49 protein-coding genes and 1 pseudogene are annotated in these 55,860 nt (G+C 61.3%); 32 read left to right on the top strand and 18 right to left on the bottom strand.

Annotation, left to right across the window (positions count from 1 at the left end; genetic code table 11):
• Positions 1 to 50: 50 nt before the first annotated feature.
• Positions 51 to 959: a LysR family transcriptional regulator gene (locus tag QRN33_RS26035; protein WP_042610271.1), complete on the bottom strand. Its 909-nt coding sequence runs from the start codon at positions 957 to 959 to the stop codon at positions 51 to 53.
• Between the two features lie 133 nt (positions 960 to 1,092).
• On the opposite strand from QRN33_RS26035, the gene QRN33_RS26030 reads away from it, so the two are divergent.
• From QRN33_RS26030 to QRN33_RS26020, 3 genes are all read left to right on the top strand, one after another.
• On the top strand, positions 1,093 to 2,121 hold the full coding sequence (locus tag QRN33_RS26030; protein WP_064361835.1) for an alpha/beta hydrolase: 1,029 nt from the start codon (positions 1,093 to 1,095) through the stop codon (positions 2,119 to 2,121).
• A 122-nt stretch (positions 2,122 to 2,243) separates the two neighbouring features.
• The gene (locus tag QRN33_RS26025; protein WP_223259146.1) at positions 2,244 to 2,582 is read left to right on the top strand and encodes a cyclophilin-like fold protein; all 339 of its coding nucleotides are present in this window, start codon (positions 2,244 to 2,246) and stop codon (positions 2,580 to 2,582) included.
• A gap of 12 nt (positions 2,583 to 2,594) precedes the next feature.
• Entirely contained in the window at positions 2,595 to 3,356 is a 762-nt protein-coding gene (locus tag QRN33_RS26020) for a carboxymuconolactone decarboxylase family protein (RefSeq protein ID WP_502945039.1), read from the top strand.
• A 27-nt stretch (positions 3,357 to 3,383) separates the two neighbouring features.
• Here QRN33_RS26020 and QRN33_RS26015 read toward each other — a convergent pair whose 3' ends face one another.
• A complete protein-coding gene (locus QRN33_RS26015; RefSeq protein WP_042610411.1) occupies positions 3,384 to 4,394 on the bottom strand; it encodes an AraC family transcriptional regulator in 1,011 nt (336 codons plus the stop codon).
• Between the two features lie 62 nt (positions 4,395 to 4,456).
• Between QRN33_RS26015 and QRN33_RS26010 the strand changes: the two genes are divergently transcribed.
• Positions 4,457 to 5,698: an MFS transporter gene (locus QRN33_RS26010; RefSeq protein ID WP_227974343.1), complete on the top strand. Its 1,242-nt coding sequence runs from the start codon at positions 4,457 to 4,459 to the stop codon at positions 5,696 to 5,698.
• Positions 5,699 to 5,703: 5 nt separating this feature from the next.
• Here the strand turns inward: QRN33_RS26010 and QRN33_RS26005 are convergent, their stop codons facing one another.
• Positions 5,704 to 6,327 (bottom strand): TetR/AcrR family transcriptional regulator, encoded by a 624-nt coding sequence (locus QRN33_RS26005; RefSeq protein ID WP_285410942.1) that lies wholly within the window; start codon positions 6,325 to 6,327, stop codon positions 5,704 to 5,706.
• Positions 6,328 to 6,456: 129 nt separating this feature from the next.
• Here QRN33_RS26005 and QRN33_RS26000 point away from each other — a divergent pair, with 129 nt between their 5' ends.
• Complete coding sequence (locus tag QRN33_RS26000; RefSeq protein ID WP_285410940.1) at positions 6,457 to 7,674, top strand: MFS transporter; 1,218 nt, start codon at positions 6,457 to 6,459, stop codon at positions 7,672 to 7,674.
• 21 nt (positions 7,675 to 7,695) lie between these two features.
• On the opposite strand, the gene msrA is transcribed toward QRN33_RS26000, so the two are convergent.
• The 3 genes from msrA to QRN33_RS25985 form a co-directional block, all read right to left on the bottom strand.
• Positions 7,696 to 8,202: a peptide-methionine (S)-S-oxide reductase MsrA gene (gene msrA, locus QRN33_RS25995; RefSeq protein ID WP_285410938.1), complete on the bottom strand. Its 507-nt coding sequence runs from the start codon at positions 8,200 to 8,202 to the stop codon at positions 7,696 to 7,698.
• A gap of 144 nt (positions 8,203 to 8,346) precedes the next feature.
• A complete protein-coding gene (gene sseB, locus QRN33_RS25990; RefSeq protein WP_065617156.1) occupies positions 8,347 to 9,132 on the bottom strand; it encodes an enhanced serine sensitivity protein SseB in 786 nt (261 codons plus the stop codon).
• A 271-nt stretch (positions 9,133 to 9,403) separates the two neighbouring features.
• On the bottom strand, positions 9,404 to 11,530 hold the full coding sequence (locus QRN33_RS25985) for a TonB-dependent receptor family protein (RefSeq protein WP_285410936.1): 2,127 nt from the start codon (positions 11,528 to 11,530) through the stop codon (positions 9,404 to 9,406).
• A 189-nt stretch (positions 11,531 to 11,719) separates the two neighbouring features.
• Here QRN33_RS25985 and ppk2 point away from each other — a divergent pair, with 189 nt between their 5' ends.
• The 5 genes from ppk2 to cydB all read left to right on the top strand — a co-directional run bounded on the left by ppk2 (position 11,720) and on the right by cydB (position 16,394).
• Complete coding sequence (ppk2, locus tag QRN33_RS25980) at positions 11,720 to 12,535, top strand: polyphosphate kinase 2 (protein ID WP_252881853.1); 816 nt, start codon at positions 11,720 to 11,722, stop codon at positions 12,533 to 12,535.
• 839 nt (positions 12,536 to 13,374) lie between these two features.
• The gene (locus QRN33_RS25975) at positions 13,375 to 13,590 is read left to right on the top strand and encodes a hypothetical protein (protein ID WP_042610282.1); all 216 of its coding nucleotides are present in this window, start codon (positions 13,375 to 13,377) and stop codon (positions 13,588 to 13,590) included.
• Positions 13,591 to 13,613: 23 nt separating this feature from the next.
• Positions 13,614 to 14,003: a VOC family protein gene (locus QRN33_RS25970; protein ID WP_285410934.1), complete on the top strand. Its 390-nt coding sequence runs from the start codon at positions 13,614 to 13,616 to the stop codon at positions 14,001 to 14,003.
• A 3-nt stretch (positions 14,004 to 14,006) separates the two neighbouring features.
• Positions 14,007 to 15,380, top strand: coding sequence for a cytochrome ubiquinol oxidase subunit I (locus QRN33_RS25965; RefSeq protein WP_285410933.1), 1,374 nt, complete (start codon positions 14,007 to 14,009; stop codon positions 15,378 to 15,380).
• A gap of 12 nt (positions 15,381 to 15,392) precedes the next feature.
• Positions 15,393 to 16,394 (top strand): cytochrome d ubiquinol oxidase subunit II, encoded by a 1,002-nt coding sequence (cydB, locus tag QRN33_RS25960; RefSeq protein ID WP_285410931.1) that lies wholly within the window; start codon positions 15,393 to 15,395, stop codon positions 16,392 to 16,394.
• Positions 16,395 to 16,397: 3 nt separating this feature from the next.
• Here the strand turns inward: cydB and QRN33_RS25955 are convergent, their stop codons facing one another.
• On the bottom strand, positions 16,398 to 19,007 hold the full coding sequence (locus tag QRN33_RS25955; protein WP_285410930.1) for a bifunctional diguanylate cyclase/phosphodiesterase: 2,610 nt from the start codon (positions 19,005 to 19,007) through the stop codon (positions 16,398 to 16,400).
• Between the two features lie 220 nt (positions 19,008 to 19,227).
• Here QRN33_RS25955 and QRN33_RS25950 point away from each other — a divergent pair, with 220 nt between their 5' ends.
• Positions 19,228 to 21,432 carry an OsmC domain/YcaO domain-containing protein gene (locus tag QRN33_RS25950; RefSeq protein WP_285410929.1) on the top strand — a complete coding sequence of 735 codons (2,205 nt, stop codon included), beginning with the start codon at positions 19,228 to 19,230 and terminating at the stop codon, positions 21,430 to 21,432.
• Positions 21,433 to 21,648: 216 nt separating this feature from the next.
• On the opposite strand, the pseudogene QRN33_RS25945 reads toward QRN33_RS25950, so the two are convergent.
• From QRN33_RS25945 to QRN33_RS25935, 3 genes and pseudogenes are all read right to left on the bottom strand, one after another.
• Positions 21,649 to 22,144 (bottom strand): annotated as a pseudogene (locus QRN33_RS25945) (PaaI family thioesterase).
• 8 nt (positions 22,145 to 22,152) lie between these two features.
• Positions 22,153 to 23,310 (bottom strand): GGDEF domain-containing protein, encoded by a 1,158-nt coding sequence (locus QRN33_RS25940; protein ID WP_285410927.1) that lies wholly within the window; start codon positions 23,308 to 23,310, stop codon positions 22,153 to 22,155.
• Between the two features lie 105 nt (positions 23,311 to 23,415).
• Positions 23,416 to 23,664 carry a hypothetical protein gene (locus QRN33_RS25935; protein WP_042610412.1) on the bottom strand — a complete coding sequence of 83 codons (249 nt, stop codon included), beginning with the start codon at positions 23,662 to 23,664 and terminating at the stop codon, positions 23,416 to 23,418.
• A gap of 165 nt (positions 23,665 to 23,829) precedes the next feature.
• Here QRN33_RS25935 and QRN33_RS25930 point away from each other — a divergent pair, with 165 nt between their 5' ends.
• Positions 23,830 to 24,471, top strand: coding sequence for a class II glutamine amidotransferase (locus QRN33_RS25930; protein WP_123418784.1), 642 nt, complete (start codon positions 23,830 to 23,832; stop codon positions 24,469 to 24,471).
• 89 nt (positions 24,472 to 24,560) lie between these two features.
• Positions 24,561 to 24,902 carry a hypothetical protein gene (locus tag QRN33_RS25925; RefSeq protein WP_042610291.1) on the top strand — a complete coding sequence of 114 codons (342 nt, stop codon included), beginning with the start codon at positions 24,561 to 24,563 and terminating at the stop codon, positions 24,900 to 24,902.
• Between the two features lie 813 nt (positions 24,903 to 25,715).
• On the opposite strand, the gene QRN33_RS25920 is transcribed toward QRN33_RS25925, so the two are convergent.
• The 4 genes from QRN33_RS25920 to QRN33_RS25905 all read right to left on the bottom strand — a co-directional run bounded on the left by QRN33_RS25920 (position 25,716) and on the right by QRN33_RS25905 (position 29,637).
• Positions 25,716 to 26,672: a 2-hydroxyacid dehydrogenase gene (locus tag QRN33_RS25920; RefSeq protein WP_285410923.1), complete on the bottom strand. Its 957-nt coding sequence runs from the start codon at positions 26,670 to 26,672 to the stop codon at positions 25,716 to 25,718.
• A 31-nt stretch (positions 26,673 to 26,703) separates the two neighbouring features.
• Positions 26,704 to 27,462 (bottom strand): SDR family oxidoreductase, encoded by a 759-nt coding sequence (locus QRN33_RS25915; RefSeq protein ID WP_056785129.1) that lies wholly within the window; start codon positions 27,460 to 27,462, stop codon positions 26,704 to 26,706.
• A gap of 33 nt (positions 27,463 to 27,495) precedes the next feature.
• Positions 27,496 to 28,188, bottom strand: coding sequence for a fumarylacetoacetate hydrolase family protein (locus QRN33_RS25910; RefSeq protein WP_042610294.1), 693 nt, complete (start codon positions 28,186 to 28,188; stop codon positions 27,496 to 27,498).
• Between the two features lie 99 nt (positions 28,189 to 28,287).
• Positions 28,288 to 29,637: an MFS transporter gene (locus tag QRN33_RS25905; protein WP_285410920.1), complete on the bottom strand. Its 1,350-nt coding sequence runs from the start codon at positions 29,635 to 29,637 to the stop codon at positions 28,288 to 28,290.
• A gap of 540 nt (positions 29,638 to 30,177) precedes the next feature.
• On the opposite strand from QRN33_RS25905, the gene QRN33_RS25900 reads away from it, so the two are divergent.
• Positions 30,178 to 31,110, top strand: coding sequence for a helix-turn-helix transcriptional regulator (locus QRN33_RS25900; protein WP_285410918.1), 933 nt, complete (start codon positions 30,178 to 30,180; stop codon positions 31,108 to 31,110).
• Positions 31,111 to 31,117: 7 nt separating this feature from the next.
• Here the strand turns inward: QRN33_RS25900 and QRN33_RS25895 are convergent, their stop codons facing one another.
• The 4 genes from QRN33_RS25895 to QRN33_RS25880 form a co-directional block, all read right to left on the bottom strand.
• A complete protein-coding gene (locus QRN33_RS25895) occupies positions 31,118 to 32,311 on the bottom strand; it encodes a GAF domain-containing sensor histidine kinase (RefSeq protein WP_042610297.1) in 1,194 nt (397 codons plus the stop codon).
• 127 nt (positions 32,312 to 32,438) lie between these two features.
• Positions 32,439 to 34,607, bottom strand: coding sequence for a TonB-dependent siderophore receptor (locus tag QRN33_RS25890; protein WP_042610298.1), 2,169 nt, complete (start codon positions 34,605 to 34,607; stop codon positions 32,439 to 32,441).
• A gap of 266 nt (positions 34,608 to 34,873) precedes the next feature.
• Positions 34,874 to 35,713, bottom strand: a complete 840-nt coding sequence (gene yghU, locus QRN33_RS25885; protein ID WP_123418401.1) for a glutathione-dependent disulfide-bond oxidoreductase — start codon at positions 35,711 to 35,713, stop codon at positions 34,874 to 34,876.
• 209 nt (positions 35,714 to 35,922) lie between these two features.
• Entirely contained in the window at positions 35,923 to 36,423 is a 501-nt protein-coding gene (locus tag QRN33_RS25880; RefSeq protein ID WP_285410913.1) for a cupin, read from the bottom strand.
• 180 nt (positions 36,424 to 36,603) lie between these two features.
• Between QRN33_RS25880 and QRN33_RS25875 the strand changes: the two genes are divergently transcribed.
• From QRN33_RS25875 to QRN33_RS25790, 18 genes are all read left to right on the top strand, one after another.
• Positions 36,604 to 38,391 (top strand): thiamine pyrophosphate-requiring protein, encoded by a 1,788-nt coding sequence (locus QRN33_RS25875; protein ID WP_123418783.1) that lies wholly within the window; start codon positions 36,604 to 36,606, stop codon positions 38,389 to 38,391.
• A gap of 25 nt (positions 38,392 to 38,416) precedes the next feature.
• The gene (locus tag QRN33_RS25870) at positions 38,417 to 39,139 is read left to right on the top strand and encodes a DUF72 domain-containing protein (RefSeq protein ID WP_285410911.1); all 723 of its coding nucleotides are present in this window, start codon (positions 38,417 to 38,419) and stop codon (positions 39,137 to 39,139) included.
• 75 nt (positions 39,140 to 39,214) lie between these two features.
• Positions 39,215 to 40,102 carry a Dyp-type peroxidase gene (locus tag QRN33_RS25865; RefSeq protein WP_285410909.1) on the top strand — a complete coding sequence of 296 codons (888 nt, stop codon included), beginning with the start codon at positions 39,215 to 39,217 and terminating at the stop codon, positions 40,100 to 40,102.
• Positions 40,103 to 40,307: 205 nt separating this feature from the next.
• Positions 40,308 to 41,060: a GntR family transcriptional regulator gene (locus QRN33_RS25860; RefSeq protein ID WP_285410907.1), complete on the top strand. Its 753-nt coding sequence runs from the start codon at positions 40,308 to 40,310 to the stop codon at positions 41,058 to 41,060.
• Positions 41,057 to 42,787 (top strand): fumarate reductase/succinate dehydrogenase flavoprotein subunit, encoded by a 1,731-nt coding sequence (locus tag QRN33_RS25855; protein ID WP_116658645.1) that lies wholly within the window; start codon positions 41,057 to 41,059, stop codon positions 42,785 to 42,787. Before QRN33_RS25860 ends, QRN33_RS25855 begins: the two co-directional genes overlap by 4 nt.
• Before the next feature lie 27 nt (positions 42,788 to 42,814).
• Entirely contained in the window at positions 42,815 to 43,060 is a 246-nt protein-coding gene (locus tag QRN33_RS25850; RefSeq protein WP_007959413.1) for a 4Fe-4S dicluster domain-containing protein, read from the top strand.
• Between the two features lie 211 nt (positions 43,061 to 43,271).
• Entirely contained in the window at positions 43,272 to 44,696 is a 1,425-nt protein-coding gene (locus tag QRN33_RS25845; protein ID WP_281921351.1) for an ABC transporter substrate-binding protein, read from the top strand.
• Positions 44,697 to 44,934: 238 nt separating this feature from the next.
• Complete coding sequence (locus tag QRN33_RS25840; protein ID WP_042610306.1) at positions 44,935 to 45,711, top strand: ABC transporter permease; 777 nt, start codon at positions 44,935 to 44,937, stop codon at positions 45,709 to 45,711.
• The gene (locus QRN33_RS25835) at positions 45,711 to 46,559 is read left to right on the top strand and encodes an ABC transporter ATP-binding protein (protein ID WP_285410903.1); all 849 of its coding nucleotides are present in this window, start codon (positions 45,711 to 45,713) and stop codon (positions 46,557 to 46,559) included. The genes QRN33_RS25840 and QRN33_RS25835 overlap by 1 nt, the downstream gene beginning before the upstream one ends.
• Entirely contained in the window at positions 46,556 to 47,518 is a 963-nt protein-coding gene (locus QRN33_RS25830; protein WP_285410902.1) for a HEAT repeat domain-containing protein, read from the top strand. The genes QRN33_RS25835 and QRN33_RS25830 overlap by 4 nt, the downstream gene beginning before the upstream one ends.
• Positions 47,515 to 47,820 (top strand): DUF971 domain-containing protein, encoded by a 306-nt coding sequence (locus QRN33_RS25825; RefSeq protein WP_227974365.1) that lies wholly within the window; start codon positions 47,515 to 47,517, stop codon positions 47,818 to 47,820. The genes QRN33_RS25830 and QRN33_RS25825 overlap by 4 nt, the downstream gene beginning before the upstream one ends.
• Before the next feature lie 147 nt (positions 47,821 to 47,967).
• A complete protein-coding gene (lexA, locus tag QRN33_RS25820; protein WP_252874442.1) occupies positions 47,968 to 48,585 on the top strand; it encodes a transcriptional repressor LexA in 618 nt (205 codons plus the stop codon).
• Complete coding sequence (gene imuA, locus QRN33_RS25815) at positions 48,585 to 49,202, top strand: translesion DNA synthesis-associated protein ImuA (protein WP_042610311.1); 618 nt, start codon at positions 48,585 to 48,587, stop codon at positions 49,200 to 49,202. The genes lexA and imuA overlap by 1 nt, the downstream gene beginning before the upstream one ends.
• Before the next feature lie 5 nt (positions 49,203 to 49,207).
• Positions 49,208 to 50,623: a Y-family DNA polymerase gene (locus QRN33_RS25810; RefSeq protein WP_285410900.1), complete on the top strand. Its 1,416-nt coding sequence runs from the start codon at positions 49,208 to 49,210 to the stop codon at positions 50,621 to 50,623.
• Positions 50,599 to 53,697: an error-prone DNA polymerase gene (locus QRN33_RS25805; protein WP_285410899.1), complete on the top strand. Its 3,099-nt coding sequence runs from the start codon at positions 50,599 to 50,601 to the stop codon at positions 53,695 to 53,697. The genes QRN33_RS25810 and QRN33_RS25805 overlap by 25 nt, the downstream gene beginning before the upstream one ends.
• A 285-nt stretch (positions 53,698 to 53,982) precedes the next feature.
• Complete coding sequence (locus QRN33_RS25800; RefSeq protein WP_161806066.1) at positions 53,983 to 54,657, top strand: CsgG/HfaB family protein; 675 nt, start codon at positions 53,983 to 53,985, stop codon at positions 54,655 to 54,657.
• Positions 54,658 to 54,685: 28 nt separating this feature from the next.
• Positions 54,686 to 55,054, top strand: coding sequence for a DUF4810 domain-containing protein (locus QRN33_RS25795; RefSeq protein WP_285410897.1), 369 nt, complete (start codon positions 54,686 to 54,688; stop codon positions 55,052 to 55,054).
• Positions 55,051 to 55,710 carry a DUF799 domain-containing protein gene (locus tag QRN33_RS25790; RefSeq protein WP_064361803.1) on the top strand — a complete coding sequence of 220 codons (660 nt, stop codon included), beginning with the start codon at positions 55,051 to 55,053 and terminating at the stop codon, positions 55,708 to 55,710. Before QRN33_RS25795 ends, QRN33_RS25790 begins: the two co-directional genes overlap by 4 nt.
• Positions 55,711 to 55,860: the final 150 nt, after the last annotated feature.

Genomic DNA, 55,860 nt, shown 5'->3' with positions numbered 1-55,860 from the left:
CAGGCAACTGTGCATCAACTGACAGACTGCTATCGCGAGCAGGCTCACTCCTACAAGGGGGCTGGGTCTCTCATCACGCGCAGCGCATCCACCACCAGTGAAAACGCCGGCGACGGTTGGCGGCGGCTGGGGTAGTAGAGGTGAAAGCCGCCGAAGGGTTCGCACCAGTCTTCCAGGACTCTGACCAAGCGGCCTTCAGCCAGATGTGCGCCGAACTCGTCTTCAGGCAGATATGCAACCCCCAACCCGCTCACAGCCGCGTCGGCGATATGCACAGTTGAGTTGAACACCAGTTGGCCGTCGACCCGCACTTTCAGCTTCTTGCCCTGACGCTCGAATTCCCAGGCATCGACACCGTCGTAGGTTGGAAAGCGGATGTCGATGCAGCGATGCGCCGCCAGATCGCGTGGGTGTTGCGGGGCCGGGTGCCGGGCAAAGTAGCTGGGCGAAGCGACCACGGCCATGCGCAGTGGCGGTCCGATCGGCACGGCAATCATGTCCTGGGCGACGGTATCACTGAAGCGCACGCCTGCATCGAAGCGGTCGGCGACGATGTCGCGGAAACCATAGTTGATATCGAATTCGACTTTGATATCCGGGTATTGCAGCAGTAGCGGTGTCAGCTTGGGCAGCAGGGTGGTCTTGATGATGTTGTCGCCGCAAGTGATGCGCACCGTGCCGGCGGGCTTGTCGCGCAACTCGGTGAGAGCGTCGAGTTCGGCTTCGATTTCATCGAAACGATGGCCGACCGTGTGCAACAGCCGTTCACCCGCCGCTGTCAGTGACACGCTGCGTGTGGTGCGCGTTAACAGGCGAATCTTCAGACGTGCTTCGAGCGCCGAGACTACTTGGCTCACCGCCGATTGCGTCACGCCCAGTTGCACCGCCGCGCGGGTGAAACTGCCGGAGCGGGCTACGGTGACGAAGGCGAGCAGATCGTTGAAGTTGGGTTTGGCCATGGTGCGCGCTCGGGTTGATTGATTAGCAGCGTTTATAACCGCATTAAGCACTCATTAGCTAATCAAAGCCTCGAGCCTGCGCAACAATATCTCCATCCCGGCCTCGCCTGGTTTCTCGATCAAGGACGCCCCCATGAAACGACTGTTCGTACTGCTCGGGTTTCTCCTGAGTTCATTCACTGCATTCGGAGCTGACATGTCCCACGGTGCCGATAATTTCTTCAAAAGCGATAAGGTGACCGTGCAGAAGGTCAGCTTCAAAAACCAATATCAACTCACCGTCGTCGGCAACCTGTTCATGCCCAAAGGGCTGGATCCTGCAGCGCGCAGCGCAGCGATTATCGTCGGCCATCCGATGGGCGCGGTAAAAGAGCAGAGCTCCAATCTGTATGCGCAGAAACTGGCGGAGCAGGGCTTCGTCACCCTGTCGCTGGACCTGTCGTTCTGGGGCGAAAGCGAGGGCGCGCCGCGCAATGCTGTCTTGCCGGACATGTATGCCGAAGACTTCAGCGCCGCCGTCGATTACCTCGGCACACGGCCATTCATCGACCGCGAGCGCATCGGCGTGCTGGGCATCTGCGGCAGCGGCAGTTTCGTCATCAGTGCTGCGAAAATCGATCCACGTATGAAGGCCATCGCCACGGTCAGCATGTACGACATGGGCGCGGCCAACCGTGACGGCCTCAAGCACTCGCAAACGCTGGAGCAGCGCAAGCAGATCATTGCGCAAGCGGCCGAACAGCGTTACGCAGAGTTTACCGGCGGCAAAGTCGAATATACCGGCGGCACGGTGCTGGAACTGAAGGCCGACACGCACCCGATCCAGCGCGAATTCTTCGACTTCTACCGCACCCCGCGCGGCGAATTCACCCCGGCCAGTTCGACCCCGCAACAGACCACGCGGCCAACGCTGAGCAGCAACACCAAGTTCATGAACTTCTATCCGTTCGTCGATATCCAGAGCATTTCGCCGCGCCCGATGTTGTTCATCGCCGGCGCCGACGCACACTCCCGAGAATTCAGCGAAGAGGCGTTCCGGTTGGCTGGGCAGCCGAAAGAACTGGTGATCGTGCCGAATGCCGGCCATGTCGATCTGTATGACCGGGTTGATCTGATTCCTTTTGCCAAGCTGACACAGTTCTTCAAGAGCAACCTGAAGTAGCTTTCAGGCGACGGAGCAGAGGCATGCAAATCTTCGCGGGAATCTGGATGGGATGTGTGCTGATGCCATGGATGTCTTTTGCTCTGTCTGCCACTACCTCTGCGCAGGACACTACGATGTGGATGACTATCGGAAAACAGCGCTTTGCCATTGCCCTGGATGACAACCCGAGCACTCGGGAATTGCTCACGCGTTTGCCGCTGAGCCTGGACATGACCGACCTGCACAGCAATGAAAAATACGCCACCGTGCAGCCGCCATTGCCCACTCAGCCGTACCGGCCGGGCACCATCCACAATGGCGATTTTCTTTTGTATGGCGACGATACGTTGGTGGTCTTCTACAAAACCTTCGATTCGTCTTACCGCTATTCGCGTCTTGGTCGCATCGACCGGCCGCAGGGCCTCGCCGAGGCCTTGGGACGCGGCGATGTGCGGGTGACGTTCACTTCTGATGAGTGAGGAGAGTCCTTGATGAATCGGAATACGCTGCATCAACGGCGCCTTCTTCGAGCCGTGGCCCTCGGCTGTGCGGTGCTCGCCAGTGCTGCCTGCGTGAATCCTCTTTGCGCCAATCCTTCCCGATCACCGGAGAAACCGATCATGAAAGAACAGCCTTTGACCCCTAAGCAACTGGCGATCGCCCCGATTGCCGCCAACACGGCCATCGGCGACATGCCGCGTTTGCACGACGCGCTCAATCGTGGCCTCGACGCTGGGCTGAGCATCAGCGAAACCAAGGAAATTCTGGTGCAGCTGTATGCCTACGCCGGCTTCCCGCGCAGCCTCAACGCCTTGTCCCTGCTGATGAAAGTTGTGGAGGAACGCGCTGCGCGGGGCATCGACGACGTGCCAGGACGCGAGCCCGGTCCGGTGCCGTCGGGGTATGCGCTCACCGAGCTCGGCACCGACAATCAGACCCGTCTGGTCGGCGCGCCAGTGTCCGGCCCGCTATTCGAATTCGCCCCGGCGATCGATCAGTTTCTGAAAGTGCATCTGTTCGGCGACATCTTCGCCCGCGACAACCTTGCATGGACGGATCGAGAGTTGGCGACTGTTGGTGCACTGGCGGCAATGGCTGGAGTGGAATCGCAGCTGGAGTCGCATCTGAAGATCAGTCTGAACGTGGGACTGACGGTCGAGCAGTTGCGTCAGGTGGCGCAGGAACTGGAGGCACGCGGCGATTTGCAGGCTGCTGAGCGGGTGTTGGCGGGGCTGGACAAAATCCAGCGGTGAGGGCGGTTCGGATTCATCGCTGCCCTCTTAGTGCGATTCTTGTATTGCGCGCTGGCGCCGACTCGCTCCCGGCGAGTTTCCCGTGATGCGCTTGAACGCGCGACTGAACGCGGCCTGGGAGGTGTAGCCCAAGCGTTGCGCCACTTCTTCGATCGGCAGCCTTTCCAGCGTCAGCCACTGACTGGCCAGGCGCATTCGCAGTTCGGTGGCGTAGCGCAGCGGCGGGGTGCCGAGGGTGGTCTGGAAGCGTTCGGCGAAGACTGAGCGTGAGGTGTTGCAGAGCGTTGCCAGTTCGGCGACGCTCCAGTCGCGGCCCGGTTGCTGGTGCAAGGCCAGCAAGGCCTGGGCCAGACGTGGGTCGCGCAGTGCGGCGACGAGACCGGAGGCATTGCCGCAAGCGCATTCGACCCAGCCGCGAACGATCATCGCAGCCACGACGTCGGCAAGGCGGGCGAGAATGCCGGCGAAGCCGATGCGCGCTGCGCTGACTTCGCGTTCCATGGTCGCGAGGATCGGCATGAGGCCCGGATAGCGCTGGCCGCCTGCGTCGATCAGCATCAGTCCCGGCATCAGCCGACCGAGGCCTTGCAGGCTGCCGAGTTCGAACTCCATGCAACCACTGAAGAGCAGGGCGCTATCGGGCGAATCGGTGCTCTGCCCGACCTGAACCGCACAGACCGTGTCGCCGAGTGGCGCGGCAACGGCGCTGGCAATGTCCTGCACCTCGGCGCCGGGGTGTGACAGCAACTGATGCGCGGCACCGTGAGCGATGAATACCGCATTGCCCGCCGACAATTCGTACAGACTGCCGTCGTCAAGCTGCAACACCGTCGAGCCAGCGGCGACGAAGTGGAAATACGCATGGCCGGACTTGTCGCTGAAACCCAGGCCATACGGCGGACCGGCGTGGATCCGCCGGTATTGCACGCCACGCAGACGCATGCTGCGCAGCAACTCAGTGATGAGGTCCGAGGACAGTGAAAAGGGATCAGTGCTGCTCATGTTCGGGGTTTCGATCAAAAGTTCAAGACTGTGCATCATAGATCATCCGGTTTGCCACCCATAGACTGCGCTTTCGAAATGTCCGAGGGAGTCTTGCGATGAATGATTGTGTATGTGACGGGCGATCCGCTGTGGGTGCGCACGCTGACGAGGAGCCGCTGGTGCCGGCGTGGATGGCGGTGTTTTCACTCGCGATGGGGGTGTTCGGTCTGCTCACGGCGGAATATCTGCCGGCCAGCCTGTTGACGCCGATGGCGCTCGATCTCGGCGTGAGCGAAGCGTTGGCCGGACAAGCTGTGACGGTGACAGCGGTGGTCGCGCTGTTTGCCGGATTGCTGGTGCCAGGATTAACCCGCAGCCTTGATCGGCGATTGGTATTGCTCGGTTTTTCGGCTCTGATGATCGCATCGAATCTGCTGGTCGCATTCTCGTCCAGCCTCGCAGTGTTGCTGATCATGCGAATTCTTTTGGGCATCGCCCTGGGCGGATTCTGGAGCATGGCGGCGGCCGTGGCGATGCGCCTGGTGCCGGCGGCGCTGCTGCCCCGCGCGCTGTCGATCATCTTCAGCGGGATCGCTGTGGGTACCGTGGTGGCGGTGCCGTTGGGCAGTTACCTCGGCGGGCAGTTTGGCTGGCGCAGTGCGTTTTTCGCAGCGGCGGCGGTGGGCGTGGTGACGCTGGTTTTTCAACTGTTCACGTTACCGAGTCTGGCGCCGCACCGTCCGTCACGCCTGCGCACGGTACTGGAGGTTTTGCTGCGACCGGGTATTGCCATCGGCATGTTCGGCTGCGTGTTGGTGCACACCGGTCACTTTGCGTTGTTCACCTACATCAGGCCATTTCTGGAAAGCACCACCGGCGTCGGCCCGCAGACGCTGGCACTGATGCTGCTCGGTTTCGGCGTGGCGAACTTTGCCGGCACGCTGTTCGCCGGGTGGCTGTTGCAGCGCAGTCCACGGGCGACCCTGGTGCTGATGCCGGTGCTGGTGGGCGTTGCCGCTCTGGCGCTGGTCGGCTTCCCGGCCTCGGTCACCGGGCAGGCGGTGCTCCTGGCGCTCTGGGGGATGGCTTTTGGTGGTGTGCCGGTCGCGTGGTCGAACTGGGTGGCGCGTTCGGTACCCGATCAGGCCGAAAGCGCAGGCGGCATGGTCGTCGCGTCGGTGCAGTCGGCGATTGCCGCAGGCGCTGCCGCCGGCGGTTCGGTGTTCAGTTTCAGCGGCATCAATGGTGTGTTTGTCGCGGCCGGCATTCTGATGTTGCTGGCCGCGTTGCTGATAGCACTGAAGGTCAATGTCGACGTGCCGGAGCCGGGCTCGGCAGCGGTGCCGGTGCATCTGTGATTTGATCAGAGAGGGGTGCGAGTGGCGGCAATGTCCCAGGTTTGCATGATCCGAGTAATGGCAGCATCGATGCTTTCCAGCGCGGTGTTGTCTCTGGCGAGTATGGATATGCCTTGCAGGAAGCTGTCGAATACCGTCGCCATCGCCGCCGAATTTGTGTCGCTGGCCAGCTCACCGGCACTCACAGCGCGCTCGACGCAGGCTTGAATTCCCGCGCGGGTGCGCTGGCGTGAGTGGGTCAGGGCTCGCACCACGTGGGCATTTTCCGGGCTTGGTGCGCTCATGACGCCCAAAGTGACCATGCAGCCCTTGGGATGCGCGTCGTCGCACTGCATGCGTGCCGACTGGCGCAACGCGCTCTCGATGGCGTCGCGCGGTGCCAGACTTTCGTCCCACAGGCATTCGGTGACTTGCGCGTAGGTTGTCAGATAACGCTGCACACATTCATCGAACAAGGCTTCCTTGGAACCGAACGCGGCGTAGAAGCTCGGCGCTGAAATCCCTCCGCCAAGTCCGGCCTTCAATTGGGCGAGCGATGTCGCGTCGTAGCCGTGTTGCCAGAACAGCTGCATGGCCTGACCGACAGCGTCGTCGCGATCAAACTGACGGGGGCGACCGGTTCTCGCCATGGCAAAGCTCCTCGTTGAATTCATATAAAGACTAGTCGATACAGAAATCGTTGACAACGCTCCTTGTGCGCCTTCAGGATTTAGATCGATCGGTATTTATATCAGCGAAGACTTTTCAAGGAGCATCCCGTGACACCATCAATTACGTTGACAGTCACCCCAAAACGCCTGCCCGTCGGCGCTTTGCTGGCGCTGGCGATGACAGGCTTCATCTGTATCGTCACCGAAACCCTGCCCGCCGGCCTGCTGCCACTGATCAGCGAGGGTTTAACGATTTCGCCGTCCATGGCAGGGCAGATGGTGACCGCATACGCATTGGGGTCGGTACTGGCGGTGATCCCGATGACCATCGCCACCCGCGGCTGGCGGCGCCGCAATGTGCTGCTGCTGACGATCGTCGGCTTCCTGGTGTTCAATTCGATCACTGCGCTGTCGTCACACTACGGCGTAACGCTGGTCGCGCGCTTCTTCGCCGGGGTCGCAGCGGGGTTGGCGTGGAGTTTGTTGGCCGGCTATGCGCGACGCATGGTCGAACCCGAGCAGCAGGGCAAGGCACTGGCACTGGCAATGGTCGGTACGCCGATTGCGCTGTCGCTGGGCGTGCCGCTGGGGACGTGGCTCGGCGGGCTGGTCGGCTGGCGCAGCACGTTCGGCCTCATGTCGGCGCTGACCCTGCTATTGATCGTCTGGGTGCTGGTGAAAGTGCCGGATTACCCGCCGCAACCGGCACATCAACGCCTGCCGCTGCGCAACGTCCTGACCACCCCGGGCGTTCGCCCTGTGCTAGCGGTGGTGATCAGCTGGATGCTCGCGCACAACATTCTCTACACCTACATTGCGCCGTTCATTGCGCCGGCAGGAATGGCCGATCGTGTTGATCTGGTCTTGTTGGTCTTTGGCATTGCTGCGCTGGCGGGCATATGGCTGACGGCGAAGCTGGTCGAGCCGCTGCTGCGTACGACGGTCCTGTTGAGCCTTGCGACGTTTGCCGTCGTCTGCGTGGCGCTGGGTTTTGGCGGGGGTATGCCGCAGGTGATCTACGTTGGCGTGGCGGTTTGGGGTTTGACCTTTGGCGGCGCGGCAACTTTGCTGCAAACCGCGCTGGCGGATGCGGCGGGCGACGGAGCGGATGTCGCCTTGTCGTTGAACGTGGTGGCGTGGAACAGCGCGATCGCTGGCAGCGGTGTCGTCGGCGGCGTGCTGCTCGATCGCTGGGGCGTTACCGCATTTCCGTGGGCCATGCTGGCACTGGTCGCTATCGGCTTCGCCATCGCCTGGGGTGCCCGGGCCCACGGTTTCAAGTCGGGCCCGCGCTCTGTCGGAGCTTCGGTAGTGGCGGCGCATTGAACCCCGCCATCACCCGTTTCTTTAAGCGCGCTTCGGCAGTTTCCAGTTCGGTCGGATGAAGTGGCAGGTGTAGCCATTCGGAATCCGCTCCAGGTAATCCTGGTGCTCGGGTTCCGCTTCCCAGAAGGGGCCGGCCGGTTCGATCTCGGTGACCACTTTGCCGGGCCATAGCTTCGAAGCGTCGACATCGGCAGCGGTGTCTTCGGCGACGGCGCGTTGCTCGTCGTTGAGGTAGTAGATCGCCGAGCGATAGCTCGGGCCAAGATCGTTGCCCTGACGGTTCGGCGTGCTCGGGTCGTGGATCTGGAAGAAGAACTCGAGGATCTGCGGGTAGCTGATCACCGCGGGATCGAACTCGATCTCGATGGCTTCGGCGTGGTTGCCGTGGTTACGGTAGGTGGCATTCGGCACATCGCCGCCGGTGTAACCGACGCGGGTTTTCAGCACGCCCGGGTAGCGACGCAACAGGTCCTGCATGCCCCAGAAGCAGCCGCCGGCGAGAATGGCAGTTTCGGTTTGTGTGGTCATGGTGTGTCCTTCCTCTCGGAGACGATGGGGATATGCATTGTTATGAGGGCGGGTTGAAAGAATCCAAGGGCGCGCTCATCAGAATCGACCACTCGCCCTCTGATCAAGCGACATGCAGACGACTGCGATCTCGTCAGAACGTATTCAACCAAAGCCAAAAAAAGAACGCAGCTTGCTCGGTGACTTGCGTTCGTAGAACGGTTTGGTCTCCTTAAGGAAGTAATCGCTCAGCCCGGCTTCTCCCGTCAGCACGCGACAAAAATCAACCGGGCCGCCATCTGGCGCTGTGTCCCCAGCGACGTTGCCGGCTTCGCGCATGACCTGCTCGATATCGCCATCTGCTTCGATGCCGACGATCAGGTGCGGTTTTTCATCGATCGAGGCGTCGTGCATCAGTGCCAGAAATGCGCGCTTCACGTTTGGATGTTTGGCCAGCAGTTGCGAGAGCGAGTGAACCATGGCCGATGGATAGTCCGAAGGTTGTCCAAGCAACACATTGGTTTCTTTCTCAACCGTGCGTTGCGTGGCGGGACGGCCGATTTCACCCGAGAGCAGGTGTTGCACTTCATCCGGGAGGAACTCTTTGCCGTAGGGCGACTTGGGATTGAGGAAGAGCAACGCGCCCAAGGTGATTTCGAACAGTGACCGGGCGGGGATCTCAACGTAGCTCTGCTCGCTGTCGATGGATTGTTGCAGTGTTGGCAGCGAGGAGAAGAACGGAATGACCGGCGTGCCATCGGGCTTCTGCCAATGGGCGATGCTGATGTTGCTGCCGGCTTCGAGATTGACATGGCCTTGAGCAGCACCCGCTGTGCCGAGGATGTAGACGGTGGAATCCAGGAGCGTGCGATAGAACTCTGGACGATGCGCAGGTTCGTCGGCGGCCAGTCGGAGTGATGTTTCCAGAGGGTTTTCTTGCGAAGTATCCATGAGGTCAGTCCGTTATTTTCGATGGAATGCGATGATTATCCCGCCGCGACGACTATACCTGCATTCACGATGGGGCTTGTCTGAAGATTCCGGATCTAAAGACTTTCAGACACCAGAACCGGCGCAGTAAGTTGCGCTGCTTTACCCAGCACCACAAAACCAACTGTGGGAGCGAGCCTGCTCGCGAAGGCGTCGTGTCAGGCGAATAATTCATAACTGATACACCGCTTTCGCGAGCAGGCTCGCTCCCACATTGGAATTGGGTTGGGCTTCACAACAAACTCCACGAAACTCCAACATAAACCCCCATCCCTTCACCCGGTGTCGAGCGTGCGGCATCCAGCCCGTTGTCGTCATACCCCGGGGTGACCGTTGCTGCGTAGCGTTTGCTGGTCAGGTTGCGCATGTCCACCCAGCCTTGCCAGTCGCCCTTCGGCGCGTTGTAGCCCAGCGTGGCGCCGAACAGGGCGTACGGGTCGGCGTAATAGCTGTTGGCGTAGTCCACGGCCACTTTGGATACCAGTTGCGTGTTAACGGCCGCGAAGAAACCTTGCGGCCAGTCGTAGCGCAATTCGCCCTGATAGTAGTGCATCGGCAAACCGGGCAGGCGGTTGTCGCCGAAGTGTTCATCGTCGCGGTAGTGGAAATCGCTGAACGTGTAGGCCTGGCGCAAGCTCAACTGGCGCCCGTCGGCGGCGGTCCAGAGTTTGCTGTCGAGGCTGGCCTCGATGCCTTGGTGAACGGTCGGGCTGGCGTTGAGTTCGTAAGGCGTGACGGCGTTGGCGTCGGGCAGTACCGAGAGCAGTTCGTGACGAACTTGCGCGTAGTACCAGGCAAGGCTCCATTCGCCGAAGGCGCTGTCGCCACGGCCGCCGAGTTCCAGGGTGGTGGCAGTCTGGTTTTGCAGTTCGATCGGGTCGCGCTGGGTGCCGGTGGCGGCACCGTTGCCGGCAGGGAAGCGAACGTTGGAGCTGTAGATCAATGACCACGGATGGGGTGCTTCGACGGAGCGGCTGAGGTTGCCGAACACTTGCACGTCCGGTGTGATCTGGTAGCGCAGGCCGATGCGCGGGGCGTAGTCCCAGTCGTTGAGACTGGTTTTGCCGCCGCCCTGCGGGTAGGTCACGGCGCTCTCGCGGCGGGTGTAGATGGCGGCGAGGCCGGTGGTCAGCCAGAGGTCGTCGGCGATTTCCAGGTCGTTACCGAAATGCAGCACGGTGTCCGACCCCTGATAGGTGAAGTTGCGCATACGCGTGCCCGGTGCATAGCTGGCGGTGTTGCCGCTCGGGATGCGCACGAACTCGCTGGCGCCATCGTTGGGCAGGTGCTTGGTGACGCGCAGCCCGACAGTGCTGCGGCTTTCCAGGCCGAACAGGGTGTCGCGGCGCTTGTAGTCGAAGGTGCCGCTGACGTCGGTGTAAGCCACCTTCAGCCGGTTCGGGCCTTCGCGCAAATCCATCGGGTAGTCGTGGTAGACGAGGCCGGTCTGGATGCTCGAATCGTCATCGAGGTAGAACGTGGTCTTGTTGCCGATGAAGGTACTGCCGGGTTGTTTGCGGCTGTCGTCGCGCGCCACATACGCCGGGTTGGCTGCCCGAGGACTGTGTTCGATGGAATGTTTGGTCACGCGGCCGGCGAGGTCGTTGTCGGTTTCCCGGTAGCGGAAGAAGAAGCGGGTTTCCAGGTTCGGGTTGAAGCGATAGCCGAAGTTGGCGATCAGGCCTTTGCTTTCACTGGCGGTGTGGTCCTGATAGCCATCAGCGTCGGCACCGGTCAGCGACACGTAGTAATCGAAATCCCCCAGCACTTGCCCGGAGCTGACCTGTCTTTGCTGATAACCATGGCTGCCGGTGGCGTAGCGCACTTGCAGTTTTGGCGCGGTGTAACCGGTGTGGCTGACGTAATCGATAGCGCCGCCCAGCGCCAGCGCGCCGCGATCAAAGCCGTTGGCGCCGCGCAGCACTTCGACATGGTCGACCCATAGCGGCTCGAGCAATTCATATGGAGTGCCGCCGGGGCCGGTCAACGGCAGGCCATCGAGCATCGTATACAGCCCCGAGGCGTGGGCGCCGGGTGCGCGGTTGATCCCCGATCCGCGGATGGAAATCTTCACGCCTTCGTTGCCCGCCGACCGCGCATACACCCCTGGCTGAAAGGCCAGCACGTCCTGATTGCTGGCCACGCGGCCCTGCAATGGCTGGCGCATGTCGACCATGTTGCTGCCGCCGGGCACCTGTTCGAGGCGTTCGCGAGCCTCTTCGACCGCTGCATCCGTGCCGCTGCGCTCATCCGCCGAAATCAGCACTTGCCCCAGCTCCAGACCCTGGGTCTCGGCCATTGCCGGACAGGCCAGGGCCAGACCGAGCAGGGCAGTGGGCAGTGATTTGGACGACGGCATCGAAAAACTCCAGCAAACAGGGGATCGGGCAATGAACAGTGCGACGTCAGAACAAACGCAGGAAACACATGATGATCCGGCTTTTTTCCCCGGCAATGGCAAACAACCGGGCGTGGACTAACCTCACGGATCAGGCCTTTAGGGTCAATAAACAATTTCACTGGGCTGTTGAAGCGCGAGGATCGATTCATGGCGAAAGACAGGAAGAAACCCGCAAAGGCCATAGAACGCCCGCGCTTGAAAAACAAGGACTACCTCGACCAATTGCGCAAGCTGCACGTGGAGCTGGTCAAGCTGCAGGAGTGGGTCATCGCCAAAGGTGTCAAGGTGTGTATCGTCTTTGAAGGCCGCGATGGTGCCGGCAAGGGCGGCACGATCAAAGCGATTACCGAGCGCGTGAGCCCACGAGTGTTTCGCGTTGTCGCGCTGCCGGCGCCAACCGATCGCGAGAAGAGCCAGATGCATGTGCAGCGCTATCTTCCGCACCTGCCGGCGGGCGGTGAAGTGGTGATCTTCGACCGCAGTTGGTACAACCGCGCCGGTGTCGAGCGGGTCATGGGTTTTTGCACCGAGGAACAGGCCGACAAGTTTCTCAAGTCGATCCCGTGGGTGGAAAACGCCATCGTCGATTCGGGGGTGATCCTGCTCAAGTACTGGCTTGAGGTCAGCCCCGAAGAGCAGACCCGCCGGCTCGAAGCGCGAATCAATGACGGGCGCAAGATCTGGAAACTGACGCCGATGGATCTGAAATCCTACAGCCGTTGGTTCGACTATTCACGGGCGCGGGACGAGATGTTCAAGCACACCGATACCGATCGGGCGCCGTGGATGGTGGCCGACTCCAATGACAAACGTCGCGCACGGCTGAACATCATTACCGATCTGCTCAGTCGCATCCCTTATGAAGAGGTGAAGCGTGACAAGGTCGAATTGCCGAAACGGCAGAAGCCGGGCAAGTACCGGGAGCCGGATTATCCGTATAAGCGGGTGGCTGAGCGGTTTTGACATTTGCCGGTTTTTTTGGGGGGCTTGGCGGCCTTTGGGCCGACCATGCGCTGGGGTTTTGGGGGGATATCCGTTTTTTTCGGTGCTGCGGCTGGCGGTTTCGCCCTTAAGGCGAGTCACCTTTTCCAGACGCCGAAAAGGTAACCGAAAAGGCTTGCTCCTGCGTTCGGCCCTCGCAGGCTCGGGTTCCTTCGCTACGGGATCGATCCTGGCGCAGCGGCTCCGGTTTGCTTCGCTGCACCTACACTCGCTGTGTCCGACTGCGTCGTACGGTCGCTTCGCTCCCACGCCCGGATCAATCCCTCCGCTCAGCCTTCCGACGTCGCCCGTAGATCAAAGGCACTCGAGCTTGCGCTCATTGTTGAGTGGTGCGGCTTCGCCGCGGGCAGCTGCGCTGCTTTGCTTTTCTGTGGGAGCGAGCCTGCTCGCGATGGCGGCCTGACAGCCGACCTGTTTTTGGAGGGAGTACGCGATCCAACCGTAGGAGCTGCCGAAGGCTGCGATCTTTTGATCTTGATTTTGCTTTTGCTTTTCTGTGGGAGTGAGCCTGCTCGCGAAGGCGGCCTGACAGCCGACCTGATCTTGAGGTTGTGCTCAATCCAACTGTAGGAGCTGCCGAAGGCTGCGATCTTTTGATCTTGATTTCGCTTTTGCTTTTCTGTGGGAGTGAGCCTGCTCGCGATGACGGAGGCACATTCACATTCAATCTGGCAGATATACCGCTATCGCGAGCAGGCTCATTCCGACCACGTTCTGTGCATTAACCTCCATCCGTCGTCTGCCCTGAACCTCCTTCTCGCTGTTTTTTCTACCGGGTAAGTCCCTCAGGAGATACCCGTATGTTCGATCAGCAGAAAAAGGCATCACTGGCGGCCTGGCGCAAGATGGCGGAGCAGGCAGAAGCCGCTCTGGATCCGGAGCAGCAATATGACGAGTTGCTCAAGGCCGCCGACGAGATGGAGGAGCAAGGCCTGATTACCAGCGCCGAATGGCGCCAATTGGTGCGCGATGCCGGTAACGTGTTTACCCACAACCAGGAAGAAACGCACGGCTGAAAACTGCCATCGGAGGACTTCCCATGCTCAGTTATCTGTTTATCGGCGCCAACGATGTCGAGCGTTCGGCGGCTTTTTACAAGGCGATCCTGACGCCGCTTGGCTACCGGCATGATCGCGAAGAGCATTACTGTTTCTACCTGCCTGATTGCCTCGACAAGTCCAACGGACCCGGCAGCGTACACATTTCAAAACCTTTCAATGGCGAGCGAGCAACGCCGGGCAACGGCATGATGCCGGCGTTTCGCGCCGACTCCCGGCAAAAGGTCGATCAGGTGCACAGGGTGGGGGTGGACAGCGGCGGCACCGACGAAGGCCCACCGGGCACTCGCGAGGCCTACACGCCGGACTTTTATGTGGCCTATTTGCGCGACCCCGAAGGCAACAAGCTTGCTGTGTTCTACAGCGGCTGATGAATGGAGCCTGTCGATTCGGCCCTGATGGCGGCCCGCGCCCAGTTCGCGATCACGATCAGCTTCCATATCGTGCTGGCGGCGTTCAGCATCGGTCTGGCGAATTTCCTCATGGTGCTGGAAGCGTTGTGGTTAAGGACCGGGCGCCAGGTTTATCTGGATGTTTACCGCTATTGGCTCAAGGTGTTTACGCTGAACGTTGCGGTGGGCACGGCGTCGGGATTGATTCTGGAATACCAGTTCGGCCTCAATTGGTCTCGGCTCTCAGTGCAGGCTGGCGATGTCCTTGGCCCGCTGATGTTCTACGAGGTGATGGCGGCGTTTTTCATTGAAGCGGGATTTCTCGGCATCATGTTGTTCGGCCTGAAGAAGGTCGGTCCGCGTCTGCACTTTTTCGCCACCTGCGCGGTGGCGCTGGGCTCGCTGATCAGCGCGTTCTGGATCCTTTCCGCCAATTCCTGGATGCACACCCCCGCCGGCTATGCGATGAGCGCCGACGGGCGTTTCCTCGCCGAGGATTGGTGGGCGATCATTTTCAATCCGTCGTTTCCGTATCGTCTGCTGCACATGCTGCTCGCGGTGTTCATCGGCAGTGCAACGCTGATTGCCGGCATCAGCGCCTGGCAGTTGCGCAAAGGATCAGAGAATCCGCGCGCTCGGCTGCAATTCTCCATGGCGCTGTGGATGATTGCCGTGCTGATGCCGGTGCAGCTTGTCGTCGGTGATCTGCACGGTCGGCACAGTCTCCACGCTCAGCCGCAGAAAGTGGCGGCCATCGAAGGCTCGTGGACGCGGCCGGCGCCGGGGGCAGGGGAGCCGCTGCGGCTGTTCGCCTGGCCGGATATGGACGAGCGGCGCAATCATTGGGAAGTCGCCATTCCACGCATCGGCTCGTTGTATTTGCATCACGATTTGACTGGCACCATCGCCGCGCTTGATGAATTCCCGGCTGAGGACATCCCGCCCGTCGCGCCAGTGTTTTTTGCGTTTCGGCTGATGGTCGGTCTGGGGCTGCTGATGCTCGGTCAGGGCGTGGTCAGCCTGGTTCTGCGTCGGCGCAATCGCCTGTACACCGCGCGCGGATGGCTGGGTGCTTGCGTGCTATTGGCGCCAGCCGGGTTTCTGGCGATGCTCAGTGGCTGGGTGGTTACTGAAGTGGGGCGACAACCGTTTACGGTCTATGGGCTGATGCGCACGTCAGACAGTCTGTCGTCAGTCTCCAGGGCGCAAGTCGTCGGGTCGACCTGGTTGATTCTGCTGTTTTATCTGCTGGTCTTCGGTATCGGCCTGTGGGTGTTGCTGCGCCTGTTGCGTGAGCCGCCGCAGCCGGATCAACCGGGGCCGCAGCCAACCCTTGCGGACGAAACCGGGCACTGAGGAGGCGCACACATGGGCACGGACTGGCTGACGCTGTTGTGCGCTGCCGCGCTGGCATTCTCGGTAATGAACTACGTATTGCTCGACGGCACCGATCTGGGCGTCGGCATGCTGATGGGCCTCACCCGTTGCAGTCGGCAACGGCGGGCCATGGCGGTGACGATTCTGCCGGTGTGGGACGCCAACGAGACTTGGCTGGTGCTCGGCGGTGGTGGGCTGCTGGCGTTGTTTCCGCTGGCGTACGCGATTCTGCTGCCGGCGCTGTATGTGCCTTTCATCGTGATGTTTCTCGCCTTGATTGCACGCGCCATGGCGTTGGAGTTCCGCGACTACGCAGCGAACGAACAGCGCAAAAGAATCGTCGACGGCGTACTGGCGCTGGCTTCGTTGCTGACCGGATTTGTCCAGGGCATGGTGCTTGGCACCCTCGTGCAGGGCGTTGCGCATCAGGGCGGGCATTACATTGGCGATGGCCGCGACTGGCTGAACCCGTTCCCGATGTTTTGCGGTCTGGTGCTGGTGCTGGGTTATCTCTGCCTGGGGACGTGCTGGTTGTACTGGCGCACCGAGGATGAACTGCAACGACGCTCGGCGCGTCAGGCCCGCGTGCTGGCGCTGGTCGTCGTGGCGTTACTGATGGTGCTGATCGGTTGGACGGCAACGTTACAGCCGCAATACGCCCGGCGGCTTGCCAGTATCTGGCTGTGGCTGCCAGCGGGGATGGTCGTCAGCGCTTTAGCGATGGTGTTCATCAATGGTTTGCGCAGCCGCTTCGATTGCGTGCCCCTGTTCGCCGCACTGGGCGTCTTCATCCTGGCCTTCGCACTGATGCTGGTCGCTCTGTATCCCTTCATCGTTCCGCCGGATCTGACCTTGAGCGAAGCCGCTTCCGGCCCGACCAGCCAGATCTTCATGCTGGTCGGTTTCGCCGTGCTGATCCCGATCACTCTGGCCTACAACACCTTCGGCTTTCGCGTATTCAGCGGCAAGGTTCGAGTTGCCGAGCACAGTTGAGACTCAGGTCACCCGGCCTTTTTTGCTGACTGGCGACAATCTCGAAGCGCGTAACAGATCAGCAAACGCCGCTTTGTCGATCGGCCGACTCATGAAATAACCCTGCACCTCGTTGCATTGATCCTTGCCGAGAATCGCCAGTTGCTCCTCGGTCTCGACGCCTTCGGCAGTCACCGTCAAACCCATGGCCTTGCCCAGGCCAATGATCGCCTGCACCACGGCGCGATCATTGGTGCCGCTGCTGATCGAGGCGATGAAACGTTTGTCGATCTTGATCCCGTCGAATGGATAGGCGCGCAGGTAACCGAGGGATGAATAGCCAGTGCCGAAGTCGTCCATGTTCAGGCGTACACCGAGTTCTTTGAGCTGGTTCATGGTGGTGAGCGCGCCATCGGTGTCGTTGAGCATCACGTTCTCGGTGATCTCCAGTTCCAGGCGACTGGCGGGGAAGCGCGTGTCGACCAACACTTCGCGAACGTCCTCGACCACATCGCTAAGGGCAAATTGCGCAGGCGAAAGGTTGACCGAAAGGAGAATGTCATGGGGCCAGTCCAGCGCGGTTTCGCAGGCTTCGCGCAGGACCCAGCGCCCCAGCGGCACGATCAGGTCGGTCTGCTCGGCCAGCGGAATGAACACGTCCGGCCCGAGCAAACCTTGGGTCGGGTGCTGCCAGCGCACCAGCGCTTCGACCGAAACAATCTGTTTGCCATCTACTTTGTAACGCGGCTGATAGTGCAGAACGAACTCGTTGTGCTTGAGCGCATGGCGCAGGTCATCTTCCATTTGCCGGCGCGTCTGGATCTGGTCGCTCATGTGCGCTTCGAAATAGCACCAAGTGTTCTTGCCGTCGGACTTGGCCTGATACAGCGCAATGTCGGCATAGCGAATCAGGTCGCTGGCGACGAAGCCGTGACGACGGCTCAGAGCGATGCCGATACTGGCGCCGATATGCAGCGGATGCTGCTCGTAATTGATCGGCTGATGCAGGCTGCCGATCAGCCGTGTGCAGAACTTGTCGATCTCGTGATGGCTGTCCATGCCGTTGAGCACCACGACAAACTCGTCGCCGCCGAGGCGCGCGACGATGTCGTTTTCACGGGTGCATTCGCGCAGACGCGTGGCGACTTCCTGCAATACCGCATCACCGGCCGGATGGCCGAGGGAATCGTTGATCGGCTTGAAGTTGTCCAGATCGATCATCAGCAGCGACAGCGCCGGCGCGTGTTCTTTCAATATCAGCACTTCATCCAGATACCGCGCCAGTTTGTTGCGGTTGGGCAGACCGGTGAGGGCGTCGTGCATCGACAGGTGCTGGATCTGCGCGTGGGCGGCGACCTCGTCGGTGATGTCGCTGGCGGTACCGCGATAGCCGACGACGCTGTCCTTGTCGAAAATCGGCCGTGCGGAGAGCCGGCAGTGACGCGGTTGCCCGGAGTGGTCGCGGTAGGTGCAGCGCAAATCCCCCGCGCTGTTTTCTTCGCTGAGTTTGCGCAGCCACAGTTCCAGCGGCGTGGTATCGCACGTCAGCAACTCACCAATGTCTTGCCCCAGCCAGAAGGCCTGTGGGTAGCCGGTCACCTCGCTGAACCGCGCCGACAGGTACGTCAGCGCCAGTTGACCATCGACTTCCCAAATCCAGTCCGAGGCCGCTTCGGCAACCGCACGAAAGCGTTCCTCACTGGCTTCGAGCGCATGATTGGCCGTCTCCAGTGCCTGATTCGACGCCTGCATGGCATGAATGCTGTTGTCGACGTATTGCGATGAGCGCAAGGCGTGGCGGAAGAAATAGGCGGTGAGCAGCATCAACACCAGAAACGTCGCGCCGAGCGGTGGCACCAGCGACCACAACAGTTGCTGGCCGGGTCGCTGCAGGTCGGCGACCAGGCTGTAGCCGGTGCTGTCGAGTGGCACACGCGGCTGACCGGATTCAATCGTTTCGTCCGGGGCAAGGGTCAGATTGGTCAGGCCATAACCGCTGCCGATCTTGCGCAGTTTGGTCGGGGTCAGCTTGTCGACGAACACCAGTACCGAGGTGTTTCTCAGTTCATCCAGCGGGCGTTCATCGTTGGGGATGATTGCGGCAGCGGTGATCAGCGCCGGCCAGCCTTCGAACAGCGAATAGCTGCTGACCGGTTTGGTCAGGTCGGGCTGTCCCAGCACTTGCTCGACCAGCGCCGGGGCGGAGGCTTGCAGCACCGTGGACACGTCGGTCTCGACCATCTGCCCTCGAATCACTGCGTACTTGGTGCGCTTGCGATCAAGGACGAACACGCCGTCATAGCCATCGGTGGTGAACAGGGTCTTGCCCATGTTCTGTTCGGTGTACGCCCATTCGGTGTCGACCGGCCCGCTCAACGCCTCAAAAGCGCGGGTCCAGTAGGCGTAACTGGTGATGTAGTTTTTCGACGCGGTGATGCGGTTCTCCACCGCCCGCACGGAATAGAACTGATTCTGTTCCAGGTCTTTGCTATCGAGGGTTTTGGCGATGCCAAGCAAGGTGCTGATGGCGGCTATCACACCGGCAACAAACAGCGCGCCAACGGCGATGGCCAGGCGTCGGGTTACGGCGCGTTGCGGGGTGGGGATTGGCTGCGCAGCGAGTGTTACGGCCATGTGCTCGTCCTTGATCCGGTGTCTTGTGAATCTAGAACAATGGCGCGGGCACAATGTTCAGATTGTTGTTCTATGACATCGCCTGATTTGTTCAAAGTGTAGCGAATCCCACGGGATTTCCAGCATCGCCGGCCAGCGGCGAATCCCGAAAGGGCGAGACTTCCCGCACAAAAACCGGATAATGGCCGCCATTCGTTTAGCCGTATTCTGGTAATCCCGCATGGAAATCAAGGTCAACTTTCTCGACAACCTTCGACTTGAAGCCAAGTTCGACGACTTCACGGTGATCGCCGATCAGCCCATCCGCTACAAGGGCGATGGCTCGGCACCGGGGCCGTTCGACTACTTCCTGGCGTCGTCGGCCTTGTGCGCGGCTTACTTCGTCAAGCTGTACTGCGACACGCGCAACATCCCGACAGAGAACATTCGCCTGTCGCAGAACAACATCGTCGACCCGGAAAACCGCTACAACCAGATCTTCAAGATTCAGGTGGAATTGCCCGCAGACATCTCCGACAAGGATCGCCAGGGCATCCTTCGTTCCATCGACCGCTGCACCGTAAAGAAAGTGGTGCAGACCGGCCCCGAGTTCATCATCGAAGAAGTCGACAACCTCGACGCCGATGCCCAGGCCTTGTTGATGCCGCAGTCCGATTCCCAGGCGGGCACCTACATTGCCGGCAAGGACCTGCCGCTGGAACAGACCATCGCCAACATGTCGAAGATCCTTGCTGACCTCGGCATGAAGATCGAAATTGCCTCCTGGCGCAACATCGTGCCGAACGTCTGGTCGCTGCATATTCGCGACGCACATTCGCCGATGTGCTTCACCAACGGCAAGGGCGCGACCAAGGAAGGCGCACTGGCTTCGGCGCTGGGCGAGTTCATCGAGCGCCTGAACTGCAACTTCTTCTACAACGACCAGTTCTGGGGCGAAGACATCGCCAATGCCGAGTTTGTGCATTACCCGGACGAGAAATGGTTCAAGCCCGGACCGAAGGACGAGCTGCCGAGCGAGATTCTCGACGACTACACCCTCGGCATTTACAACCGTGACGGCGAACTGCGTGGCTCGCACCTGTACGACACCAACTCCGGCAACACCCAGCGTGGCATCTGCTCGCTGCCGTTCGTGCGCCAGTCGGACGGTGAAGTGGTGTACTTCCCGTCCAACCTGATCGAAAACCTCTACCTGAGCAACGGCATGAGCGCCGGCAACACCTTGGCCGAAGCGCAGGTGCAATGCCTGTCGGAGATTTTCGAGCGTGCAGTAAAACGCGAAATCCTCGAAGGCGAAATGGCCCTGCCGGATGTCCCGCAGGAGGTGCTGGAGAAATACCCGAGCATCCTCGCCGGCATCAAAGGCCTGGAAGAGCAGGGCTTCCCGGTGCTGGTCAAGGACGCCTCGCTGGGCGGTGAATTCCCGGTCATGTGCGTGACCCTGATGAACCCGCGCACCGGCGGTGTTTTCGCCTCATTCGGCGCGCACCCGAGCCTGGAAGTCGCGCTGGAACGCAGCCTGACCGAACTGTTGCAGGGCCGCAGTTTCGAAGGCCTCAACGACTTGCCGCAGCCGACATTCTCCGGGCAGGCGGTCACCGAGCCGAACAACTTCGTCGAGCACTTCATCGACTCCAGCGGTGTGGTGTCGTGGCGCTTCTTCAGTGCCAAACCAGACTTCGAATTCGTCGAGTGGGACTTCTCCGGCCAGGGCGAAAATTCCAACGCCGAAGAAGCCGCGACCCTGTTCGGCATCCTCGAAGACATGGGCAAGGAAGCCTACATGGCGGTCTACGAGCACATCGGCGCCAAGGCCTGCCGCATCCTCGTGCCGGATTATTCGGAGATCTACCCGATCGAAGACCTGATCTGGGACAACACCAACAAAGCCCTGCAATTCCGCGCCGACATCCTCAATTTGCACAACCTCAGCAAGGTTGGCCTGCGCAATCTGGTCCAGGGCCTGGAACGCAGCGAGCAGGACGACTACACCGATATCACTACGCTGATCGGCATCGAGTTCGACGACAACACGCCGTGGGGCAAGCTGACGATCCTGGAACTGCGCTTGCTGATCTACCTCGCGTTGCAAAAATTTGACGAGGCCAAGGATCTGGTGGAGGCGTTCCTGCAGTACAACGACAACACCGTTGAACGCGGCTTGTTCTATCAGGCAGTCAACGTGGTGCTGGAGATGGAGCTGGATGAAGACCTTGAGCTGGAGGATTACGAGGCCAATTTCCGCCGGATGTTCGGTGACGAGCGCATGGATGCGGCGATTGGATCGGTGAATGGCAGCGTGCGCTTTTACGGTTTGACGCGGACGAGCATGAAGCTGGAAGGGCTGGATCGGCATTTGCGCTTGATCGAGAGCTATAAAAAGCTGCATGCGGCGCGGGCGGGTGTGGCGGCTTTGTCGCGTTGAAGAGCTGGCTCAGAACGTTTCGCTTTCGGCTTGAGTATGGCTGCGTGGCTTGAACCGCAGCCCCTCACCCCAGCCCTCTCCCGAGGGAGAGGGAGCCGATTTTCAAGCTTTTCAGAATTTGAGTTCGACTCGGTTTCCCAGGTCGGCGTATTTCCACAAGACACCTCACCCTAGCCCTCTCCCTTTGGGAGAGGGCTAGGGTGAGGGGCTTTGGCTTTAGCGGCCATGCGCTGCATCTGCCAACTGCCCCGTATCCACCCGCACAAACACTGAATCGCCCACCGCCGTCAGCACTTCCCCGGCATACACCTCGCAAATCACCCGGGTCTTGCGCCCGACCTCACCTTCGACCCGCGCGCGCAAGAGCAGCGGTACGCCCATCGGTGTGGGCTTGATGAACTTGATCCCGAGGTTGCCCGTGACGCAGTCGATGCGCGGCAGGCTGCCGGCTTCGCGGTTTTCCGCGCGGTAGTGCCAGGCCATCGCGGTCCAGTTCGAGTGACAGTCGACCAGCATCGCGATCAGTCCGCCGTAAACCAGATCCGGCCAGCCGCAGTATTGGGCTTCAGGCAGGTGTTCGGCGATCACATGGCGGCCGTCGTCGTCCCAGCGGCTTTTGACGTGCAGGCCGTGCGGGTTGCGGCCGCCGCAGCCGTAGCAAAACGCCTTCGGGGGCGGCGAGGTCTTGCAGTGGGGTGTCGTGGCTGGACATGGCGGGGATCATCCTGGGGTGGCAAGGCCGGACAGGCGCAAGCGATTGCGGCCGCCGCGTTTGGACTCGTAGAGCGCGGCGTCGCCCAGTTCGATCAGCGCATCCAGACTGGCCGGTGGTCTGTCGAACAGGGTAGCGCCGATGCTCAGGGTCACCGCAGCAGACGTGGGATAGGTGTGCGACGCCAAGGCCAGAAACTGTTCGCGCAAGGCATTGCCCAGTTCAAGAATAGCTTCGGCTGAAGCGTCGTTGAGCAGCATCAGGAATTCATCGCCGCCCAGGCGCGCGGTCAGCGCATGGGCCGGCAGCCGGGCGCGGATCATTTCGCTCAAGGCGATCAGCAAGCGGTCGCCGGCGATGTGCCCGTACTGATCGTTGACCAGTTTGAAGTTGTCGATATCGATCAACAACAGCGCACCCGGGCGTTGCGCGCAAACCCCGGCCAGCAGGCGTGGCGTGCGTTTTTCCAGGGCGCGGCGGTTGTAGAGGGCGGTGAGCGGATCGCGCTCGGCGAGGCGGGCGATCTGCTTTTCCCGGCGATAACGTTCGGTGCCGGTCATCGACAGGGCGATCAGCATGATCGCCATGGCGCCTTCGACCAGCGAGATCTGAATGATCTCGCCGCGAAACGCCGCCAGATCGATCAGCGTGCCGGGGATCACTACGGTCAGGGCCTTGGCGACATAAAAGATGCCGTGGCCGAGCAGCACATAACGCAATTGCACCGCGCCGACGCTCAATGATTTGCCGTGCGGACGCAGCAGCGAACTGGCCTTGAGTGTGGGAATCGCCACCAGCAGCGAGTTGGCCACCAGCATGGCTTTGGACCACAGCGGTCCGTCCGGCAATAACAGCATGATCAGCCACGTCGCGAAAATCAGGTACCACGCCGGCGACAGTCGGGCCTGGGTGAAGCGTGCCACGCCGAGCAGGAAAAAGAAGTGTGCGGTCACCAGCAGGCCATTGGCGAACCAGATGCCCAGCAGCAGAAAACCACTGCTGCGCAGCAGGGCGAGGGTTGAGCCGATAGTGATGGTGGCGAAACCGGCGCTCCAGAACAGTAGCGAAGGCTCACGGATACTGCGCCACTCGACCGCCAGGTACAGCGCGGCAGCGGCTGCGAGGGCGATCGTGATGGTCAGCATCGTTGGCGGGTCGAGCGGCATTTCCGGGCAGGCCTGTCTGTATGGCAATAGGCCTGCGATTGTAAGCGTTTGGTCAGGTTTTTCGCAGGGGAAGCTTTGCCGGGCAGACCACTGGCGCTCCAGCATTCACTCTTGCGGGCGTAGCCAGGTGTCGACAACACGGCGATCGAGCTCTTCCCAGTAGGCCATGCCCAGCACCCGCGTGGTATTGAGCCCGCGCAGGTAACCGCGCAGTTGGTGAGCGGTGTCGCGGATCAATTGCGCATCGTCGGTGTTTTTGTCCAGCAGCACGGTTTCGTACTGGACCAGGTATTCCGCCACCCGCTCGCGATATTCGGGCAGCACGGCGTCACGGATCAGATCAAACGTTCTCAAGGCGAGACCCTCATCATTTTTTTGGTAGGTCCAGTGTGCATCAGTCTGCGTGGCACGCAACTATTGCTGGAAGTAATAGTGACCATCAAGAAACGCAAGTTCTGCTTTGCCGGCGATCGGCGGAAAATCGCCTCCATCGAAGACGCAGCTCAAGGAAATTGCGCGATGAACGTTCTGACTCGACTGGCAATGATCGCCCTGCTGATGGGCGGGTTGGTGACCGCACCGGCTTACGCAGACGACGCCCGGTCGTGTCACCTGCAACCCATCGCCGCCAGCACCTCGGCGTTGCAGCACACGCAGACCGTGGGTGTATTGCTCAGCGAGAACACGCTGCAGAACCTGCAATACCTGGAGCGCTACCACGACATGGCGCTGAACGGCGCGAAAGACGCGCTGGACTCGCGAATCCGCGACGCCTTTGTCGGCAGCTCCGATCCGGAACTGGCGCTCGACTGGCTGGTGAGTTCGCTGCAGCAGCAGTTCGTCTCGGTGACTGTTTACGACAATCTCGATGCGCTGGTGCAGGCCCATCCGGATGTGGTGGTCAAGCTCGACACCTTCAATCGCTTGCTGACCCAGCGCAACAGTCTGGTCGAGGCGCGCTTTTCCGCGCGGTTCTACGACGCCGATCTGCAATACATCGGCAAGGCCGAAGGAGCGATCGAGCGAGAGCTGCCTTCGGTCTGGGTGCACAACCAGGCGGCGCCGCAAGTCGCTGCACAGATCAATCAGCAGCGTGACCTGCAACTCGACGCGCTGAAGCAATTCGATGTATCGCTCAAGGCCTTGGTGGCGTCGAGCTGATTCTCAAAAAAAATTGAATGGCAGCGGCGATGCCGTGAAGTCGAACCGTTGCCGGTTGAACCGAACCTTTATTTTCAGGATTACCCCCGATGCGTGCTTTATTCGTGCCTGCCATGGCTTTGGCTTCCCTGTTGCTCGCTGGTTGTGCTTCGGCACCGAACGATCCGACCCTGACGTTGCAGACCAGCAAGACGCCTGCGCAATACGCTGAGTGTGTGGTGCCGAAGTTGCAGGGCAGTGCGTTGAATCCGACGGTTTCGCAGAGTCAGCGCAGTTATCGGATTGTGGTGCCGAGCAAGGTGTCGGCGGATAACGTGCTGGAGGCCTACAAGGCCGGGAAGGGTGGCAAGGTGTTCATTTATGAGCGGCATTTGCTGGCGTCGAATTTGTTGCCGTCGAGTTTTGAGCGGGCGGCTCAGGATTGCATTTGATCTGAGCGCTTGGGTGGTTTTTTACAGAGCTCCTTTGGTTGGCCGCAACCAACCAATTTTTTGGCCCCACACTGGTTTTCCGGTTGTGGGGTTTTTTTTGGGGGCTTGGCGGCCTTTGGGCCGACCATGCTCCTTTTGGGTTTGGGTGTATATCCGTTTCTGCGGTAACGGCTTCTTATGGTTCCGCTCTTACAGCGGGTCACTTTGGCAAACGCCCCAAAGTAACCAAAGGTCTGTGCCCTGACGTTCGGCCCGCTCGCTTAGGCTCGGGGTTCCTTCGCTGCGGGATCGATCCTGGCGCAGCGGCTCCGGTTTGCTTCGCTGCACCTACACTCGCTGTGTCCGACTGCGTCGTACGGTCGCTGCGCTCCCACGCCCGGATCAATCCCTCCGCTCAGCCTGCCGACGGGCTCCAGGATCAAAAGCGGAACTCGAGCTTGCGCTCATTGTTTGTAGGAGCTGCCGAAGGCTGCGATCTTTTGATTTTCTGTAGGAGTGAGCCTGCTCGCGAAGGCGGCCTGGTAGCCGACCTGTTTTTGAGTGGAGCGCGATCCAACTGTAGGAGCTGCCGAAGGCTGCGATCTTTTGATCTGGCCTTTGCTTTTGCTTTTGTGGAGAGCAAGCCTGCATTGGACGTTGGGTGTTGGCCAATTCCTGTCCACGCCACAAAAACCTGTGGGAGCTGGCTTTCCAGCGAAGGCGGCCTGACAGACGCCCCATTTCTCACTGAATGTACGCAATCAAACCTGTGGGAGCGAGCCTGCTCGCGAAGGCGGTGTGTGCCGCGATCACGAACAGCGCTCCGGAACCCGTTCACCCAGTCACACACCCAGCCGGCACTTTTCCCGCAAACGTATCTACCAGACTCGCCACCACCATTTCCCCCATCCGCGTACGCGTCTGCAATGTTGCACTCGCCCTATGCGGTTGCAGCACCACCTGTTCGTTGCCAAACAAAACTTCTGGCACATTCGGCTCATCGACGAACACATCCAGCCCAGCCCCGGCAATCTCGCCAGCCGCAAGGGCGGCGATCAGATCCGTTTCGTTCACCAGTTTGCCCCGGGCGACGTTGACCAGGTAACCGTCCTTGCCCAGCGCTTGCAGCACTTTCGCGTCGATAATCGCTTCGCCCTTGTCCGCCGCGGCGGCGAGGATCAGGGCGTCGCTGTCGCGGGCCAGTTGTTTGAGGTCGGCGACGAAGGTGTGGGGGACGTCGCTCATGGGGTGCAGATCGGTGTAGCTGATCGGGCAGCCGAAGGCGGCGGCGCGGGTGGCGATGGCGCGGCCGACGCGGCCCATGCCGACGATGCCGATGCGCATACCGGAGACTTGTCGGGCCAGTGGCAAGGGCGCGAGAGGGGTTGGGCTTTGCGGCCATTGGTCGGAGCGTACGTAGCGGTCGCTGGTGCACAGGCCGCGGCAGACCGAGATGAGCAGGCCGATGGCGAGGTCGGCGACGTCTTCGGTGAGGGCGCCGATGGTGGCGGTGACGCGGATGCCGCGGTCGCGGGCGTAGGCGAGGTCGACGGCGTCGGTGCCAACGCCGTTGACCGCGACCACTTCCAGGTTTGGCAGTTGCGCCATCAGCGCCTGGCTGATGCCGGTGTGGCCGCCGGTGATGACGCCGCGGATGTTGGCGCCGTGTTCCTCTATATAAGCGGGCTTGTCCGTCTGCTGGAAGTAGCGGCGTACGGTGAACAGTTCTTCCAGGCGCGCGTTGATTTGCGGGATCAGGATCGGGCTCAGTTGCAGGATTTCTGGCTTCATGGCTACCTCGTTACGCAATAAAAAGGCCGGCTCAACCGCGGCCGGCAAACGGCATGGCGCTGGCCATGACGGTCATGTTCAGGACGTTGGCCGACAGCGGCAGGCCGGCGATGTAGCGCACCGCGTCGGCGACGTGTTTGACGTCGACCATCGGCTCGACGGCGATGCTGCCGTTGGCCTGGCGCACGCCTTTGGTCATGCGCACCGACATTTCCGTCAGGGCATTGCCGATGTCGATCTGGCTGCAGGCGATGTTGAATTCGCGGCCGTCCAGTGCCAGGGATTTGGTCAGGCCGAGCACGGCGTGTTTGCTCGCGGTGTAGGCGCTGCTGAACGGGCGCGGTGTGTGCGCGGAAATCGAACCGTTGTTGATGATCCGTCCGCCCTGTGGCTGTTGCTTGCGCATCAGCCCGAACGCGCCGCGGGCGCAGAGGAAGACGCCGTTGAGGTTGGTGTCGATCACGTTGCGCCATTGCTCGAACGTCAGTTCATCCAGCGGCACGGCGGGGGCATTGACCCCGGCGTTGTTGAAGACCACATCGAGGCGGCCGTAGACCTCGGCAATCGTCGCAAACAGCACGTCGACACTGGCCGGATCACGCACGTCAGTGGGTACCGCGAGTGCTTGATGACCTTGGCTCTGCGCCAGTTCGACCAGTGCTTGCAACGGCTCGGGTCGGCGACCGGCGAGCACGAGAGTGAATCCATCGGCCATCAGGCCCAGCGCCACTGCGCGGCCGATGCCACTGCCGGCGCCGGTGACCAGTGCGACTTTCAAAGGGGTGGTCATATTGTTGTTCTCCTTGTCTCAGAATTCGCCGGATCAGGGCCGTGGGCCGACGCGCATTTGCAATTGACCGATGCCGTCGATGCCAGCGCTGATCACGTCGCCCGGTTGCAGGCTGTCGACGCCGGCGGGGCTGCCGGTCATGATCAGGTCGCCAGCGCGCAGGGCCACGGATTGCGAGATGCGGGCGATCACTTCGCTGACCGACCAGATCTGGCTGTCGAGGTTGTCGCGCTGGCGTTCTTCGCCGTTGACGTTCAGCCACAACTCGCCCTCGGGATGGCCGGAGCGGCTCACCGGGACGACGGCGGTCATCGGCGCGGCGCCGTCGAACACCTTGGCGCCTTCCCACGGCAAGCCGTTGCTCTTGGCCGCGCGCTGCACATCGCGGCGGGTCAGGTCGAGGCCGGCGGCGTAGCCCCAGACGTAGGCCAGAGCCTGATCTTCAGGAATGTTGGCGCCGCCTTCGCCGATAGCGACGACCAGTTCGATTTCGTGGACGAAATCCTCACACACTGAGGGGAAGGCCACGTCGCCGACGGCATCAACCACGCAACTTGCCGGTTTCATGAAGAACACCGGTGGCTGGCGCGACTGGCCTTGAGTGTCCGGCCATGGGTAGTTGCGCCCGACACAGAACACCCGGCCAACGGGGAAGCGTTGTTCGCTGCCGAGTACCGGCAGGGTTACGGGCAGATCCGGGGTAAAGACGTATTCGGTCATGTTCATCCTGCGGGTCATCCTGTTTGAAAGGGCAGCGTACGGCGGCTGGCGTCGGCGAAGTTGGACGAAAGCCGCCTGCGTTTGGACAAATCCGGGTTTTTCCGCTCAACGCACCTTCAGTTCGATGCGATACAGGCGTCCGAGCAACAACGAGTAGGAGAGCGTGCCGATCAGCGCCACGCCGCCGATGAACCAGAAGGCATAGGCGAAGGTGCCGGTGGCGTGGACGATGGCGCCGATCACGATCGGCGTGACGATGCCGCCGATGTTCGCCGCCAGGCTGGTGATGCCGCCGGTGAGGCCGATCAGCTCTTTCGGCGCTACTTCCGAGACCGCCGCCCACGACGAAGACGCGATACCTTGGGCGAAGAAGGCGATGGTCAGCACGGCGATGCAGATCAGGTTGGAGTCGGTGAAATTCACCAGCACGATCGACATGCCCAGCATCGAGCCGACCACCAGCGGCAGCTTGCGCGCAAACGACATCGAGTAGCCGCGACGGATCAACAGGTCGGAAACGATGCCAGCCAGCAGAATTCCCACCGTCGCACCGACGAAGGGCAGTACGGCGAAGATCCCGGCCTTGATCATGGTCAATTTGCGTTCTTCGATCAGGTAGGTCGGGAACCAGGTGAGGAAGAAATACAGCGCCGAGGTGCTGGCGAATTTGCCGATGCAGATCGCCCAGATCTGCCGATAACTGAACAGCTCGGCAATCTGCCGCCAGTTGAAACGGGTGCGTTCCTGACTGCTCTTGACCAGACCGCCGCCGGTTTCGATGTACTTCAATTCTTCCTGGCTGACTTTCTTGCAGTTCAGCGGATCGCGATACAGGTACAGCCACAGCACACCGAAGACAATGCCCAGTGCGCCGGTGCTGTAGAACACGTGGCGCCAGTCGAAGGTGGTCGCCAGCCACAGCAGCGCGCCGGTGAACAGCGCCGTGCCGAGGTACTGGCCGCACACGTAAATGCTGCTGGCCAAGCCGCGTTCCCGCGCCGGGAACCACACCGTTACGGCCCGGCTGTTGGCCGGGAAGGCCGGGGCTTCCATGGCGCCGACCGCCAGACGCAGGCCGAACAGCGAGGCGAATCCGGTGGCGAAGCCTTGGCAAACGGTGACGGTCGACCAACTGATCAGCGATACGCCGTAGGTGAAGCGCGAGCCAAACCGGTCGGCGATAAATCCCGCTGGCACCAGTGCCAAGGCATAGGTCCAGGCGAAGGCAGAAAAGATCAGGCCCATTTCGATCTTGTCCAGGCCCAGATCCTTGGCCATGAACGGCGCGGCAATCGAGATGTTCACCCGGTCGATGTAATTGATGATCGTCGCAATCAGCAGCAGCGACAGCATGAACCAGCGCCGCCGGGTGGGCAGGCGCTGCGACGAGACGGCATCGCGTGCGCCGGCAATCACCGGCGGCACCGTGGCACTGGAAGAGTGGGAGTTGGACATGCGGAGACCTCGTTATTGTTAGAAGAGTCGAGATTTTTCGAGCAGCCGACGCCGTTGCCCGCAACGTGTGGGGCAAGGCGATCGAACGGCTTGCAGCGCGGGTTTCAGACGTTCAGGAACGTCTTTCTGCGATTGACTTGAAGGGGAGGTCGGGCGGGGCGGCGAGGGGGAATAGCAGGATCATGACGTGCGCACCTTTGATTGTTTTTGAAAGAGGTTGGGCTGCGTTGTCATTACAGTGGTCGTACAACGGTTCTAAATCAACCGGCGGGTTAGAACGTTTTTTCTTCAAAAATGGGGATTGGGCGAACCTGTCCAAAAAGATAAATACGATTTGTCTTGATAAAAAGGATCACATAGGCATCTTAATCGCCTGATTAATAACGGTTATGCGAATTTCGATAGCAATTCAGTTTTTGGACAGGCGCGTGGCGAGGCTTGTCTCATAAAAGCCATTGTCATCGTATGACTCATTGCCGCATCCCGCTCAACCCTGCAAGATGACAGGCGCCACCTCACTGCCCGGAGGACCTCCCGCCCATGTCTTCACCCAGCCGTATTCCGACCTACGTCATGCAGCAGCGCAGCGAATTGATCGATTTCTACATTCGCGACAAAAAGGGTCGGCGCGCTGAAACCGCGCCTCACCGGCATGAGTATTTTCAGATCCAGATCAACCTCGGTGGCGACACCGTGCAGCACATCGGCAGCGTGCAGCGGCCGTTCCCGCGCAACACCCTGGCGTTCATCCTGCCCCATCGCGTGCATGTGATTCCGCATCCCGAGGACAGCAATTTCATCGTCATCAACTTTTCCCAGACGTTCCTCTTGCCGCATTTGCAATGCGACCCGATGGATCTGGAAGAAGTGTCGATCCTGCTGGCGCCGGAGCTGTCGCCGTTCCGCTTTCAGGAGCATCTGGATTTCATTCTGGGCGATGAAGATTTCGCTCAGGTCTGCGGCTTGATCGAGCAGATGCGTGCACTGGATGAGAACCGTCAGTTCGGCACGCGGGAAATGCTCAAGGGGCTGTTGCTGCAGATGATTGGCAGCGTGTGTTTTCTCTATGCCGAACCGCTCAAGGGTCTGGCGGAAGAGAATGCCGCCGAGAACAGCCGTCGCGACGCCCTGAGCCGGATGTTCGAATACTTGCGGAAGAACATCGCCGATCCTGATCTCAACCTGATTAAAGTCGCCGCTGCGACCTATCTGTCACCGACCTACCTGACGCACTGGCTGCGCAAGGAGATCGGCAAGACGTTCACCGAGCTGGTGCTGGAGCGGCGCATGCACGCAGCGCGCAATTTTTTGCTCAACAGCACGCGCTCGGTGGGCGAGGTGGCGCGCTTGTGCGGGTTCGCCGACGAGGCCTATTTCTCCCGACGCTTTCGCCAGATTCATGGCCAGCCGCCGGGGCAGTTCCGTCGGCGCCAACTCAACCCGGACACGCCGCAGACGCCGTTGAACACCTGAGCGGCGCTCAGACCCACTTGAAGCGCGCAGGGAAGCGCGCGACGAAACAGGTGCCTGCTTTGCTGTCGGAGGTGACGCTCAAAGTGCCGTTGTGCGCATTGGCAATTTGCCCGGCAATGTACAAGCCCAGCCCCAGCCCTTCATTGCGCTGACCCGCTTCGGAACGCGAGAACGGTTCGAACAGCAGCGGCATCAACGCCGGCGGAATCGGCGCGCCCTGGTTGGTCAGGGAAATGACCATCTCGTCGCCCTCGGCATACGCCTTGAGCACAATCGGCTCGGCCGTCGAGCCATGGGTCACGGCATTGCCCAGCAGGTTCGACAACAGCTGGCTGATGCGCAGCGGGTCGCAATAGACCCCGGTCGGCACTTCAAGCGAATCAATGAACTGCGCCTGCGGGTACGCCACCTGGATCTCGTCCAGGGTCTGGCGCAGCGTTTGCTGCAAGTCATCGACCAGTTTGCGCTGCACCGGAATTCCGCTGCCGAGCCGGCCGCGGGCGAAGTCGAGGATGTTTTCGATCAACACGCCCATGCGTACCGAGCTGGTGCGGATCGCCGACAGCAGCGTGCGCGAGCGCTTGTCCTCGGCCTTGCTTTCGAGCAGGTCGGCACTCATGCGAATGGCGCTCAGTGGCGTGCGCAAATCGTGGCCCAGCACCGCAATGAATTGCTCGCGCAGACGGCCCATTTCGTTGGCATCGGCCAGGGCGGTTCTGGTTGCGTGCAGATGACCTTGGGTATCCAGGCTCATGGCGATCAGTTGGGCGAAGAGGGTAAGGGTCTTTTCGATGGCCGGGTCGTCGAGGTTCGCCGGAACCGAATCAATGGCGCAGAGTGTGCCAAAAAACTCGCCATTGGCCTTGATGATCGGAATCGAAATGTAGCTTTCCAGACCATAGGTTTTCGGCGTGTGGTGCGTGGAGAAAACCGGGTGCTGGCTGGCATGGCCGAAGATCACCGGCTGATGGTGCTGACGGATCTCATGACAAATCGTCGATTCCAGTACCAGTTCGCCGCCGGGCAACAGGCCGAAGTCTATCGAGTCATCCACGGCGCAAGCGATCCACTTGCTCTCGGTGACCCGCGCTACAGCGGCGAATCGCATGCCGGTCGTATGCTTGACCATGCTCAGGATCACCGGCACCGCGTCAATGCTGCCGATGGCTTGGAGGTCGGAAGAGAAATCTGTCTGGGGCATGGCCGGCGCTTCGCGAAAGTGTCGCCAGAGACTATCGGTTATTGCCGGCCATGCCTAATGAACGTGCAAAAAAAGGGCGCCGGGAAAACTCCCGGCGCCTGTCGTGCTGCGTGCTGAGCCTGTCGACTCAGAACTTGTACTTGGCCGTCATCATGTAGCTGCGCGGCGTGCCGTAGTTGTCTGTCGAGCCCCACGTCACGTCAGTACCGATGGACGAGTAGTACTTGCGATCGAAGATGTTGTTGGCGTTGACCTGCAGGTCGAGGTGTTTGTTGACCTCGTAGCCGGCCATCAGATCGGTGACCGCGTAGCCACCCTGTTCCAGGCGATAGCTGCTGCCGTTGGCCAGGGCGATGTCGTTGTACATGCGGCTCTGCCAGTAGACGTTGCCGCCCACCCGCAGTTTTTCCAGCGGGCCTTTGAAGCGGTACACGGTGGAGACCTTGAACAGGTGCTCGGGCATGTCGGTGTCGAACTTCTGGTTGTTGTTCGCCGGGTTTTCGTCCTTGATGTAGTGGGCGCGGGTATAGGTGTAGCCGGCGCCGACTTGCCATTGCTCGGTCAGCGCACCTTGCAGTTCCATGTCCACGCCCTGGGCGCGAACCTTGCCGGAGGTTTCGTAGCAGGTCAGTTCCGGGCAGCCGAGCTGGGTCGCCGCCTGGGTGGCGCGGTTGGTCTGGTCCATCTGGAACACCGCCACGCTGCCGTTCAGGGCACCGTCGAAATATTCGCCCTTGATGCCGACTTCGTAGTTTTCACCGACGATCGGTTCAAGCACTTTGCCGCCGAGGTCTTTCTGGGTTTGCGGGGTGAAGATGTCGGTGTAGCTGGCGTAGACGGAGTGATGGTCGTCGAGCTTGTAGATCAGGCCCGCATAACGGGTCAGGTTGCGGGTGACCTTGAAGTCGCCATCGGCAGTGCGATCGTCGTAGTCATACCAGTCCAGACGACTGCCGAGGATCAGCGTCAGCGGATCGGCCAGGCTCAAGCGTGTGGTCAGGTAAACCGCGTCCTGGGTGGTGACGTTGCGCGACTTGCCGCTGCGCACGAAGTCAGGCTTGGGCGCGCCGATCGGCAGGCCTGTGTCGTAGGGCGAGTATTCCTTGGTGGTCGCGTCGTATACGCGATTGCTCGCGCCGACCACCAATTCGTGGGTACGGCCGAACGCTTCGAACGGGCCGCTGGCAAAACCGTCGAACGCGCGTTGCTTGTCGGTGTGGTGCGATTGGTAGGCGGTGGTTTCCAGCGGGCCGTCGTAGCGCGACAGGTATGTGCCGGAGAATTCTCCCTCGAGCGTTGAAGTCGAACCGCCGAGGTGCAGTTTCCAGTCGTTGTCGAACCGGTGTTCGACTTCACCGAACACGGTGTCGACCTGCAGCTTGCGGTTTTCCCAATCGGTGCCCGGGTAAGTGGAGCGGGGCAAGTCGAGGTGATGACCGTTTTCACCGATCGGCAGGCCACCCCAGAAATAGTTGGTCTGGTCGTTCTGCCGCGAGAACCCGAGGGTCGCGGTGGTGCTGTCGCTCAGGTCCGCTTCACCGATGGCATAGAACAGGCCGTGATCGTTTTCTTCCTTGTCGCGGAAACTGTCGGCGCCCTGATACGACGTCACCACACGGCCACGCAGCGTGCCGCTTTCGTTCAGCGGGCTGGAGGCATCGACTTCGCCACGGTAGTCATCCCAGCTGCCTGCGGCGCCAGTGAGGGTCACGCGCTGATCGGCGGTAGGACGCTTGCGCACCATGTTGATCGCTGCCGACGGGTTGCCGGCACCGGTGACCAGACCGGTTGCGCCACGGACGATTTCCACCCGGTCGAACATCGCCAGGTTCGGCTGCACCGCCAGGGTGAACGGCGAATACGAGCTGGGCAGGCCGTCGTACATGATGTTGTCGATGTCGAAACCGCGCGCCTTGTAAGTCTGCCGACCCGGACCGCTGGCCTCGCTGAGGAACAGCCCCGGCGTGCCCCGCACCACGTCGTTGACGCTGGTCATGTTCTGGTCGTCCATGCGCTGCCGCGTGATCACCGTCACCGCCTGCGGCGTTTCGCGCATGGTCAGCGACAGCTTGGTCGCGGTCTGCATCGGGCCGGTGGTGTAGGACTGCGTGTCTTCGGTGGTGCTGCTCATCTGCGTAGCGCCGATTTCGGTCGCTTGCAGTTCCAGTGGGCCATTGGCTGGCGCGGTGGGGGCGGTTTCTTCGGCGAGGGCAGGTGCGATGCTGACCATGCCGATGGCGATTGCGAGGAGGTTAGGTGAAAGGTTCGAACGGCGGTGGATGGTGTGAAACGACATCTATCTGCTTCCCCAAGATGACCCAAACGAAACTGATGCGAGTGCATGTAAGAATTATTCGCATTAGTATGTAGGAAGTTTCCGGAGGAATAAACCCGTACGGTTCAGTTAGTTAATGATTTTTTCACATTTGGATCTGGTGGCTTTTCAAACAAAAGTGGGAGCGAGCCTGCTCGCGAAGGCGGTGTATCAATCAACAGATGCGTTGTCTGACACTCCGCTTTCGCGAGCAGGCTCGCTCCCACAGGGTTATGCGGTGTCTGGAATCAGTCCAGATCCTGCGCACCGTGCCGCTCCGGCACCTGACTGTCTTCATCACCCCAGGTGCGGTTCACCCGTTGTCCACGTACGACCGCCGGGCGCTTGGCGATGTCTTCCGCCCAGCGCTGCACATGGGTGTACTCATGGGCCGCGAGGAACTCCGCCGCCGAGTAGACGTTGTTGCGCACCAGTTGCCCGTACCAGGGCCATACGGCGATGTCGGCGATGGTGTAGTCGTCACCGGCCAGATAGGCGTTGTCGGCGAGACGGCGGTTGAGCACATCCAGCTGCCGTTTGGCTTCCATGGTGAAGCGGTTGATCGGGTATTCGAGCTTCTCCGGCGCATACGCGTAGAAATGCCCGAAGCCACCGCCCAGGTACGGCGCCGAGCCCATTTGCCAGAACAGCCAGTTGAGGGTTTCGGTACGACCGGCCGGATCCTTGGGCAGGAAGGCACCGAACTTTTCCGCGAGATACAGCAGGATCGAGCCGGACTCGAACACCCGGATCGGCGGCTCGACACTGCGATCCAGCAGCGCCGGAATCTTCGAGTTCGGGTTGATTTCGACAAAACCGCTGGAGAACTGATCGCCTTCGCCAATGCGGATCAGCCACGCGTCGTACTCGGCCTCGCTGTGCCCGAGCGCGAGCAACTCTTCGAGCAGGATGGTGACTTTGACGCCGTTGGGCGTGGCCAGCGAATACAGCTGCAACGGATGCTTGCCGACAGGCAGCTCTTTGTCATGAGTCGGCCCGGCGATCGGGCGGTTGATGCTGGCGAAGTGGCCGCCTGAAGGGGCTTCGTGTTTCCAGACCTTGGGCGGAACGTAAGACGCATTGCTCATGAAACGGACCTCGTCGATGCTGGGAGAGAACAGGTAGACACCGTAGGGAAAAATTCCGGCGGGTGCCAGCCCCCACAGATTTATCTGCCAACCCAAATCCCCTGTAGGAGTGAGCCTGCTCGCGATAGCGGTGTATCAGTCACTACTTCTCTAGCTGATACACCGCTATCGCGAGCAGGCTCACTCCTACAGGGTTATGTGGTGAATCATCAAATCCAATACCGCCCAACAGCACCACCGGTTCCCTGCACCGGATCACTCTCAGGAAACCCAAGCCCCTCGATCCGCGCCAACTGCGCATCACTCGGCGCGGCCCGGCAAATATCCGCCTGCTGCCCCGGCGGATACGCGCCCACCACCAGAAAATCCTCACTCGAACCCAGATTGCAGTGGCCAGTCCCGGCCGGCAGCAACAACACATCCCCGGAGCTGACGTCGACGACCTGCCCATTCGGCCCGCCCAGCATCAACCGCGCCTGACCGGCCGCCACGCCAAGCACTTCGTGGCCTTCGGTGTGGTAGTGGTGATAGTCATAAATTCCGTAGCGCCACTGCGCTGGCCAGCCGTTGGCGCCGAACGTCTGCTCGAAACGCGCTGCGGGATCGTTGCCCTCGATGGCGATCGCGTGGCGATAGATCAGCACCGGCAGACGCGGATTGTTCGGCACCCAGTCATTGCGTTCGAGCAGCAGGGTTTGTACTTCAGTCATGGCGAATCCTCCTTCGATCATTTTTCAATCGACCGCAGGGCAGGGTGCTCGCCTCAAAAAATCGTTGCTACGTAAACACGGGGCCAAAGTCCATGCCCGGACAATCCAGCGAAACTTCACCGCGAAGCGGGCTGTCCAGACCCTTACATGTCCATGCAGCAGCAAATGGCGAGGGTCAAGATGACGATGACAGTAGGTGATTTTCTGGTGGAACGGCTCAGCGAATGGGGCGTGACGCGAATTTTTGGCTATCCGGGCGATGGCATCAACGGCGTGTTCGGTGCCATGAGCCGGGCCAAAGGCAAGATCGAATTCGTCCAGGCACGGCACGAGGAAATGGCTGCGTTCATGGCCTCGGCCCATGCCAAGTTCACCGGCGAGCTGGGCGTGTGTATCGCCACGTCCGGCCCCGGCGCTTCGCACCTGATCACCGGCCTCTACGATGCGCGCATGGACCACATGCCGGTGCTGGCCATCGTCGGGCAGCAGGCGCGCACGGCGCTGGGCAGTCATTACCAGCAGGAACTGGACCTGGTGTCGATGTTCAAGGATGTCGCCGGTGCATTCGTGCAGCAGGCCTCGGCGCCGTCGCAGGTGCGCCATCTGCTCGATCGCGCGGTGCGAACTGCCGTCGGCGAGCGCCGCGTCACCGCGCTGATCCTGCCCAATGACTTGCAGGATCTGCCTTACGAACAACCGGCGCGCGCCCATGGCACAGCGCATTCCGGCGTCGGTTACAGCAAGCCGAAAGTCGTGCCTTATGAAAGCGATCTGCAACGCGCCGCCGAAGTGCTCAACAGTGGCGAGAAAGTTGCGATTCTGGTCGGTGCCGGCGCGCTGGAGGCGACTGATCAAGTGATCGCCGTGGCGGAAAAACTCGGCGCCGGTGTGGCCAAAGCGCTGCTGGGCAAAGCGGCATTGCCCGACGAACTGCAGTGGGTGACCGGCAGCATCGGCCTGCTCGGCACCGAGCCCAGCTACAAGCTGATGAGCGAGTGCGACACCTTGTTGATGATCGGTTCGGGCTTCCCGTATTCCGAATTTCTGCCCAAGGAAGGCCAGGCGCGCGGCGTGCAGATCGATTTGCAACCGGACATGCTCAGCCTGCGTTATCCGATGGAGGTCAATCTGGTCGGTGATTCAGCGGAAACCCTCGCTGCGTTGCTGCCGCTGCTGGAACAGAAAACCTCGAACAAATGGCGCAAGAAGATCGAAGGCTGGCGCGGCAGTTGGGAGAAAACCCTGGAGAGACGCGCCATGGCCAAGGCCGATCCGGTCAACCCGCAACGGGTGGTCTACGAGCTGTCACCGCGCTTGCCTGAGCAGGCAATCATCACCAGCGATTCCGGCTCCTGCGCCAACTGGTACGCCCGCGACCTGAAAATCCGCCGGGGCATGAAATGCTCGTTGTCCGGTGGCCTGGCCTCGATGGGGGCTGCGGTGCCGTATGCGATCGCGGCGAAATTCGCCTTTCCCGAGCGCCCGGTGATTGCCCTGGTCGGCGATGGGGCGATGCAGATGAACAACATGGCCGAGCTGATCACCGTCGCCAAATACTGGCGGCAGTGGCAGAGCCCGAAATGGATCTGCGCGGTGTTCAACAACGAAGACCTCAATCAGGTCACTTGGGAGCAGCGAGTGATGGAGGGCGATCCCAAGTTCGAAGCGTCGCAGAGCATTCCCGACGTGCCGTATCACTTGTTCGCGATTTCCATTGGCCTCAAGGGCATCTTCGTTGATCGCGAAGAAGACGTGGCGGCTGCGTGGGAGCAAGCGCTCGCCTCGGAAGTGCCGGTGCTGATCGAGTTCAAGACTGACCCGAACGTGCCGCCGCTGCCACCGCACATCAAGCTTGAGCAAGCGAAGAAATTCGCCACGACCTTGCTCAAGGGTGATCCGGACGAGGCCGGGGTGATCATGCAAACCGCCAAGCAGGTGCTTGGTTCCGTGTTGCCCGGCAAAAAATGACGGTGGGCGCTTGAACGAGCCTGTAATGTTCATCGGTTGTGCCGGCTGGAGCCTCGGTCGCGAGCACTGGCCGGCATTTCCTGCCGAGGGCACGCACTTGCAACGCTACGCCGCGCGCTTCAAGTGTGTGGAGATCAACAGCTCGTTCTACCGCCCGCATCGACGCCAGACCTACGAGCGCTGGGCCGACTCGGTGCCACCGGACTTTCGCTTCGCCGTCAAAGTGCCGAAGCTCATCACCCATGAGCAACGGCTGGCGGACAGCGCGGGGGCGCTCGATGAGTTTCTCGGCCAGTGCGAAGGCTTGGGTGATCGCCTTGGCTGCCTGCTCGTGCAACTGCCACCGAAACTGGCGTTCGATGCACCAGTGGCCGAGGCTTTCTTCGGCGCCTTGCGCGAGCGTTTTCAAGGCAGTGTGGTGCTGGAACCGCGACACGAATCGTGGACTGGCGCTGAGGCACTGCTGGTGGAGCTGCAGATTGCTCAGGCAGCGGTCGATCCGTCACGGATCAGCACCGACACCGCGCCGGGCGGCTGGCAGGGCCTGCAGTATTGGCGCTTGCATGGCTCGCCGCGGATTTATCACAGCGCTTATGACGCGGCTTGTCTGCGGCAGCTTGCTCAGACCCTGCAGAGCGCGAAAGCCGAAGGCAGGGACATCTGGTGCATCTTCGACAACACCGCCAGCGGCGCGGCCACGGCAGATGCGCTGGCTTTGAAGGCGTTGATCGAGGGCCGTTCACGCTGAAACAGCGACGCTTTCGCCACCCACACAAACCATCCGGCTACAGGTAAACTCCGCGCACTTTTTCAAGGAGTTCACATGAGTTACTACCAGCCGGGCATTCTCGCCACCCCTGTTCCTGCGCAAGCACGTCATCTGTTTTTCGCTCTGGCGTCGGTGGAAGCCTTGCCGCAAGCGATCGACAATCTGCTGATGCTGGTGGATGGCAAGTCGGCAGTGGTGGGCTTTGGTGAGTCGTTGACCAAGGCGCTGAACGTTGAGATCGCTGGCCTGCGCAGCTTCCCGGCCCTGACCGGCGTCGGCGTGGACAACCCGTCGACCCAGCATGCGTTGTGGGTCTGGTTGCACGGTGTCGACCGGGGTGAATTGCTCAATCGCAGCAATGCCATCGAAGCCGCGCTGGCCCCGGCCTTGCGCCTGGTGCAGATGCAGGAAGCCTTCCGCCACATGGAAGGCCACGACCTCACCGGTCACGAAGACGGCACGGAAAACCCCCATGACGACGCCGCTGTCGCCGCCGCGTTGCTGAGCACCGGCGCTGATGGGCTGGTCGGAGGCAGTTTCGCCGCGATCCAGCAGTGGCAGCACGATCTCAAGGGCTTTCATCGCCTCACTGCTGGCGCCAAGGACGACATCATGGGGCGTCGCCTGAGCGATAACGAAGAAATCGACGACGCGCCGATCTCCGCCCACGTCAAACGCACCGCCCAGGAAAGCTTCGCCCCGGAAGCTTTCGTGGTGCGCCGCTCGATGCCATGGATCGAAGGCGACCGCGCCGGTTTGATGTTCCTCGCTTTCGGTTTTTCCCTCGATGCCTTCGAAGCACAACTGCGGCGCATGAGCGGTCTGGAAGACGGAATCGCCGATGGTCTGTACCAGATCAGCCGACCGCTCACCGGCGGCTACTACTGGTGCCCGCCGCTCATCGACGGACGCCTTGATCTGCGTGCACTGCGCATCGGCTGAGGATTGAGCAAAACGGTAACGTCAAAAGATCGCAGCCTTCGGCGGCTCCTGCAGGGCAATCGCATTCAATCTGTAGGAGCTGCCGAAGGCTGCGATCTTTTGCATCTCAAGGGCGAATCTAAGGTTATGCCCAAACAATATTTCTCAAGCTTGTCATAACGTCTCTAAGATCACGTCATAACTCGTTATGACAAGTGATTCCGTGATGACCGATAACGTTCTCTCCCTCAGTAGTGTTCCGCTGCACACCCAGTTGCGCGATGTCCTGCGTGCGCGAATTCTCGATGGCGAATACCCGCAAGACAGTCAGATGCCTTCTGAAAGCGAGCTCGGTGCACTGTTCAAAGTCAGCCGCATCACCGTGCGCCAGGCCCTGGGCGATCTGCAAAAGGAAGGGCTGATCTTCAAGATCCATGGCAAGGGCACCTTCGTCGCCAAGCCGAAAACCTTTCAAAACGTCAGCAGCCTGCAAGGCCTTGCCGAGTCGATGACCGGGCGCGGCTACGAGGTGATCAACCGCCTGCGCAGCTTCAAATTCATCGCCGCTGACAAACGAGTCGCCGAGCGTCTGCAGGTGGCCGAAGGCGAGATCGTCGCGCAGATCAAGCGCGTACGGCTGATCAACCGCGAGCCGATCTCGCTGGAAATCACCTACCTGCCCAAAGCGCTCGGCGAGCGGCTGGAGAAGGCGGATCTGGTCACTCGCGACATCTTTCTGATCCTGGAAAACGACTGTGGCATCGCCCTCGGCCACGCCGATCTGGCCATCGACGCGGTGCTGGCCGATAGCGACCTGACCCAGGCACTCAACGTTGAAGCCGGCTCGCCGATCATGCGCATCGAGCGTTTGACCCACGACGCCAAGGGCCAGCCGCTGGACTTCGAACACCTTTATTACCGTGGCGATGCGTTCCAGTACCGCCTGCGGATCGACCGGCAGAAAGGGGAGCAGGCATGACCCGCAACGTTCTAGAACAGGAATACGACATCGTCGTGATTGGCGGTGGTACGGCCGGGCCGATGGCGGCGATCAAGGCCAAGGAGAAGAACCGCGATTTGCGCGTGTTGCTGGTCGACAAGGCCAACGTCAAACGCAGCGGCGCGATCAGCATGGGCATGGACGGGCTGAACAACGCGATCATCCCGGGGCATTCGACGCCGGAGCAGTACACCAAGGAAATAACCATCGCCAATGACGGCATCGTCAATCAGGCGGCGGTTTACGCCTACGCCACCCACAGTTTCGAAACCATCGAGCAGCTCGACCGGTGGGGGGTGAAGTTCGAGAAGGACGAAACCGGTGATTACGCGGTAAAAAAGGTCCACCACATGGGCGCCTATGTGTTGCCGATGCCGGAAGGGCACGACATCAAGAAGGTCCTGTATCGGCAGTTGAAACGCGCACGGGTGAGCATCACCAATCGTCTGGTCTGTACGCGTTTGCTGACTGACGAGGAGGGCGCGGTCAACGGTGTCATGGGCTTCGACTGCCGCACCGCCGATTTCCATGTGATCAAGGCCAAAGCGGTGATTCTTGCCTGCGGCGCGGCCGGACGCCTCGGTCTGCCTTCGTCGGGCTACCTGATGGGCACTTACGAAAACCCGACCAATGCGGGTGACGGCTACGCGATGGCCTATCACGCCGGCGCCGAACTGGCGAACCTCGAGTGCTTCCAGATCAACCCGCTGATCAAGGATTACAACGGCCCGGCCTGCGCCTACGTCACCGGCCCGCTGGGTGGCTACACCGCCAACAACAAGGGCGAACGCTTCATCGAGTGCGACTACTGGAGCGGGCAGATGATGTGGGAATTCCATCAGGAACTGGAAAGCGGCAACGGCCCGGTGTTCCTCAAGCTCGATCACCTGGCTGAGGAAACCATCCAGAACATCGAGGAAATCCTGCACAGCAACGAGCGCCCGAGCCGTGGCCAGTTCCACGCCAATCGCGGCACCGACTACCGCACCCAGATGGTCGAAATGCACATTTCGGAGATCGGTTTCTGCAGTGGTCACTCGGCGTCCGGCGTGTGGGTCAACGAGCGTGCCGAGACGTCGGTGAAGGGCTTGTACTCGGCCGGCGACATGGCTGCGGTGCCGCACAACTACATGCTTGGCGCGTTCACTTACGGCTGGTTCGCCGGGCACAACGCCGCGGAGTTTGTCGCCGACCGCGAGTTTTCCGCACTGGACGCCGAGCAGATCGCCAGGGAAAAAGCCCGGGTCTACGCGCCGCTCGATCGCGCAGAAGGCCTGCCGCCGGCGCAGGTCGAGTACAAGCTGCGGCGCTTCGTCAACGACTACCTGCAACCGCCGAAAGTGACCAAGAAGATGCAGATTGGTCTGCAACGTTTCAGCGACATCGAACGCGATCTCGAGCAGATGAAAGCCAACAACGCTCATGAATTGATGCGCGCGATGGAAACCAGCGTGATCCGCGACTGCGCCGAAATGGCCGCCCGCGCGTCGTTGTTCCGCGCCGAAAGCCGCTGGGGCCTGTACCACTATCGCGTCGACCATCCGCAACGCAACGATGCCGAATGGTTCTGCCATTGCCATCTGAAGAAGGGCGAGGACGGCCGCATGAGCAGTTTCAAGAAAGCTGTCGAGCCTTACATCATCCCGCTCGACGCCGAGGAAATGCAGGCCTACGACCGCCTGCGGGTCGGCGCTTTCGCCGCTTGAAGCATCATTTTTCAGAGAGTCCGAACCATGGCTTATCAAGCTCAGGAAATCTTCTTCCGCTCCAACGCCCCGGTCACCGTGGACGAGGACAAATGCATCGCCGAAAAGGGCTGCACCGTGTGTGTCGACGTCTGCCCGATGGACCTGCTGGCGATCAACCCGGCCACGCAAAAGGCCTACATGGCCTTCGATGAATGCTGGTACTGCATGCCGTGCGAGAAGGATTGCCCGACGGGGGCCGTCAAAGTCGAAATCCCCTATCTCCTGCGTTGAAACGCTTTCCCCTGTAGGAGTGAGCCTGCTCGCGATAGCGGTGGGTCAGATGTAGATGTGTTAGCTGACACACCGCTATCGCGAGCAGGCTCACTCCTACATTTGGAACTGTGACAAACCAAAGCCATCCGGAAACCCCGGACGCTCGATTCACCGAAAACCCCTCGTTTCCCACCGCGCCCTGATCGCGGCGGAGACGAATTTCAAACCAATGATTCGAGGGGAAACACTCATGTTGCGTGCAGCACTTGCCGGTCTGGTACTGGCTTCGTTGACCTTGTCGGCCTCGGCCGAAACCATCCGCATCGCCATCGGCACTCAGGACACCACCATCAACTGCGCCGCCGGCGGCCTGTTGATCCGTGAACTCGGTCTGCTGGAAAAATACCTGCCCCACGACGGCACCTACAAAGACGCGAAGTACGACGTGCAGTGGAAGAACTTCACCAGTGGCGCGCCGCTGACCAACGAGATGGTCGCGGGCAAACTCGACTTCGGCGCCATGGCCGATTTCCCTGGTGCGTTCAATGGTGTGGCATTCGAAACGGCGGGCAAGCACAGCCTGTTCATCAGCGTGTTGTCGGGCAGCATCAAGGGCAGCGGCAACGGCATCGTCGTGCCGAGCGCCTCGGCCGTGCAGAGCCTGAGTGAACTCAAGGGCAAGACCATTTCCGTGCCATTCGCCTCGACGGCCCACGGCATGTTGCTGCGCGCCGTGGCAGAGCAGGGCTGGGACCCGCTCAAGGATGTCAACATCATCGCCCAGCCACCGGAAGTCGCCGGCTCCGCCCTGCAAGCCGGGAAGATCGATGCCCACGCCGATTTCGTGCCGTTCGCCGAACTGTTCCCGAGCCGTGGTTTCGCCCGCAAGATCTACGACGGCGCCCAGGCCAACGCGCCGACCTTCCACGGCGCGCTGGTGGATCAGGCCTATGCGAAGAAGTACCCGGAAATTGTCGTCGCCTACCTGCGCGCCAGCATCGAAGCCAACCAACTGCTCGCCGCCGAGCCGGAGAAGTACAGCGAGCTGATCGCCAAAGTCACCGGTGTCGATGCCGAGGTCAACTACCTGTTCCACGGCCCGCTGGGCGTGCAGACCCGCGACCTGAGCTGGAAACCTGAATATCGTCAGGCCGTCGGCACCGCCATCGATACGTTGAAATTGCTGAAGAAAGCCGATCGCGGGCTTGATCTGAATACTTTCATCGACGACCAGTACATCCGCGCCGCTTTCAAGGCCTCGAACCTCGATTACACCGCGCAACTGGCCAACTATGCGCAGACGCCTTTACCGGGTGTGGATGCGGCGACGGGCAAGGCCATCGCCGACGTCAGCCATGTTGCTGAGATCTGGGTGCGCGGTGAGGAAAAAGTCCGCCGTTACGGCTCGGCTGAATCGGCGTTCACCGCCCTGGCTGCGCTCAAGCAGGAGGGCAAGAACATTCGTGCGGTGTATGCGCAGGCCAGTGACAGCGGGATCAAGTTGCTCGCTGAACAAGCCTGGTTTGCCAGCGATGCCAAGGGCCGTCTGAGCGCATTTCTGCTCAAGGGCCAGGCCCAGCAATACGCCACGGCGCAGGGCGGCAAGGTGTTCGATTTCAGCGATGCCACTGCGCAAGCCGTTGCCGCGCGCTGAAGCTCAAAAGCCCCTCACCCTCACCCTAACCCTCTCCCGGAGGGAGAGGGGACTGACCGAGTTGTTTGTGAGAGATACGCCGACGTGAAATACCGAGTCGAACTCAGGTTTTGAAAAGCACGCAGGTCGGCTCCCTTTCCCCCTCGCCCCCCTTGGGGGCGGTCCGACGTTTCGGGAGGGCTGGGGTGAGGGGGTAGATTTCAGCCATCACACAGATCCGCAAGCGGAAATGCCACTCATGAAAACACTACGCTGGGCACCAAGAATCAGCTCCCTGTTGCTCTGCCTGCTCTTCTGGCAACTCGCCGCCAGCCATCACTGGAACCTCGGCCTGGTGACCTTCGCCAACGTGCCGACGCCACTGGCGGTGATCGAAGCCGCGCTGGGCCTGGGCGACTCCGGCAAACTCTGGCAGCACTTGAGCAGCAGTCTCGGTCGCGTCTTTGCCGGCTACCTCGCCGCATTGCTGATCGGCATCGCTCTGGGGCTGGCCATCGGTCGTTCGAAGTGGGCCGAAGACATCCTGTTGCCACCACTGGAAGTCATCCGCCCGATCCCCGCCGTGGCCTGGATTCCGCTGGCGATCCTGATGTTTCCGTCCTCGGAGTTGTCGATGGTCTTCATCACTTTCACCGGCGCGCTGTTCCCGATCCTGCTCAACACCGTGCACGGCGTAGAAGGCGTCGATCCACGTCTGATTGCTTCGGCGAAGAGCCTCGGAGCAGGGCGCGGGGCGATTCTGCTGGAAGTGATCCTGCCGGGCGCTGCGCCGAGCATCATCACTGGCCTGGCGATCGGCATGGGCACTTCGTGGTTCTGTCTGGTGACGGCGGAAATGATCTCCGGGCAGTTCGGTATCGGTTATTACACCTGGGAGTCCTACACCATTCAGAACTACGCCGACATTGTCGTCGGCATGCTCCTGATCGGCGTGTTGGGCATGGGCAGCAGTTGGCTGATCAAACGCCTGGGCGGCTTGTTCACGCCCTGGCATCGACCGCGAGGCAAAGCCTGATGAGCGTGATGCAAACCCCGGAAGGGCGGATCGACATCCGCCAGTTGTCCATCGTCCTCGGCCAGGGCCGCGAAGCCTTCGAAGCAGTGCAGGGCCTCGATTGCCAGATCGAACCCGGTCAGTTCGTCTGCATCCTCGGCCCGTCCGGTTGCGGCAAGTCGACATTGCTCGGCGCCCTGGCGGGCCACTTGAATACCAGGACCGGCAGCCTGAAAGTCGACGGCAGTGAAGTGGCCGGCCCGTCACCGCAGCGCGGCATGGTGTTCCAGCATCACACGCTGTTCCCGTGGCGCACGGTGCGCGACAACGTCGCCTTCGGCCTGAAGATGCGCGGCGTCGGCAAGGCTGAGCGGCATCGCGCCGCTGACGACATGCTCAAGCTGGTTGGGCTCGAAGACTTTGCCGAACGCTGGCCGGATCAGCTCTCTGGAGGCATGCAGCAACGGGTCGAGATCGCCCGGGTGCTGGTCAATCGACCGCGTCTGTTGCTGATGGACGAGCCGTTTGGTGCGCTGGATGCGCTGACACGTCTGAACATGCAGGAATTGCTGCTGGACATCTGGACGCGCATCCGCACCACCGTGGTCTTCGTTACCCACGACATCGACGAGGCGCTGTTTCTTGCCGATCGCTTGCTGGTGATGAGCGCGCGACCGGGGCGGATCATCGAAGACTTGCGTCTGGACTTTGCACGCCCGCGCACCAGTGAACTGGTGACCAGCCCCGAGTTCGCCCGCCTCAAACGCCACTGCCTCGACCTGCTGCGCCACGACAACGACCGACCGCTGCCGCGCCTCAATCCGCTCGGCCTGCCTCCTGAAAACCCTTTGCCGCGATTTGCCCTATGACCTCTATTTTTGCTGTGACCGATAACGAAGACATCCTCGCCCTGCAACCGCGCCTGACGGCGGAAGACGCCGGCGTGCGGCGCATTGCCCTGATTGATCTGGCCGATCTCGAAGAACCGGATGGCTTGCTCTGGCTGGTCGATCGACTACGCGAGGATCCCGCTGAGGATGTTCGGGCTGAAGCTGCGCGATTGCTTGAAGCGTGGGAAGACGAAGCGGTCGTGCACGCCTTGTGCGAAGCGCTGACGGATCCGTCGCCCGCCGTACAGTCGGCGGCCGCGCAGAGTCTGAGCCTGCTCAAGACTGCAGCGGCAGGGCGGGTGATTCTGCCGTGGACCGCCCATGCCGACGTCCGTGTGCGTATCGCTGCATTTCGAGCGTTGCGAGAATTGCGTTTCGCCGAGGCCGCGCCGGCTGCCCTCGCAGCGTTGGGTGATGCCGATGCCAATGTCCGTCGCGAAGCGGTCGGGGTACTCGGCTGGCTCAAACAGCTCGACGCACTGCCAGCCTTGGCCCGCCTGGCCAGCGACGATCCGGACACCGAAGTGCGCCGCGCCGCCACCGGTGCGCTCGGTCTGGCCAGCGGCGCCGAAGTGCTGCCGGCGCTGCGCCAGGCCTTGCACGATGATGCCTGGCAAGTGCGCGAAGAAGCCGCGACCACGCTGGGCAAGGTCGGCCACAGCGACGCCGGCCCGGCTTTGGTCGAAGCGCTGAGCGATGACTATTGGCAAGTGCGGCTGCGCGCCACCCGCAGCCTCGGTCGACTGCGCTTCGTCCCGGCGCTGGATGCGCTGATTGATACTCTCGGCCACCGCATCAGCAACTTGCGCAAAGAGGCCGCGCTGGCTCTTGGAGAGTTAAACGATCGCGGCGCCGTGGCCGCATTGCAGGCAGCGCAGGACGACGGCGACCCGGAAGTGCGCAAAGCCGTGCGCATCGCATTGAGTCAGTTGCAATGAACCCGTTGTCGGTGGGCAACTCGCAGAGTGCGCGCACGTTGCGGCTGAGTTGGCCGGACGGGCGCGAATCGTTGCTCAAGCACGCCGATCTGCGCCGGCAATGCCCGTGCTCGCAATGCCGCGCGTTTCGCCTGCGCGGCGTCACGCCGCTGGTTGATGATCGCGTACGCCTGATCGAACTCAACCCGCAGGGGTATGGCGTGCAACTGGTGTTCAGCGATGGGCATCAACGCGGGATCTATCCGTGGGAGTACCTGGCGCAGCTTGATTCTTCGCCTCCCCGCATTCTTACAGAGACATGAGGATTCTGTAGGAGCTGACGAGTGAAACGAGGCTGCGATCTTTTGACTTTGACTTTGACTTTCAAAAGCAAGATCAAAAGATCGCAGCCTTCGGCAGCGCCTACGCCGACTGGCGGTTCTTGTCATAAAATTCCCGCAGGAGTACAAATGTACTCCATGACAAACCTGACTCCCCGCCGTACCGCCATTCTGACCTTTATCCGCGATCGCATCGCCGAGCACGGTCAGCCCCCAAGCCTCGCTGAAATCAGCGAGGCGTTTGGTTTTGCCTCGCGCAGCGTGGCGCGCAAGCATGTGCTGGCGCTCACCGAAGCCGGTTTCATCGAGGTCAATCCGCATCAGGCCCGCGGCATTCGCCTGCTGGGGCAACCGCCGCGTCCGGAGCTGCTGGAGATCCCCGTGCTCGGTCGCGTGGCCGCCGGTGCGCCGATTGGCGCCGATGCCGACATCCATAACCGTTTGCTGCTCGACCCGGCACTGTTCTCCCGCACCCCGGATTACATGCTGCGGGTGCAGGGCGACTCGATGATCGAAGACGGCATCCTCGACGGCGATCTGGTCGGGGTGCGGCGCAATCCCGAAGCGCTCAACGGCCAGATCGTCGTTGCGCGTCTGGACGGTGAAGTGACCATCAAACGCTTCGAACGGGTCGCAGATGAAGTGCGCCTGTTGCCACGCAACCCGGCCTATCAGCCGATCGTTGTGCGTGCTGATCAGGATCTGGCCATCGAAGGCGTGTTCTGTGGCCTGGTGAGGCAAGGCTGATGGGCGCCGTCGTTGCACTGGATACGCTGTTCAATGGCGGCCAGGTCTGGCGCGGCCGGCCTGCGCCACCGGCGGCGAGCCCGCAGCCGACCGGGCATGCTGCTCTGGACGCGGCCCTGCCCAGCGGCGGCTGGCCGGAAGCGGCGCTGAGCGAAATCCTCCTCGCCGGCCCCGGTGTCGGTGAACTGCAACTGGTCTGGCCGACCCTGGCGCGATTGTCGGCGGCGGGTGAACGCATCGTGCTGGTGGCACCGCCATTTGTGCCGTACCCGCAGGCCTGGGCCAATGCCGGGGTTGATCTGCGCCAGTTGTCGGTGATTCAGGCCAGCGAACGCGATGCCTTGTGGGCGGCGGAGCAGTGCTTGCGCTCGGGCAGTTGCGGTGCAGTGCTGTGCTGGCCGAACAAGGCCGATGACCGTGCGCTGCGGCGTTTGCAGGTGGCGGCGGAAACCGGCCAGACCCTGGCCTTTGCCTGGCGCCCGTTGAGCGAAGCGGTCAACCCCTCACCGGCAGCGTTACGGATTGCCATCGATGCCAGACCGGCCCAGCTACGGGTGCTCAAGTGCCGTGGCGGGCTGGCGCGTGCGGCGCCGATTGCCTTTGCCGTGGGGCACTGATCGTCATGCGCTGGGTATGTATTCTGTTTCCGCAATTGGCCCTCGACGCCGTGCTGCGTCAGCGGCCCGATCCTGATGAGCCGATGGTGCTGCTCAGCGGCCCGGCCCAGCGCAGAGTGCTGCAAGCGGTGAATCCGGCGGCGCGTAAACTCGGCCTGCGCCCCGGCATGTCGATGACTGCCGCTCAAGCCATGAGCAAAGGCTTTGCCACCGCTGATTACGAGGTGGCCGACGTCGAGCACTGGCAGCAGTTTCTTGCTGCGTGGGCCTATCGTTTCAGCGCGCAGGTCAGCGTGCATTACCCTCGCACCGTGGTGTTCGAGATTGAATCGAGCCTCGGCCTGTTCGGCACCTGGCCGCAATTCGAAGCGCGCCTGCGCCAAGAGTTGCAAGACCTCGGCTTTCGGCACCGTATCGTCGCGGCGCCGAACCCGGTGGCCGCGCGGGTGTTGGCCAATGCTTACGATGGCCTGGTGGTGCCGGACGGCGAAGCCTTGCAGCATCACCTCGGGCAATTGCCTGTCGACCGTGTCGGCCTGGAACCCAATGTCGCTACGGCGTTGTCGCGCATGGGCCTGCGCAATCTCAGTCAGGTACAAAGCCTGCCACGTCAGGCACTGGCCCGACGATTCGAGGCGCAGATGCTCAAACACCTCGACACGCTGTTCGGCGCACGCCCTCTGGCGCTGGCGTTCTATCTGCCGCCAGACCGTTTCGATATCCGCATCGAACTGAATTTCGACGTGCAATCCCATCAGGCCTTGCTGTTTCCGTTACGACGCCTGACCGGCGATCTGTCGGCATTCCTTTGCGGGCGCGACAGTGGCGTGCAGCGTTTCGATTTGCATCTGGAACACGCAGGGCTGCCGGACACGGTGATCAAGGTCGGTCTGCTCAGTGCCGAACGTGATGCGGCAATGCTCTTCGAGTTGGCCCGTGGGCGACTCGAACACGTGCAGGTCGAGGCGCCGGTACGGGGTTTTCGCTTGCGCGCCGAAGACCTGCCGAGTTTCGTGCCGCAGTATCAGGAGCTGTTCGACGACCGCCCGCAGCAGACTTTGCCCTGGGAACAATTGCGCGAACGCCTGCGCGCACGGCTGGGTGATGATGCCGTGCAGGGGTTGCGCTTTCAGGCCGATCATCGCCCCGAGTGCGCATGGCAGAACGCCGTCGATAAACAGCCTTGCACAGGTTTGCCCAGCGTCCAGCGTCCCGGCTGGCTGCTGAACGAACTGCAAAGCGTGCCGGAAGGCTCGGCGCGGATTCTCATGGGGCCGGAACGCATCGAATCCGGTTGGTGGGACGGTGGCGACGTGCGCCGTGATTATTACCTGATCCAGAACCGCGCCGGTCAACAAGGCTGGGCCTGGCGCGCCGTGGGTGAGGGCGGTCCGCTGTGGCTGCAGGGCTGGTTCGCATGAACGCCGGATATGCCGAACTGCATTGCCTGTCGAACTTCAGTTTCCAGCGTGGTGCCTCGAGTGCACTGGAGCTGTTTCAACGGGCGAAAAAGCAGGGTTATCAGGCGCTGGCGATCACCGATGAATGCACCCTGGCCGGGATCGTCCGCGCATGGCAAGCGGCAAAGTCCGTCGAGTTGCCGCTGATCATCGGCAGCGAGATGCGCATCGACAACGGACCGAAACTGGTGCTGCTGGTGGAGAACCTTGCTGGTTATCAGGCCCTGTGCGGTTTGATCACCCGCGCCCGGCGACGTACGCAGAAAGGCCAGTATCAGGTACTGCGTGAAGACTTCGACCAAGCGCTGCCGGGGTTGCTGGTGGTGTGGGTGCCGGATTCGGCGGATGACCGGGAAGAGGGCCGCTGGCTGAAACAGACTTTCGGCGAACGCCTGTGGCTGGCGGTGCAACTGCATTGCGGGCAGAACGACCAACAGCGCTTGGCGGCACTATCGGGGCTGGCGAATGAGCTGCAGATTCCAGCGCTGGCCAGCGGCGATGTGCACATGCACGCCCGGGGCCGCCGTGCCTTGCAGGACACCATGACCGCGATTCGTCATCACGTCCCTGTCGCCGAGGCGGGTCTGCGTCTGCACCCCAATGGCGAGCGGCATCTGCGCTGTCTTGATGTGCTACGCGAGTTGTATCCGCCGGCCTTGCTCGAGGAATCGGTCAACCTGGCCCGACGCTGCACCTTCGATCTGAGCGAACTGCGCTATCAATATCCGAAAGAGCTGGTGCCCGAGGGCCACAGTGCCAGTTCCTGGTTGCGGCACCTGACCGAGAAGGGCATCGCCTGGCGCTGGCCGGAAGGGCCTCAGGCCAAGGTGCTCAAGCAGATTGACGACGAACTGCAACTGATCGCCGAACTCGGTTACGAAAGCTACTTCCTCACCGTGCACGACGTGGTGCGCTTCGCCCGCACGCAGAAAATCCTCTGCCAGGGCCGCGGTTCGGCAGCCAATTCGGCGGTGTGTTTTGCCCTGGGCATCACCGAGATCGATCCGGATCGCACCACGCTGCTGTTCGAGCGCTTCATGTCCAGGGAGCGCAACGAGCCGCCGGATATCGACGTCGATTTCGAGCACGAGCGCCGCGAAGAAGTCCTGCAATACGTGTTCAACCGTTACGGTCGGCGGCGCGCTGCGCTGACGGCGGTGGTCAGCACCTACCATGCCACCGGCGCCGTGCGCGATGTGGCCAAAGCTCTGGGCCTGCCGCCGGATCAGATCAATGCGCTGGCCGATTGCTGCGGCCGCTGGAGTGATGAAACGCCACCGCTGGAGCGCTTGCGCGAGGGTGGCTTCGACCCGGACAGTCCGGTGCTGCGCCGGGTGTTGAGCCTGACCGGGCAACTGATCGGCTTCCCCCGGCACCTGTCGCAGCACCCTGGCGGTTTCGTGATTTCCGAGCAGCCGCTGGACACCCTGGTGCCGGTCGAAAACGCAGCCATGGCCGATCGCACCATCATTCAATGGGACAAGGACGACCTCGATGCGGTCGGCCTGCTCAAGGTGGATATCCTCGCCTTGGGCATGCTCAGTGCGATCCGTCGTTGTTTCGACCTGCTGCGCCGGCATCGCGAACTGGATCTGACGCTCGCGACGATCCCGCCCGAAGACAAACCGACCTACGCAATGATCAGCCGCGCCGATACCGTCGGCGTGTTCCAGATCGAGTCGCGCGCGCAGATGTCGATGCTGCCGCGCCTGAAACCGCAGACGTTCTACGATCTGGTGATCGAAGTGGCGATCGTCCGGCCGGGGCCGATTCAGGGCGGCATGGTGCATCCGTATCTGCGCCGGCGTAATAACGAGGAGGCGGAAACCTATCCGTCGCCGGCGCTCGAAGTCGTGCTGAAAAGAACCCTGGGCGTGCCGCTGTTTCAGGAGCAGGTCATGCAGATCGCCATCGTCGCTGCCGACTACAGCCCCGGCGAGGCCGATGAGCTGCGTCGTTCCATGGCTGCGTGGAAGCGCCATGGCGGACTGGAACCGCACAAGGAACGTCTGGCCGCCGGCATGAAAAAGAACGGCTACACCCCGGAATTCGCCGCGCAGATCTTCGAGCAGATCAAAGGCTTCGGCAGTTACGGCTTCCCCGAATCCCACGCCGCCAGTTTCGCCTTGCTGACCTACGCCAGTTGCTGGCTCAAATGCCACGAGCCGGCGGCGTTTGCCTGTGCGTTGATCAACAGTTGGCCGATGGGCTTTTACAGCCCTGATCAGATTCTGCAGGACGCGCGCCGGCACCAATTGCAGATCCGCCCGGTGGATGTGCGGGCCAGCGATTGGGATTGCAGTCTCGAGCCGCTGAGTGCCGGGCAACCGGCGATTCGCATGGGCCTGCGCATGATCAAAGGCTTTCGCGAAGAGGACGCCCGGCGCATCGAAGCGGCGCGCCGCCACGGAGCCTTTGCCGATGTCGCGGATCTGGGCGAACGCGCCGCCCTCGACAGCCGTGCGCAAGCCTTGCTGGCGGACTCCGGCGCCTTGCGCGGTCTGGCCGGGCACCGCCATCGTGCGCGCTGGGAGGTGGCCGGGGTGCAGAAACAACTCGGCCTGTTCGCCGGACTGCCCAACGAAGAAGAAGAAAAAATCGTCCTGCCCAAGCCCAGCGTTGGCGAAGACCTGCATGCCGATTACGCCACGGTGGGCACCACACTGGGGCCACATCCGCTGGCGTTATTGCGTGGCGAGTTGCAGGCGCGGCGCTGCCGCAGCTCGCGGGAATTGCTGGATATTGAACATGGCCGGCCGGTCAGCGTGGCCGGGCTGGTCACCGGCCGGCAGCGCCCCGGCACGGCCAGCGGGGTGACGTTCGTGACCCTGGAAGACGAGTTCGGCAACGTCAATGTGGTGGTCTGGCGTGATCTGGCCGAGCGTCAGCGACAGGTGCTGGTCGGTTCGCAATTGCTCAAGGTCGATGGCCGCTGGGAACGCGAAGGCGATGTGCGCCACCTGATCGCCGGGCGCATGAGCGACCTCAGCCCACTGCTCAATGGCATTCACGTGCAGAGCCGGGATTTCCACTGATTCCAGGCACCCAAGCCAAACCTCAACCCCCTGTAGGAGCGAGCCTGCTCGCGAAAGCGGTCAATCAGTCAGAGACAATTTGCCTGATACGCCGCTTTCGCGAGCAGGCTCGCTCCCACAGTGGAACTGCATACGGCCGGTCCAGCCATTTCATTGGCGCCAAAAAAACCTGTTCTCAATGATGGCACTTTGTCATAATCCCGCCCCTTTTCAGCTCCCGAGCGCATTGCCGTGCCGGGACTTCTGCGTTTTTCGAAGGAATATTCAATGAGAATGATCTCCCGGATGCTGGTTTCAAGCGTCGCCATCGCGGTGCTGGGCACCCTCGCCACGACATTGGCCGGCTGCGCCACGGAAAGCTCCCGCGCGCTGCCGGTGGCGAAGGTTGAAAGCGCATCCCAAGTCTGGACCGGGGTTCGCGTGCCAATGGCCGTGGGCAAGTTCGACAACCGCTCCAGCTATATGCGCGGGATCTTCTCCGATGGTGTCGATCGTCTCGGCGGTCAAGCCAAGACCATTCTGATCACCCACTTGCAGCAGACCAACCGCTTCTCTGTGCTGGATCGCGACAACATGGGCGAAATCCAGCAGGAAGCAACCATCAAGGGTCAGGCCCAGCGTCTCAAAGGCGCCGATTACGTGGTAACCGGTGATGTCACCGAGTTTGGCCGCAAAGAGACCGGTGATCATCAGTTGTTCGGCATTCTCGGCCGTGGCAAGACCCAGGTCGCCTACGCGAAGGTCAACCTCAACATCGTCAACATCAGCACCTCGGAAGTGGTCTATTCGACCCAGGGCGCCGGTGAGTACGCCTTGTCCAATCGCGAAATCATCGGTTTCGGCGGCACCGCTGCCTACGACTCGACACTCAACGGCAAAGTCCTCGATCTGGCCATGCGCGAGGCGATCAATCGTCTGGTCGATGGCATGAACGCTGGCGCCTGGAAACCGGGCAACTGATCATCGCCCTCTGCAAGGAGCACTACCCATGAACCCGTTTTTTTCGCGCGCGCTGATGACGCTGACCCTGGCTGCCAGCACTGTGCTGGCCGGTTGTGCGGCCCCGAAAACCCTCTATCAATGGGAGGGCTACGAGCCTCAGGTCTACGAATATTTCAAAGGCGAAGAGCCTAAGGAAGCCCAGGCCGAAGCACTCGAACGTGATCTGCAGAAGATTCGTTCCACCGGCAAGGCCGTGCCGCCGGGTTACCACGCGCACCTTGGTCTGCTCTATCTGAGCATGGGCAAGGACGACCAGATGGTGCAGCAGTTCAACACCGAGAAAACGCTGTTTCCCGAGTCCGGCACCTATATGGATTTTCTGCTTAAAAACGCCAAGGCCGGAGCCGTGCAATGATCTCGCGTACCTTGAAACTGTTCGCCGGCGTACTGGCCCTGACCGTGCTGGGCGGCTGTGTCGCGCCCAAGACCGTGGATTACGCGGCTTACAAACAGGCGCGGCCCAAGACCATCCTGGTGCTGCCACCGCTGAACACTTCGCCGGATGTGAAGGCGTCGTACAGCCTGTTGTCGCAGGTGACTTTTCCACTCGCCGAAGCCGGTTACTACGTATTGCCGATCACGCTGGTCGACGAAACGTTCCGCCAGAACGGCCTGACCACCCCGGATGACATTCACCAGGCGCCGCCTGCCAAGCTCAAGGAAATCTTCGGCGCGGACGCGGCGCTGTACATCACCGTGACCGAGTACGGTACGCGTTACATGGTGATCAGCAGCGAAACTGCAGTGACGGCGACGGCGAAACTGGTCGACCTGAAAAGTGGTACCACGCTCTGGACCGGAGCGGCGCGGGCATCGAGTGAAGAGGGTGGCAACAACGGTGGCGGTGGGTTGATCGGCATGCTCATCACTGCTGCGGTGAAGCAGATCATCAACAGCTCCACCGATGCCGGTTACCCGATTGCCGGTGTGGCGAGCAATCGTCTGCTGTCGGCCGGACACCCGGCGGGTCTGCTGTATGGACCGCGTTCGCCGAAGTACGGCACCGACTGAGATAACACCATAAATCCTTGTGGGAGCGAGCCTGCTCGCGAAAGCGGTGTGTCATTCAACGGTGATGTTGACTGACAGAAAGCTTTCGCGAGCAAGCTCGCTTGTATGGTTAGACTTGAAGGGGTGGTGGGACGAACAGTTCGCATCTGA

The organism is Pseudomonas sp. FR229a (assembly GCF_030209115.1).
In the GTDB taxonomy this organism is placed as follows: Bacteria; Pseudomonadota; Gammaproteobacteria; order Pseudomonadales; family Pseudomonadaceae; genus Aquipseudomonas; species Aquipseudomonas moraviensis_A.
This window is presented reverse-complemented; position numbering and strand designations above follow the sequence as displayed.

What these genes read in the sequence shown, in the direction of transcription:
- QRN33_RS26035 (WP_042610271.1), bottom strand. Translation starts at nt 959, where the DNA reads ATGGCCAAACCCAACTTCAACGATCTGCTCGCCTTCGTCACCGTAGCC.
- QRN33_RS26030 (WP_064361835.1), top strand. Translation starts at nt 1,093, where the DNA reads ATGAAACGACTGTTCGTACTGCTCGGGTTTCTCCTGAGTTCATTCACT.
- QRN33_RS26025 (WP_223259146.1), top strand. Translation starts at nt 2,244, where the DNA reads ATGACTATCGGAAAACAGCGCTTTGCCATTGCCCTGGATGACAACCCG.
- QRN33_RS26020 (WP_502945039.1), top strand. Translation starts at nt 2,595, where the DNA reads ATGAATCGGAATACGCTGCATCAACGGCGCCTTCTTCGAGCCGTGGCC.
- QRN33_RS26015 (WP_042610411.1), bottom strand. Translation starts at nt 4,394, where the DNA reads ATGCACAGTCTTGAACTTTTGATCGAAACCCCGAACATGAGCAGCACT.
- QRN33_RS26010 (WP_227974343.1), top strand. Translation starts at nt 4,457, where the DNA reads ATGAATGATTGTGTATGTGACGGGCGATCCGCTGTGGGTGCGCACGCT.
- QRN33_RS26005 (WP_285410942.1), bottom strand. Translation starts at nt 6,327, where the DNA reads ATGGCGAGAACCGGTCGCCCCCGTCAGTTTGATCGCGACGACGCTGTC.
- msrA (WP_285410938.1), bottom strand. Translation starts at nt 8,202, where the DNA reads ATGACCACACAAACCGAAACTGCCATTCTCGCCGGCGGCTGCTTCTGG.
- sseB (WP_065617156.1), bottom strand. Translation starts at nt 9,132, where the DNA reads ATGGATACTTCGCAAGAAAACCCTCTGGAAACATCACTCCGACTGGCC.
- QRN33_RS25985 (WP_285410936.1), bottom strand. Translation starts at nt 11,530, where the DNA reads ATGCCGTCGTCCAAATCACTGCCCACTGCCCTGCTCGGTCTGGCCCTG.
- ppk2 (WP_252881853.1), top strand. Translation starts at nt 11,720, where the DNA reads ATGGCGAAAGACAGGAAGAAACCCGCAAAGGCCATAGAACGCCCGCGC.
- QRN33_RS25975 (WP_042610282.1), top strand. Translation starts at nt 13,375, where the DNA reads ATGTTCGATCAGCAGAAAAAGGCATCACTGGCGGCCTGGCGCAAGATG.
- QRN33_RS25970 (WP_285410934.1), top strand. Translation starts at nt 13,614, where the DNA reads ATGCTCAGTTATCTGTTTATCGGCGCCAACGATGTCGAGCGTTCGGCG.
- QRN33_RS25965 (WP_285410933.1), top strand. Translation starts at nt 14,007, where the DNA reads ATGGAGCCTGTCGATTCGGCCCTGATGGCGGCCCGCGCCCAGTTCGCG.
- cydB (WP_285410931.1), top strand. Translation starts at nt 15,393, where the DNA reads ATGGGCACGGACTGGCTGACGCTGTTGTGCGCTGCCGCGCTGGCATTC.
- QRN33_RS25955 (WP_285410930.1), bottom strand. Translation starts at nt 19,007, where the DNA reads ATGGCCGTAACACTCGCTGCGCAGCCAATCCCCACCCCGCAACGCGCC.
- QRN33_RS25950 (WP_285410929.1), top strand. Translation starts at nt 19,228, where the DNA reads ATGGAAATCAAGGTCAACTTTCTCGACAACCTTCGACTTGAAGCCAAG.
- QRN33_RS25940 (WP_285410927.1), bottom strand. Translation starts at nt 23,310, where the DNA reads ATGCCGCTCGACCCGCCAACGATGCTGACCATCACGATCGCCCTCGCA.
- QRN33_RS25930 (WP_123418784.1), top strand. Translation starts at nt 23,830, where the DNA reads ATGAACGTTCTGACTCGACTGGCAATGATCGCCCTGCTGATGGGCGGG.
- QRN33_RS25925 (WP_042610291.1), top strand. Translation starts at nt 24,561, where the DNA reads ATGCGTGCTTTATTCGTGCCTGCCATGGCTTTGGCTTCCCTGTTGCTC.
- QRN33_RS25920 (WP_285410923.1), bottom strand. Translation starts at nt 26,672, where the DNA reads ATGAAGCCAGAAATCCTGCAACTGAGCCCGATCCTGATCCCGCAAATC.
- QRN33_RS25915 (WP_056785129.1), bottom strand. Translation starts at nt 27,462, where the DNA reads ATGACCACCCCTTTGAAAGTCGCACTGGTCACCGGCGCCGGCAGTGGC.
- QRN33_RS25910 (WP_042610294.1), bottom strand. Translation starts at nt 28,188, where the DNA reads ATGAACATGACCGAATACGTCTTTACCCCGGATCTGCCCGTAACCCTG.
- QRN33_RS25905 (WP_285410920.1), bottom strand. Translation starts at nt 29,637, where the DNA reads ATGTCCAACTCCCACTCTTCCAGTGCCACGGTGCCGCCGGTGATTGCC.
- QRN33_RS25900 (WP_285410918.1), top strand. Translation starts at nt 30,178, where the DNA reads ATGTCTTCACCCAGCCGTATTCCGACCTACGTCATGCAGCAGCGCAGC.
- QRN33_RS25895 (WP_042610297.1), bottom strand. Translation starts at nt 32,311, where the DNA reads ATGCCCCAGACAGATTTCTCTTCCGACCTCCAAGCCATCGGCAGCATT.
- QRN33_RS25890 (WP_042610298.1), bottom strand. Translation starts at nt 34,607, where the DNA reads ATGTCGTTTCACACCATCCACCGCCGTTCGAACCTTTCACCTAACCTC.
- yghU (WP_123418401.1), bottom strand. Translation starts at nt 35,713, where the DNA reads ATGAGCAATGCGTCTTACGTTCCGCCCAAGGTCTGGAAACACGAAGCC.
- QRN33_RS25880 (WP_285410913.1), bottom strand. Translation starts at nt 36,423, where the DNA reads ATGACTGAAGTACAAACCCTGCTGCTCGAACGCAATGACTGGGTGCCG.
- QRN33_RS25875 (WP_123418783.1), top strand. Translation starts at nt 36,604, where the DNA reads ATGACGATGACAGTAGGTGATTTTCTGGTGGAACGGCTCAGCGAATGG.
- QRN33_RS25870 (WP_285410911.1), top strand. Translation starts at nt 38,417, where the DNA reads ATGTTCATCGGTTGTGCCGGCTGGAGCCTCGGTCGCGAGCACTGGCCG.
- QRN33_RS25865 (WP_285410909.1), top strand. Translation starts at nt 39,215, where the DNA reads ATGAGTTACTACCAGCCGGGCATTCTCGCCACCCCTGTTCCTGCGCAA.
- QRN33_RS25860 (WP_285410907.1), top strand. Translation starts at nt 40,308, where the DNA reads ATGACCGATAACGTTCTCTCCCTCAGTAGTGTTCCGCTGCACACCCAG.
- QRN33_RS25855 (WP_116658645.1), top strand. Translation starts at nt 41,057, where the DNA reads ATGACCCGCAACGTTCTAGAACAGGAATACGACATCGTCGTGATTGGC.
- QRN33_RS25850 (WP_007959413.1), top strand. Translation starts at nt 42,815, where the DNA reads ATGGCTTATCAAGCTCAGGAAATCTTCTTCCGCTCCAACGCCCCGGTC.
- QRN33_RS25845 (WP_281921351.1), top strand. Translation starts at nt 43,272, where the DNA reads ATGATTCGAGGGGAAACACTCATGTTGCGTGCAGCACTTGCCGGTCTG.
- QRN33_RS25840 (WP_042610306.1), top strand. Translation starts at nt 44,935, where the DNA reads ATGAAAACACTACGCTGGGCACCAAGAATCAGCTCCCTGTTGCTCTGC.
- QRN33_RS25835 (WP_285410903.1), top strand. Translation starts at nt 45,711, where the DNA reads ATGAGCGTGATGCAAACCCCGGAAGGGCGGATCGACATCCGCCAGTTG.
- QRN33_RS25830 (WP_285410902.1), top strand. Translation starts at nt 46,556, where the DNA reads ATGACCTCTATTTTTGCTGTGACCGATAACGAAGACATCCTCGCCCTG.
- QRN33_RS25825 (WP_227974365.1), top strand. Translation starts at nt 47,515, where the DNA reads ATGAACCCGTTGTCGGTGGGCAACTCGCAGAGTGCGCGCACGTTGCGG.
- lexA (WP_252874442.1), top strand. Translation starts at nt 47,968, where the DNA reads ATGTACTCCATGACAAACCTGACTCCCCGCCGTACCGCCATTCTGACC.
- imuA (WP_042610311.1), top strand. Translation starts at nt 48,585, where the DNA reads ATGGGCGCCGTCGTTGCACTGGATACGCTGTTCAATGGCGGCCAGGTC.
- QRN33_RS25810 (WP_285410900.1), top strand. Translation starts at nt 49,208, where the DNA reads ATGCGCTGGGTATGTATTCTGTTTCCGCAATTGGCCCTCGACGCCGTG.
- QRN33_RS25800 (WP_161806066.1), top strand. Translation starts at nt 53,983, where the DNA reads ATGCTGGTTTCAAGCGTCGCCATCGCGGTGCTGGGCACCCTCGCCACG.
- QRN33_RS25795 (WP_285410897.1), top strand. Translation starts at nt 54,686, where the DNA reads ATGAACCCGTTTTTTTCGCGCGCGCTGATGACGCTGACCCTGGCTGCC.
- QRN33_RS25790 (WP_064361803.1), top strand. Translation starts at nt 55,051, where the DNA reads ATGATCTCGCGTACCTTGAAACTGTTCGCCGGCGTACTGGCCCTGACC.